Raw genomic sequence first — 50,273 nt, forward strand, 5'->3', positions numbered from 1 at the left:
TCCCGGCGGATCCGCGGGATGCCGCATACCATGGGCCGTGACGGCGTGGAGCCGGTGGACGGCCGAGGCCGCCACGGCACGACGATGCAGGATGGACCCCATGTACCTGCGAATTTTCACCGAACCTCAGCAGGGTGCCAGCTACGACACCCTGCTCTCCGTCGCCAAGGCCACCGAGGACCTCGGCTTCGACGCCTTCTTCCGCTCCGACCACTATCTGGCCATGGGCTCCGCCGACGGTCTGCCCGGCCCGACCGACGCCTGGATCACCTTGGCGGGCCTCGCCCGGGAGACCCGGCGCATCCGTCTGGGCACCCTGATGACCGCCGGCACCTTCCGGCTGCCGGGCGTGCTCGCCATCCAGGTGGCGCAGGTCGACCAGATGTCGGGCGGCCGGATCGAGCTGGGCCTGGGAGCGGGCTGGTACGAGGAGGAGCACACGGCGTACGGCATCCCCTTCCCCAAGGCCAAGTTCGCCCGGCTGGAGGAACAGCTCGCGATCGTCACCGGGCTGTGGGAGACGAAGGTCGGCGACACCTTCTCGTACGACGGAGCGCACTACCAGCTCACCGACTCCCCGGCGCTGCCCAAGCCGGTGAACGGCAGGGTGCCGGTGCTGATCGGCGGGCACGGGGCCGTCCGCACCCCGATGCTGGCCGCGCGGTACGCCGACGAGTTCAACATGCCCTTCGCCTCCGTCGAGGACAGCGACCGGCAGTTCGGCCGGGTGCGGGCCGCCGCCGAGGCGGCCGGGCGCGCGCCCGACGCCCTGATCTGCTCCAACGCCCTGGTCGTCTGCGTCGGCAAGGACGACGCCGAGGTCGCGCGCCGGGCCGCCGCCATCGGCCGTGAGGTCGACGAGCTGAAGGTCAACGGCCTCGCGGGCTCGCCCGCCGAGGTGGTCGACAAGATCGGCCGCTATGCCGGGATCGGCGCCTCCAGGATCTATCTCCAGATCCTGGACCTCGACGATCTCGACCATCTGGAGCTGATCTCCAGTCAGGTCCAGTCCCAGCTGGGCTGAGCGCGGTGCGGCCGGTCCGTACGCTCGCCGCCGCACTCGGCGAGGGCGCCCTGGTCCTGGACGGCGGACTCTCCAACCAGCTGACGGCCCAGGGGTGCGATCTCTCCGGCGAGCTCTGGTCGGCGCGTCTGCTCGCGGACGACCCCGGGCAGATCCTGGCGGCGCACACGGCCTATGTGCGGGCGGGCGCGAGGGTGCTGATCACCGCCGGGTATCAGGCCACCTTCGAAGGGTTCGCGCGCAGGGGAATCGGCCCACGGCGGGCCGCGGAGCTGCTCGCCCGCAGTGTCGAGCTGGCGCGGGCGGCGGCCGGGACGAGCCCGGCGGAGATCTGGGTGGCGGCTTCGGTCGGACCGTATGGCGCGATGCTCGCGGACGGCAGCGAGTACCGGGGGCGCTATGGCCTCTCGACGGCGGAGCTGGAGCGGTTCCACCGACCCAGGATCGAGGCCCTGGCGGCGGCGGGACCCGATGTGCTCGCGCTGGAGACGGTTCCGGACGTGGACGAGGCCGAGGCGCTGCTGAGGGCGGCCGAGGGGTGCGGGGTCCCGGTGTGGCTCTCGTACAGCGTCGCCGGCGGGCGCACCCGGGCCGGGCAGCCTCTGACGGCGGCCTTCGAACTGGTCGCAGGCCATGAGCAGGTGATCGCCGTGGGCGTCAACTGCTGTACGCCGCAGGACGCGGAGCGCGCGGTGGGGCTCGCGGCGGCCGTGGCCGGGAAGCCGGTGGTCGTCTATCCGAACAGCGGTGAGCGCTGGGATCCGGCAGCGGGGGCCTGGCGGGGGCCCGGCGGCCTTCGACCCCGGCCGGGCGGAGCGCTGGCGGCGGGCCGGCGCCCGGCTGATCGGCGGCTGCTGCCGGGTGGGCCCCGGGGCGATCGCCGAACTGGCCGCCTCGATCGGTTCGCAGAGCCCGCGTGGGGAGGCGTACGGCGGGCGGCCCGGGGAGGCGTACGGCGGGTCGTCCGGGGAGGCGTACGGCGGGTCCCCCGGCGGCTGAGGCCCGGCCGTCCGACGGCTGAGGACCGGGAATACCGCTGGGCGCGGGCGGACAACCCGGCCATACTCGGACGGATGTTCCTCACTGTCAGTACGACCGGCACCTCTCGGCATCCCGCCACGGACCTCGGTTTTCTGCTGCACAAGCATCCCGACCGGACGCAGCGGTTCTCGACGGCGCACGGCACGGCCCATGTGTTCTACCCCGAGGCGTCCGCCGAGCGCTGCACGGCCGCGCTGCTGCTGGAGGTGGACCCGGTGGCGCTGGTGCGGCGGGGCAAGGGCCGCGGCGGCGTGCCTGACGCGGCGCTGGCGCAGTATGTCAACGACCGCCCCTATGCCGCGTCCTCGCTGCTGGCCGTCGCGCTGAGCACCGTGTTCAAGAGCGCTCTGCGCGGGGTGTGCCAGGCGCTGCCCGAGCGGGCGGCGGCTCCTCTGCCGCTCCGTGTCGAGGTGCCGGCGCTGCCCGCGCGCGGCGGCGCCGAGCTGGTGCGGAAGCTGTTCGGGCCGCTGGGCTGGGACTCGGTCGAGGTCCGGCCGGTGGAGCTCGACGAGGCGTTCCCCGAGTGGGGCGCGTCGCGCTATGTCCAGCTGACGCTGGAGGGGGAGCTGCGGCTCGCCGACGCCCTGCGGCAGCTGTATGTGCTGCTGCCGGTGCTCGACGACGCCAAACACTACTGGGTCGCGCCCGACGAGGTCGACAAACTGCTGCGGGCGGGGGAGGGCTGGCTCGCCGAGCACCCCGAGCGGAAGCTGATCACCAGCCGCTATCTCGCCCGCCGCTGGGGACTGACCCGGCAGGCCATGGAGCGCCTGGAACTGGTCCGGCTCGCCGAAGCCGACGGTCTCGACATCGCCGATGTGGACAAAGCCGTCGACGAGACGACCGACACCGAGGAGCAGCCGGCGCCCCTCGCCGTCCAGCGGCGGGAGGCGATCACGGCGGCGCTGCGCGCGGCCGGGGCGAGCCGGGTCCTCGATCTGGGCTGCGGGCAGGGCCAGTTGGTGCAGACGCTGCTCGCGGACGCCCGTTTCACCGAGGTCGTCGGTGTGGACGTGTCCGTACGGGCGCTGACGATCGCCGGGCGCAGGCTGCGGCTGGAGCGGCTGGGCGAGCGCCAGGCCGCGCGGGTTGCCCTGCTCCAGGGCTCGCTCACCTACACCGACAAGCGTCTCGCCGGGTATGACGCGGCCGTGCTGAGCGAGGTGATCGAGCATCTCGATCTGCCCCGGCTGCCCGCGCTGGAGTACGCGGTGTTCGGGGCGGCCAGACCGGCCCCGGTGACCGATCTGTCCCTCGTCGTCCTCATCGGAGCCACCGGCTCCGGTAAAACGACCTCCGCCCGCCGGCACTTCAAGCCCACCGAAGTCGTCTCCTCCGACTTCTGCCGGGGCCTGGTCGCCGACGACTTCTCTGTCAAGTTCTGCGTGTTGAGCGAAGCTTGAGCGGCTGGCTCATCGAGGTAGACCTCCGCTGTCCGGATGAAGGCGAGTGCGGGGAAAGGTAGCGCGGACCGTCGGGGCATGGGGGAATACTGCCGTGCATGGGATAGTTCACGCCACAGTGTCGGGTACCGGTCGTTTTGCTGACATTGCTAAACCGGTCCGGCTCTGCGCTGCGACGCTCTGACCAGGTCGGCAACGCGCTGACCAGGGAGGGGATAGAGGCGTGTCTGACACCACACCCAACTCAAAGGGGCCGGCTCAGGTCCAGCACACGCCCGAAGCAACCGGTCCCGCGTTGATCCCAGTTGATCAGGTCAACCCCGAGGACATTGGCACTCTGTCCATCGAGTACCGAGACGGCCACCCCGTCACCGACGTAAGCGGCGGGACGTACGTCCCTGCGGTGCTGACGGTGGCGCACGAGGCCGCAAACGCTGTGGGTGCTTACTCGGTTGCCCCACAGCAGGCGCGGAGCCTTGACACCACCAGCAGCTCCCTCGAAGACCTCGTCGATGTGAATGTCGAGTTCTCGGTCTACGACTTGGCAGCTACCCTCGACTGGCAGTCTCGCGCTATGTGAGAGCGCACGGCAGAGCGGGTGAACGTTCCCGTCCGTGCCTGCCCTCCACCCACATCAGAAGCCGGTCTGGACTCCACCAGGCTGTGACCAGCTCGTTTCCCGGAGAACACGTGCCGCAGGACATCGAGTTCCATCTGCCCTTCCCGAGCTCGGTCAGCCCGGATCTGGAGGGCGCGCGGCAGCGCAATCGGGGATGGGTGCGGCGGATGGGTCTGGTCGGGGAGGGCAGGTCGCTGGAGTGGTACGCATCGTGGGACATGCCGCTCCTGGCCGCGCGTGGCTTCCCCTACGCGACCGGGCCGGCCTTGGACCTGTGCGCGGACGCGATGGCTTTCTTCTTTGTCTTCGACGACCAGTTCGACGGCCCCCTCGGGCGGGACCCCGCTCGCGCCGCGGCCGCGTGCCAGCCGTTGATCGACATCGTGCACGGGGCGGCAGCGCCGGGAGCAGATGCGTGCTCGGTGGCGTTCGCCGACCTGTGGGCGCGCTGTATCGACGGCGCGCACCCGGGCTGGGTGGCCCGTACCGCGCACGAGTGGGAGTACTACTTCGCCACGCAGGCCCACGAGGCCATCGGCCGGCTCCGCAAGGCACCCGCCGACATGGACACCTATCTGCAGGTCAGGCGGGGCATAGCCGGTACCGGCCTGCCGTTGTCCCTGGGCGAGCGGGCGGCTGAGGTCACCATCCCCGCCGGCGCCCTTCACAGCCCGCAGCTGCGGATCATGCGCCAGGTCGCCATCGACGTCACCTTCATGTGCAACGACGTCTACTCGCTGGAGAAAGAGGAAGCCCGCGGCGACATGGACAACCTCGTCCTGGTCATCGAACACGCCCGGCCCTGCACCCGCGACGAAGCCATCACAGGCGCCTGCCGAGAAGTCGACCAACGTGTCGAGCGGTTCCAGGAACAGGCTCGCCAGGTCCCGGCCATGTGCCAGCAGCTTGGCCTCACCGGCCCGCAGCGCACCGCTGTGACCGGGTATGTCGAAATCATGGAGGTCTGGATGAGTGGCTACCACGCCTGGCAGACCCAGACCCGCCGCTACACGAGCGCACTCCAGATCATCCCCCACACCAGGCCCGGCTACTTCGACGAGGTCTTGGGAGCATAGATCCCCATCAGGGCTTACCCGGAAGGCTCTGAGTATGGGCATGGCCCCGACGGCAGCTTCGCGGCGGTCGGCCGCGGTCCGTGGGCGGGATTCCGATCCACGCTGTCCGTGGAGTGGAGGCTGTCCGCAGAGGGTTGCGTCGGACTCTGGACGCGAAGACACTGGCTGTAAACGATCTGTCGCCCACGGTGATCTGCATGGAAGAGTCGGCGTGCGTTGGCTGTGCGTGACTTCCTTCTCTCGATGGGATCTCCATGTCGCCTGAGCTGTCGGTTTCCCGGGATGCTCGTCTGAAGCGGCTGCGTCAGCGGCTGCACGACGAGACCCCGCCCGCCGCGTTCGAGGGGCAGGTGCAGGCGTCGAGGGGTGCCCATCTGCTGTATGGGGTGATGCTGCACGCCGCCGCCCGGATGGAGGCCGGCCTGGAGCTGACGCGTCTGGAGTCGCAATTGGTGGGTCCGGTGGTGCGGCTGCTCTCGCGGGAGGAGGTCTGCGACTTCGGCCGGGTCTACCAGGAGGAGGCCGCTTTTCGGGGCCGGCTCTTCCCGGACAGTCTCGCCACCCGCCCCGTCGCCGACGGCTATTCGCACGAGGATCTGCTCGCGGACCTGCCCGCCCTGCACGAGGAGATCGCGGCGCAGGCGAACGTGAGCGTGGTGGACCTCGACGCCCCCGACAGCGCGGGCGCGGGCGGTGCGGACGGTGCGCCCCTGTCCTTCGACTCGCCGTCCTTCCGCGAGGGCATGGCCGCCTACGGGTACGGGGTGAGCGTGGTGACCGCCTCCGCACACCAGGAGGCCGCGCAGGAACGGCCGCCGCTGCAGGTCGATATGACCCTGCCCCGGTTCTTCTGCGACTTTGAATCCCACGAGGTCAGCGGATCGAACGAGATCTACTGGGCGCTCGCGGCCGGTGCGGACGAAGGCGTCAAGCAGGAAAGCATCACGCGTACCTACGGGGACGTGGACAACAACGAGACGCACAACATGGACGCGAACACCGTCCTGTTCCGCGGGACCGTGGGCAAGGTGCTGATCGTCCACATCGAACTCTGGGAGGAGGACCAGGGCGTCGACCCCGAGCTGGCGCGCACCATCAAGGAGATCGCGACCGCGTTGCAGGACACCGCCGACATCCTCAGCGCCCTGCCGGGAGGCACTCAGTGGCAGTTGGTGACCGACTTCGTCGCGATGCTGGGCGGCATCGGCCAGCTCGTCGGTGAGATCATCGGCTGGCTCGAGGACGATCTGCTCACCCACCGCACGATCGCCTTCGACCGCGGCGCCATGGATGCTCTGGCCGACCCGATCTACCAGCAGCCCGACGTCACCTGGCGGTTCCCGGGACCCACCGCCTACGAGGGAAGCTTCACGCTCGACATCCGCAGCCGCTACACCCAGCCCAGCAGCAACGACATCGCCCTCCTCGCCCACGCCACCGGCGGCTGGAGCGGCCGTTCCCTGCCCTGGCCGCGCGCGAAGACCCCCGGCGCCCCCGCCCTGGCGCTGCACAACGGCAACCTGTACTGCGCGGTCCGCGGCGGGGACAACAAGGTCTACGTCAGCCGGCGCGAGACCAGCGGTACCTGGAGCGCCTTCGGCGCCGTCCCGGGCCTCGCCACCAATACACCCCCGGCGCTGGCCTCCTATAACGGCCAGCTCTACCTGGCCGTGAAGCAGCAGAGCAGCGACAACAACAACGGGCGGGCCTGGGTGGCCTCCTCCGACCGCGGGGATGCTTGGTCGCCCGGCATCACCCACGACTACATCCGCACCGCACCGGCGCTGGCCGTGCACCAGGGCCGGCTGTGGCTGGCCGCCTTCGGCGGCACCGACGGCGTCAGTCTCCTGGTCGGCAGCAGGGGCACCGGCGGCAGCTGGGAGTGGCTCAAGGAACACACGGCCCACAAGTCCCAGTACGCCCCGGCCATGACCATGTTCCAGAACAGGCTCCACCTGGCCTACCGCGACAGCGACAGCCAGGTGTGCTTCACCGTCCGCGACGACGCGTTCAACGCCTCCCCGCGCTGGGCCGCCGCGGGCCGCCTGTCCGGGACCACCCCCAACGGGCCCGCGCTCGCGGTGGTCGGAACCCAGCTGCACTGCGCGGTCCGCGGCGGCGACGACAACATCTGGCACTGCACCAACGCCGGCACCGGCTGGACCCCCTTCACTGTGGTCCCCACTGCCGGGAAAACCCTGAGCAGCCCCGCCCTGGCCCCCTCCACCGCCACCGACCTCCACCTCGTCTACCGCGCCCTGCACTGACCCGGCTGCGGTAGGACCCGGACCACCCCAGTGCCCGCCGACAGGCGCCGGTGCAGTTGGCTGTTCTCGGCCGTGGTTTGGTGCAGGGCGCCGACCAGCGCCTCGACGTCGGCTTTGAGCCGGGCGATCTCTTCGGCGTCCGCGGCTCGCAGTTCCTTGAGCCTTCGGACCTGCCGGCGCAGCCGGCGTTCGCTGTCCGGCGTCTCTCCGCGGGTGCGAACCTGGTCGTAGAAGTCGTTCTTCAGGTCGGGGTGGCGCTGAGTGAGGGCGTTGCGGGGGACCTGGGCCTCGGCCGCGAGGGCGACGATCGTCAGCGCTCCGTTGGAGTGCTCAGGCGTACCACTCAGGATGCGGTTCATCGCGGCGCGGATCCGGTCGCGCTCGTCGGGGGCGGGGCTCATACGGGCGGCTCCTGATGGTGGATGCGATCGTGCTCGTGGCTGCGGGCCAGCTCGCGCAACTGCTCGGCACGCCGAGCCAGCCGATCGGCGAGCGGTCTCGGTAGCGCTTCGGAGGCGGACTGTTCCTCCAGGGCCTTGGCGTGGGCGAGGAGCCCGGCTGCGTGGTGGTCGGTGCGCGCGATGTTCGCACACGACGGCCGGCAGCGGTCCAGCCGTGGGGCGTTGGTGGCGTCCTGCCGGTGGCAGAGTGCCCGGTCCCGGTTGTAGACGCACATCAACAGGGAGCGGGGGTTGTCGTAGACGGTCAGGGAAGGGTTGCCCAGGATGTCGCGGGCTTGGCGCTGGGTGCGGATCGACCCGGCGAACGTGGGCGACTGCGCGGCCGCGTGGATCGCGCGTCGGGCGGCGGGCCCGGAGATACCGGCTCCGTTCGATGAAAAGGTCTTCAACGACGTTGCCGGAATGTACATCCGGGACATCGCCAAGGCCAAGTACCTAGGCCACCTCACCGCCCTGTTCGAGCACGACCGGGACGCCTACGACGACACCACGTATGCCCGGATGCAGCTCTTTCAGCGGGCTGCGTGGCACCGAGCCGACGAACAAGCCAAGATCCTGGCCGCACCCGGTAACACCGACCTCGGCGAGCCGGATGACTGGGACGAGTCCGAGGTCATCGAACGCGACTTCACCGGCTCCGGCCTGTTCATTCAGCCGGGGTGGCTGTCGCTCGTGATCGGTGACTACGAGTCGGCTAAGACTATGGTGTTCCTGTGGGCGGCTGCCGACCGACTCCGCCGAGGTGAGACGGTCATCTTCATTGACGAGGAGTCGCCGACGGATCAGACGTTCGACAAGTTGTCGGCCTTCCAGCTCACGCCGGAACAGCGTGCCGGATTCAAACGGTACGGCCACCGTGGATGGAACCTCGCCGCACACCCGGAGATGCTCGACAAGCTCATTGAGCCACACCCGGAGGCTACCCACGTCGGTGCCGACTCGGTTTCCCGGTTAATGAGCAACTCAGGCTTGGAAGACGACAACGCGGGTGCGATGCGGTCGTGGACCAACATCGAGCAATTCCTGTCGCGGAATCCGAACGTCGGCTTTACCTGATCGACCACCAGGGCATGAACGGCGGGAGCCACGCCCGGGGCGCGTCCGTCAAGGCTCAACAGAGCAGCATTGCCATCCGGCTGACGACGAAGAAGAAGTTCACCAAATCTGAGGACGGACAGCTCACGGCGTCAGTGCTCAAGCACCGAAACGGCCTGAGCACCGGGCACACGTTCCAGGTGGACGTCACGACCACCGCTCCCGGTCCGCTCGAAATGCACTGGACCGACAAGGGCGCGTCGAAGACCGAGCTCAAGTCAGACGTTCCCGGGGGCGACTGGGGACTGCTTGAGTTCAAGCTCATGACCCACATCAAAGCTGCCCAGGGCGCGTGGGTCGGGAAGCCGGAACTCGACCGGACCTCGGGCAAGGACCGATCGACGGTCACGCGGTCTGTGGCAAAGCTCATCGATTCCGGACGGGTCGAGGAAGACCCCGACTGGAAGGCCGGACAGCCCAAGCGGTACCGGCAGACGACTTGAGCCCGGGGGGTGTGCACGCACACCCTCGTGCACACCCCCCCGCACACCACAGCGTCCCGGCCAGCTGATGCCCTGGTCGCTGAAGGCGTCCGGGCTGCTGCGCTCGCAGTACGCGTCGGTCGGCGCCGCCGCGCGGGCCGTCCTCCCGGAGGCCGCGGCGGCGCTCGAAGCGGCGGCGGCGCGCGGTGTCGCGACCGGCGGGCTGCTCACGGCACACCGTGAGCGGGCGGTCGCCGCCACGGCCTTCACCGAGGCGTACCGGCGTTACTGCTGGCCGACCGAGGGGCTGGCCGGGGTGCGGCTCGCGCCGTTTCGGATACTCGCCGCGACGGGACGGTCGCTGGCGGCGGCGGTGCCTCATGACGAACAGCTGGCCTGGCTGGACCGGCTGGTGGAGCACGATCCCACCGGGCTGCTGTGGACCACCCGGCGGCTGGCGGTCGACACCGGCGACGAGAGCTCGGTCGCGGCCGGGGTCGACTGGTGGCTGGAGATGACCGGCCGGGGCGGCGAGGGCATGGTCGTCAAACCGGTCCAGGCACTGGCCCGCGATCCGAAGGGGCGGCTGGTCCAGCCGGGCGTCAAGGTCCGCGGCCGGGAGTATCTGCGGATCGTCTACGGCCCGGAGTACACCCGTCCGGAGAATCTGGAGCGGCTGCGCAACCGGGCCCTCGGCCATAAGCGGTCGCTGGCGCTGCGGGAGTACGCGCTCGGTCTGGAAGCGCTGGACCGGCTGGCGGACGGGGAGCCCCTGTGGCGGGTCCACGAGGCGGTCTTCGCGGTGCTGGCCCTGGAGTCGGAACCGGTCGACCCACGGCTCTGACCGGTGTGGCGCAGGGGGTGTCAGGGGCTGTCAGGGCGTACGGGAGCCGGCCGAGGCTCCCGTACACCCTGACCGCGCGGGGCACCCGGACCCGGTCCGGGCACCCCGCGCGGTGTACGGAGCGGTCCGGCGCGGGATACGAGAGAAGAGGCTCTCGCCGTTCGCCGAGTGAACCGCGCACCGCGCGGTGAGGATGGGGACATGGGATTCCACGTCGACTCCGAGACCGGCCGGCTGCGCCGGGTCATACTGCACCGGCCCGATCTGGAGCTGAAGCGGCTCACCCCGAGCAATAAGGACACCCTGCTCTTCGACGATGTGCTCTGGGTCCGGCGGGCCCGTCAGGAGCACGACGGGTTCGCGGACGTGCTGCGCGACCGGGGGGTGGAGGTGCATCTCTTCGGCGATCTGCTGCGTGAGTCGCTGGAGGTCCCGGAGGCCAGAAAGCTCGTCCTGGACCGGGTCTTCGACGAGAAGGAGTACGGCCCGCTCGCCACCGACCACCTCAGAAGCGCCTTCGACGAGCTGCCCACCGCCGAGCTGGTCGGGGCGCTGGTCGGCGGGATGACCAAGCGGGAGTTCCTCGCCGGCCACCCCGAGCCGACGTCCGTCCGCTTCCATGTGATGGACCTGGACGACTTTCTGCTCGATCCGCTGCCCAACCATCTCTTCACCCGGGACACCTCCGCCTGGATCTACGACGGGGTCTCCATCAACGCCATGCGCTGGCCCGCCCGGCAGCGCGAGACCGTCCACTTCGAAGCGATCTACAAGCACCATCCGCTCTTCACCGGCCCGCGAGCGGGCGACTTCCACCACTGGTCCGAGGGGCAGGACGACTATCCGTCCACCATCGAGGGCGGCGATGTGCTGGTGATCGGCAATGGCGCGGTGCTCATCGGGATGAGCGAGCGCACCACCCCGCAGGCGGTGGAGATGCTGGCCCGAGGGTTGTTCGCGGCCGGTTCGGCGCGCACGATCGTGGCGCTGGACATGCCGAAGCGCCGGGCGTTCATGCATCTGGACACGGTGATGACGATGGTCGGCGGGGATGTCTTCACCCAGTACGCGGGGCTGGGCATGCTCCGCTCGTACACCATCGAGCCCGCCGAGGGCGCCCAGGGGCTCAAGGTGAGCGATCACCCGCCCGAGCAGATGCACAGCGCGATCGCCGCCGCGCTGGGGCTCCAGGAGATCCGGGTGCTGACCGCGACCCAGGATGTGCACTCGGCGGAGCGTGAGCAGTGGGACGACGGCTGCAATGTGCTGGCGGTCGAGCCGGGCGTTGTGGTGGCGTATGAGCGTAATGTCACTACCAATACGCATCTGCGGAAACAGGGCATCGAGGTGATCGAGATTCCCGGGAGCGAGCTGGGGCGGGGGCGGGGCGGCCCGCGCTGTATGAGCTGCCCGGTGGAGCGCGACGCGGTGTGACGCCTCACGGCTCCGCCGCCGGGCGATGGCGTGCCCGGTGGAGTGCCACGGCTCCGCCGCCGGACGGTGATGCGCCAGGGAAGCGTGGCGCGGCGCGGTGCCACGGCTCCCTGTCGCCGGCCGGTGACATATGCCAAGGGAATTCATGTATACCGATGCGAGCGCTCGTATAGACTTCCATGGTCCCCGCATTCGCGACGCAGGAGCAGTCACCATGGCGATACATCTCGAAGGCCGCCACTTCCTCAAGGAGCTGGACTTCACGCCCGAGGAGTTCCGCGGTCTGATCGATCTCGCCGCCGAGCTGAAGGCCGCCAAGCGCGGGGGTGCCGAGGTGCCGCGGCTGCGGGGGAAGAACATCGCGCTGATCTTCGAGAAGGCGTCCACCCGGACCCGCTGCGCCTTCGAGGTCGCCGCGGCCGACCAGGGGGCCTCGACCACGTACATAGACCCGGCCGGCTCGCACATCGGCCGTAAGGAGTCCGCGAAGGACACCGCCCGGGTGCTCGGCCGGATGTTCGACGCGATCGAGTTCCGGGGCGACGCCCAGGCCACGGTCGAGCAGCTGGCCGAGTTCGCCGGAGTGCCGGTCTACAACGGGCTCACCGACGACTGGCACCCCACACAGATGCTCGCCGATGTGCTCACCATGACCGAGCACACCGACAAGCCCATGAACGAGATCGTCTTCGCCTATCTCGGCGACGCGCGCTTCAACATGGGCAACTCCTATCTGATCACCGGGGCGCTGCTCGGCATGGACGTGCGGATCGCCGCGCCCCGGGCGTACTGGCCCGCCGAGGAGTTCGTCGGCCAGGCGCGGCGGCTCGCCGACTCCACCGGCGCGCGGATCACCCTCACCGAGGAGGTGGCGGACGCCGTTCGGGGAGCGGACTTCGTCGCCACCGACGTCTGGGTGTCGATGGGCGAGCCCCAGGAGGTCTGGGACGAGCGGATCAAGGCGCTGCTGCCGTACGCCGTGACCATGGACGTGCTGCGGGCCACGGGCAACCCCGGGGTGAAGTTCCTGCACTGCCTGCCCGCCTTCCACGACCTCGACACCAGCGTGGCGCGGGGCATCCACGGGCGGTACGGGCTGACCGAGCTGGAGGTCACGGACGAGGTCTTCGAGTCGGAGCACTCGGTGGTCTTCGACGAGGCCGAGAACCGGCTGCACACGATCAAGGCGGTGATGGTCGCGACCCTCGCGCCGGCCCTCACCCCGGCCGGGTGACGGCTCCCGGGCCGCTCCTCACGTCAGCCGGGTGACGGCACCCGCGCCGCCCCTCACGTCAGCTGGGTGACGGCTCCCGGGTCGCCTCTCACGTCAGTCGGGGGACGGCTCCCGCGCCGCGCCTCACCCCGGCCGGGTGACGGCTCCCGCACGCGGAGGTGACCGCCGTATCGCGTACTCGTGACGGCGGTCACATACAAGTGATAACTTCAGGGGACAGGCAGAGGCAGGCGGCAGACCGCCGGCCGAGGGAGGCCCGTCCCATGAGCCCGTTCCCCAGCTCCGCTCCCCGCACCGAGCGATGGCACCATCTGCGGTTCACCGCCCACGACGGCGTCGCCACCGTGACCCTCGCCCGCCCCGAGAAGCTCAACGCGCTCACCTTCGGCGCCTACGCCGATCTCCGTGATCTCCTCGCCGAGCTGGCGCGGGAGCGGTCCGTCCGGGCGCTGGTGCTCGGCGGCGAGGGCCGCGGATTCTGCTCGGGCGGCGACGTCGACGAGATCATCGGCGCCACCCTCGCCATGGACACCGCCCAGCTGCTCGACTTCAACCGGATGACCGGGCAGGTCGTCCGGGCGATCCGCGAATGCCCCTTCCCGGTGATCGCGGCCGTGCACGGCGTCGCGGCCGGTGCGGGCGCGGTGCTCGCGCTGGCCGCGGACTTCCGGATCGCCGACCCGACCGCCCGGTTCGCCTTTCTCTTCACCCGGGTCGGGCTCTCCGGCGGCGACATGGGCGCGGCCTATCTGCTGCCGAGAGTCGTCGGCCTCGGCCACGCCACCCGGCTGCTGATGCTCGGCGAGCCGGTCCGCGCGCCGGAGGCCGAGCGGATCGGCCTGATCAGCGAGCTGACGGACGAGGGCGCCGCCGACGGCCGCGCGGCGGAGCTGGCCCGGGCGCTCGCCGACGGCCCGGCCCTGGCGTACGCCCAGACGAAGGCCCTGCTCACCGCGGAGCTCGATATGCCGCTCGCCGCCTCGGTGGAGCTGGACGCCGCCACCCAGGCGCTGCTGATGACCGGAGCGGACTACGCCGAGTTCCACGCGGCCTTCACGGAGAAGCGCCCGCCGAAGTGGCGGGGCCGATGACACCCGGCCCCCCGCGCCGGGCGCTCAGGGTCGCCGTCATCGGCGGCGGCCCCGGCGGCCTCTACGCCGCCGCCCTCCTCAAACGGCTCGACCCCCGGCGCGAGATCACCGTCTGGGAGCGGAACGCCCCCGACGAGACCTTCGGCTTCGGCGTCGTCCTCTCCGATGAGACCCTCGGCGGCATCGAGCAGGCCGACCCCGTCGTCCACCAGGCCCTCCAGAAGGAGTTCGTCCGCTGGGACGGCATCGACATCGTCCACCGCGGCCGTACCCTCACCTCCGGCGGCCACGGCTTCGCCGCCCTCGGCCGCCGGCGGCTGCTGCGGATACTCCACGCCCGCTGCACCGCCCTCGGCGTACGGCTCCGCTTCCGCACCCCCGCCCCGCCCGCCGCCGAACTCGCCCGCACCCATGATCTGGTGATCGCCGCCGACGGCGTGGGCAGCCTCACCCGGGAGACCCACGCCGACGTCTTCCGCCCCCGGATCACCTTCCACCGCTGCCGCTACATCTGGCTCGCCGCCGACTTCGCCTTCGACGCCTTCCGGTTCGAGACCGCCGAGACCGAGCACGGGGTGATGCAGCTCCACGGCTACCCCTACGCCGCGGACTCCAGCACCGTCATCGTCGAGATGCGGGAGGAGGTCTGGCGGGCCGCCGGTCTCGACACCCCCCGCCCGCCCCGCGCCCACGACCACGACCCGATGGAGTCCGTCCACCGCTGCGCCAGGATCTTCGCCGACGCCCTCGGCGGACGCCCCCTCCATGGCAACGCCTCCGACTGGAACGCGTTCCGCACCGTGGTCAACGGCCGCTGGTCCCACGGCCGTACGGTGCTGCTCGGCGACGCCGCCCACACCGCCCACTTCTCCATAGGCTCCGGCACCAAGCTCGCCGTCGAGGACGCGCTCGCCCTCGCCGCCTGCGTCGAGGAGCAGCCCACCGTCGAGGACGCCCTCGCCGCCTACGAGGCCGAGCGGCGGCCGGTGGTCGAGTCGACACAGCGCGCGGCATCGGCCAGTCTGCGCTGGTTCGAGGAGCTGGCCCGCTTCGTCGACCAGCCGCCCCGGCAGTTCGCCTTCAACCTTCTCACCCGCAGCCGCCGGGTCACCCACGACAATCTGCGGCTGCGCGACTCCGCCTTCACCGACGCCGTCGAACGGGACTTCGGCTGTCCGCCCGCCACACCCCCGATGTTCACCCCCTTCCGGCTGCGCGGTCTGGAGCTGCGGAACCGGGTCGTCGTCTCGGCCATGGACATGTACCGCGCCGAGGACGGCGTCCCCGGGGACTTCCATCTCGTCCATCTGGGCACACGGGCGCTCGGCGGGGCCGCCCTGGTGATGACCGAGATGGTGTGCGTCAGCGCGGAGGGGCGCATCAGCCCCGCCTGCACCGGCCTCTACACCGACGCGCAGGCCGCCGCCTGGCGGCGGATCACCGACTTCGTCCACACCGAGTCGCCCGGCGCGGCCATCGGCGTCCAGATCGGCCACTCCGGCCGGAAGGGCTCCACCCGGGTGATGTGGGAGGGCATGGACGATCCGCTGCCCGAGGGGAACTGGCCGCTGTGGGCCGCCTCACCGCTGCCGTACCGGCCGGGGATCAGCCAGACGCCGCGGGCCCTGGACGCCGCGGGGCTCGACGCCGTCCGCGCGGAGTTCGCCGCGGCGGCCCGCCGCGCCGCCGACAGCGGATTCGACCTCCTCGAACTCCACTGCGCGCACGGCTATCTGCTCTCCGGATTCCTCTCCCCGCTCACCAACCTGCGCACCGACGCCTATGGCGGTCCGCTGGCCAATCGGCTGCGCTTCCCCCTCGAAGTCTTCGACACGGTCCGCGCGATCTGGCCCGCTGAGCGGCCCATGACCGTACGGATCTCCGCGACCGACTGGGCGCCCGGCGGCACCACGCCCGAGGAGGCGATGGACACCGCCCGCGTCTTCGTGGAGCACGGGGCCGACGCGATCGACGTCTCGACCGGGCAGGTCGTCGCCGACGAGCGGCCCGAGTTCGGCCGCTCGTACCAGACGCCGTACGCCGACCGGATCCGCAACACGCTCGGCGTCCCGGTCATCGCGGTCGGCGCGATCTCCTCCTGGGACGACGTCAACTCCCTGCTGCTGGCGGGCCGCGCCGATCTCTGCGCGCTGGCCAGGCCCCATCTGTACGACCCGCACTGGACGCTGCACGCGGCGGCGGACCAGGGGCACAGCGGGCCGGGCGCGCTCTGGCCCGCGCCGTACCGCGCGGGCAGCCGCAAACCTCCGGCGGGGCGTACGGACGCACCCCGGCCGAGGCTCACCCTGCGCTGACGGTACGGGGGCGCTGGGCCGTACCGACGGTCCGAGGCACCGGACCGTACCGACCGTCCGGGCCCCGCCCCCGGGCACCGCTCCCGCCGCCCGCCCGCCCGCTCAGCCCTGGACGAACACCGCCCCCGCGTCCCGCAGCAGTTCGTGCAGCTCCCCGAAGACCTCCGCCGAACGGCCGCCCGGCCACCCGTCCGGCAGCAGCTCCACCGGCAGCCCCGGATCCGTGTACGGCAGCCGCCGCCAGTGGTCCAGCGCGAAGAGATAGTCCCGGTACGCCTCCTCGGGACCGGCCTCCCGCCCCGCCGTCCACGACCTCAGCACCGGCTCGTGCGCGTCCAGGAACTCCTCGTGCCGCTTGGCGATCGCGCCCAGATCCCACCAGCGGGCCACCGCCTCGGCCGTCGCCGCGAACCCCAGATGCTCCCCCCGGAACAGCTCCACATACGGGTCGAGCTGAAGACGGCGCAGGGTGTGGCGGGTCTCCTCGTACAGCCGCGCCGGAGCGATCCACACCCCGGGCGCCGCCGAACCGAAGCCGAGCCGGCCCAGCCGCGAGCGCAGCAGATGGCGCTTGCTGCGCTCCGCCTCCGGGACCGAGAAGACCGCGAGGACCCAGCCGTCGGCGAGCAGCGGGGTCTGCCGGTCGTAGATGCGCCGGTCGCCGTCGTCGAGCAGCTGGCGGGCGTCGGCGGAGAGGGCGTAACCGGCGGAGCCGTCCTCGGCCCGGCCGGGGATCAGCAGCCCCCGGCGCTTCAGCCGCGACACCGACGAGCGTACGGACGGCGCGTCCACCCCCAGCGCGGCCAGCAGCCGGATCAGCCCGGCCACGGGCAGGGGGCCCGGCCGTTCGCGTCCGTACGCGCCGTAGAGGGTGACGATCAGGGAGCGGGGAGTGTGCTGGTCGGCCACGTGATCACTCTAGGGTCTTCCGTCCGGATCGGGCCGCATCACGGAGCGCTTCCGGCCGCGGGCCCCCGTGCCCCTGTGCCCCTGTGCCCCCGTGCGCTTCGGCCCGCAGCCGGAAGCGCTGGAGTTTGCCGGTGGGGGTGCGGGGCAGCTCGTCGACATAGACGAACGCGCGGGGGCATTTGTACGGGGTGAGCCGGGCCCGCACCGCGGCGGTCAGGGCGGCGGTGGTCCGCTCGCCGGGCGCGACGCCGTCGCGCAGCACGACATAGGCCACCGCGATCTCTCCGCGCAGCGCGTCCGGGCGGCCGACCACCGCCGCCTCCGCGACATCGGGATGGCCGAGCAGCGCGTCCTCGACCTCGGGGCCGGCGATGTTGTAACCGGCCGAGATGATCATGTCATCGGCGCGGGCGACATAGCGGAAGTAGCCGTCGGGCTCCCGTACATAGGTGTCGCCGGTGAGATTCCAGCCATCGCGTACGTACTCCCGCTGCCGGGGGTCGTCGAGATAGCGGCAGCCGACCGGCCCGCGTACCGCGAGGAGCCCCGGGGTGCCGTCCGCGACGGGGCTGCCGCCGCCGTCCACCACCCGGGCCTGCCAGCCCGGCACCGGCACCCCGGTGGTCCCCGGCCGGATCGCGTCGTCGGCGGCCGAGATGAAGATGTGCAGCAGTTCGGTCGCGCCGATGCCGTTGATGATGCGTACTCCGGTGCGATCCAGCCACTCCCGCCAGGTGGCGGCGGGCAGATTCTCCCCGGCGGAGACACAGCGCCGCAGCGAGCCGAGGTCATGGCCGCCGGGCTCGGCGAGCATCACCCGGTACGCGGTCGGCGCGGTGAACAGCACCGACACCCGGTGCTCGGCGATGGCGGGCAGCAGTTGCCGTGGCCCGGCCCGCTCCAGCAGCAGCGATGACGCGCCGGCCCGCATCGGGAAGATCACCAGCCCGCCGAGGCCGAAGGTGAAGCCCAGCGGCGGGCTGCCCGCGAACACGTCGTCGGGGCGGGGCCGCAGCACCGACGCGGAGAAGGTGTCCGCGACGGCCAGCACATCGCGGTGGAAGTGGAGACAGCCCTTGGGGCGGCCGGTGGTGCCGGAGGTGAAGGCGATGAGCGCGATGTCGTCGGCGGCGGTCGGGACGGCGGGGTACGGGGCGGGCCCGGCCGCCGCCGCGAGGCGCAGCAGATCGTTCGGGGTGCCGCCGCCGTACGGGGTGATCCGCAGCCCCGGCGCCCGGACCGCCGTCAGCTCGCCGAGCGAGCGCGCGTCGCAGAGGGCGTGGCGCACGGCGGCGATCTCGCACATGGCGGCGAGTTCTTCGGCCCGCTGCTGGGCGAGCACGGTCACGGCGATCGCGCCCGCCTTCATGACGGCGAGCCAGCAGGCCGCGAGCCAGGGGGTGGTGGGGCCGCGCAGCAGCACCCGGTTGCCGGGGACGACGCCCAGCGGGCCGGTCAGGGCATGGGCGATCCGGTCGACCCGCTCGCGCAGCTCTCCGTACGTCCAGACTGCGCCGTCCCCGGTGCGGAAGACGGGCCGGTCCGGGCCGAGGCGTTCGACGGTGCGGTCGAGCAGCTCGGCGCCGCAGTTGAGCTGTGGCGGATAGGGCGACTCCAGCAGCGTCGGCCACTGGTCGGCGGGCGGGAGATGGTCGCGCGCGAAGGTGTCGCGGTGGGCCGAGGGTGTCAGCTCCATGGTTCGCCCCTTCTCGTGGTGGGGTCGTGCATGGAGCGTATCGTTAAGGTGACGGCAGTCAACGGTCCGCGATAGATGCTCGGTGGGCATCTGAGGAGTGGGGGCACGAATGCCCGTATTCTCGCTCGATCCGGAACAGAACGCATGGTGCGCCACGCTGCGCGCGCTGGCCGTGGAGACCCTGCGGCCCCTCGCGGAGCGCGGCGAACCCGGCCGGGTGAACCGCCCGCTGGTCGCCGCCCTGGGGGAACGGGGACTGATCGGGCGGCTGTTCGCCTCGGGCGCGATGGAGCTCTGTCTGCTGCGGGAGTCGCTCGCCCACGGCTGTACGGAGGCGGAGACCGCGCTCGCCCTCCAGGGGCTCGGCGCGTTCCCCCTGGTGCTCGCGGGCACCGCCCGGCAGCAGGACCGCCATCTCCCCGGGGTGATCGCGGGCCGGTCGATCGCCGCCTTCGCGCTGAGCGAGCCGGGGGCCGGCTCGGACGCGGCGGCGCTCGCGCTCACGGCGGCGCCGGACGGCGACGGCTGGCGGCTGAGCGGCGAGAAGCGCTGGATCTCCAACGCGCCCGAGGCCGACTTCTACACCGTCTTCGCCCGTACGGCCCAGGGGGCCAGGGCCCGGGGGGTGACCGCGTTCCTCGTCCCCGCCGACCGCCCGGGGCTGACCGGCACCGCCCTGGAGATGCTCTCCCCGCACCCCATCGGCGCGCTCGCCTTCGACGGAGTGCCGGTGGGCCGGGCCGATCTCCTCGGCGAGGTGGACCGGGGCTTCGGGGTCGCGATGCGCACCCTCGACCTCTTCCGGCCCAGCGTCGGCGCGTTCGCCGTCGGCATGGCCCAGGCCGCCCTGGACGCCGCCGTGGAGCACACCGCCCGCCGCACCGCCTTCGGCGGCCCGCTCCGCGATCTCCAGGCCGTCGCCCACCAGGTAGCCGAGATGGCCACCCGTACCGAGGCGGCGCGGCTGCTGGTGTACGCGGCGGCGGAGGCGTACGACTCCGGGGCCGCCGATGTGCCCCGGCGGTCGGCGATGGCGAAGCTGTTCGCGACGGAGACCGCGCAGTACGTGGTGGACCGGGCCGTCCAGTTGCACGGCGCGACCGCGCTGCAGCGCGGCCATCCGCTGGAGCATCTGTACCGTGAGGTGCGCGCACCACGGATCTACGAGGGCGCGACCGAGGTCCAGCGCTCGATCATCGCCCGGGAGCTGTACGCCGCGGCAGCCGGGAGCAGCGGTCCTGGGACCCCGGACGCCGCCCGGCAGCCGGATGGGAAGGTCGTATGAGCCTGCACCGCCACAACCCCGCCGAGCTCTCACCTCCCTCGGGGTTCTCCCACGCGGTCACCGCCACCGGCTCCCGGCTGGTCTTCCTGGCCGGGCAGACCGCGCTCGACATGGCGGGCAGGGTGGTGGGCCAGACCCTGGCCGAGCAGTTCGAGACGGCCCTCGCCAATCTGCTCACCGCGCTCGCCGCGGCCGGGGGAGCCCCGCACGACCTCGCCCGGGTCACCGTGTACACCACCGACGTCGACGGCTACCGTGCCCAGGCGCGCGAACTGGGCCAGGTCTGGCGGCGGCTGGCGGGCCGTGACTATCCCGCGATGGCCGTCATCGGCGTCGTACGGCTCTGGGACGAGCAGGCGATGGTGGAGCTCGACGGAACGGCCGTGCTGCCCTGACGGCGGGAGCGGCGGCCCGGGCCTTGATCGACTGGTGACGCCAGGACGGCGGGTTTACGGTCGATGGGTGGGGCGCGTCGGTGTGCCCCGGGTGGGGTGTGTGCCGCGCTCAGCGCTCGACGGGTGGGGCGCATGTCAGGCCCCGCTGAGTGCTGGGCTCGATCACCATGACTGCCCCAAGGCCGGATTCCGTCTCTCCACCGGCCACCGCCCCAGGACGGAGCGGCGGCCATGGCATCGCGCTTCTGGTCATCGCCGGCACCCAGCTGATGGTGGTGCTCGACATCACCATCGTGAACATCGCGCTGCCGCATATCCAGACCGCGCTGGGCTTCTCCACCACCAGCCTGTCGTGGGTCGTCAACGCCTACACCCTGACCTTCGGCGGCCTGCTGCTCCTCGGCGGGCGCGCGGGCGACATCCTCGGCCGCCGCAGGGTCCTCATGTGCGGCGTCGCGCTCTTCGCCGTGGCCTCGCTGCTCGGCGGGCTCTCCCAGAACCCCGGCCAACTCCTCGCCGCCCGCGCCCTCCAGGGGGTGGGCGGCGCGATAGCCTCGCCGACCGCGCTCGCGCTGATCACCACCACCTTCCGGGAGGGACCGGAGCGCAACCGCGCCTTCGGGGCCTTCGCCGCGGTCTCCGCCGGGGGCGGCGCGATCGGGGTGCTGGCGGGCGGAATGCTGGTGGAATGGCTCGACTGGCGGTGGGTCCTCTTCGTCAATGTGCCCATCGCGGCGCTGATCCTGGCGGCCGTCCCCCGCCATATCCAGGAGTCCGAGCGCCACCCCGGGTACTTCGACGCGATCGGCGCGCTGACCTCGACCCTCGGCATGGTCGCGCTGGTCTACGGATTCATCCGCGCCGCACAGGACGGGTGGCGGGACCCTCTGACCCTGGGCTCCTTCACCGCCGCGGCGGTGCTGCTCGTCACCTTCATCACGGTCGAGCGGCGTTCGAGACAGCCGATCACCCCTCTGAGGATGTTCGCCGACCGCAATCGCGCGGGCACGTACGGAATCATGCTGAGCCTGGCCGCCGCGATCTTCGGCATGTTCTTCTTCCTCACCCTCTTCGTCCAGGACGTGCTGGACTTCAGCCCGATCAGAGCCGGGCTCGCCTTTCTGCCGGTGAGTGTGATCATCGCGGTGGGCGCGACCGTCACCTCACGGCTGGTGCCGCGATTCGGCCCGAAGCCCTTCATGGTGAGCGGAGCACTGCTGGCGGCGGCCGGGCTCAGCTGGCTGGCCCAGGTCGATGTCCACTCCACCTACCTTGACGGCGTCCTGGGGCCGATGCTGACCTTCAGCCTCGGGATGGGCATGCAGTTCGTCTCGCTGACGCTGACGGCCCTCTCCGGGGTCCCGCGCGAGGAGTCGGGCGCGGCGTCCGGGCTGCTCAATGTGTCGCAGCAGGTGGGCGGTTCACTGGGCCTGTCCATCCTGGTGACCGTATTCGGCACGGCCAGCCGTGCCGAGACCCGCCGCCTGATCCCGGACTTCCTGCTCCGAGCGACCCCCGCGGACAAGATCGCCTTCCGCCGCACCGGGGAACTCCCGCCGCCCTGGGGCGACCAGGTGCTGGCCCAGGGCATCTCGGCGGCGTTCCTGATGGCCTCGCTCTTCACGGTGATCGCCGCGGTGATCGCCCTGCTGGTGATCCGCATCGGCCCCGCGGACCTGGAACGCTTCCATGGGGGGCCGGGGGGCTGAGCGCCGCTCCTTCGGCACGGTCAGCCCGCCCGTCGGGCACGCACCGCGTCGGTGTACAACTCGCGAGTCAGGGACTCGGCACCGATGCCCAGCTCGGCCAGTACCGCGCGGACCTCCCCGAGAGCGGCCGTCAGGTCCGACTCGGTGGCCGGTGTCTCCAGCTCAAGGAAGGTTCCGTCGAGCTCAGGCACGCGCACCAGCGTGGCGAGCATCTGTCGCCCACGTGCCTCGAAGGCATAGTTCCGGCACTGCTTCTCGAAGCGGATCACCGGTACGTACCCAAGACCGTGCAGTATCGCGTGGACCTCTGCGGCGTCCTCGACGCGAGTCTCGTGCTCCGGCTTGGATCCGGACGCCTCATCGACCTCGGCACCCTTGTACGTCAGCACCGAGCGGGTCCCGTCGACACCGTGGACCGTCCGGACCCGAAGCTCCTGGTCCTTGGCGTCGAGCATGCCGTCGGGGGTGTCGTAGTAGGTGTCCTGGTACACCTCGGCCCGCCCAGCGCCCCGTTCGTCCAGCCGCCGCAGTACCACCTCCGGCGCGTGGACGCGCGCTTTCAGCTCCGCCTCGATCACCTGGGCTCCCCTCTCAGACGGTGCGCTCCGCGCTGCTGATGATCGCCTCTGTCATGCGCCTGAACCCCCGGTACAGGGGGCCGTGCGGCGTCTCCATCACCTTGTACGTCGCCGACTCGTGTCCTTCCCAGCCGGCGTCGAAGGCTCCGACGAACATGATGGAGTCGGTGCGGATCACGCGCCACGTAGGGAGCATGCCGTACCGGTACACCTGAATGTCGCAGGTGCCCGAGAGTTCACGCAGCCGCGCTTCCGTCAGCCGTACTCCGTTTGCCAGGGAATCGGCTGACTCGCCGATCTCCGAGGCCCGTTGAGCCAGCGCGGACGAGTCCGGGTCCAGGAGCATCACGCGCACCTTGGGCGCCCTGCCAGGCATGGAGAGGCAGGCGCGCAGCATCGAGTCGTTCAGCCCGATGAGCCCTAAGCCCCGCTAACCGCAAGGTTGTGCCTCATGCACTGTGGCAATGGCGTCGATGCGGCGGGCGAGATCGAAATCCGCCGCAGTGAGTCGATGCCCCGCGTCATGTGTGGTGATCCCGAAGCGGATCGTGTCCCATCTCAGATCGATGTCGGCGTGGTGACCGATCAGCCGCTCGACATCGGCGACGTGGACGATCATCGCGACGCCACCGTGATAGCGGATGCCGTAGGACCGGGTGATCTCGTCGCCCTCCCGCCGCCACCCCGGCACCTCTTGAAGTGCCGCCTCGATCTCCGCCTCCGACAGCGGTGCCAGAGTCTCCGCCATTCTCAGCTCCCCTCCGTCACGGGCGCCAGCACCTCTGCCAGGTCCCGGCCGACCGGGGCATCGTGCCATGACAGTGGTCGACTCACCCGCCTGGATCTCCGCCCAGGCGGCGGTCTCCAGCGCGATCGCTCGTCAAGCGGCTTAATTTCGACCACTTGGCGATCCTGCGGCGTCGCTGCCACAGGAAAGGCCCTGCCCCTACTCTGGCAGTGACGAGCTGTTCAGAGAGGGGCAAGGCCGTGTCACCTCATGCTACGCCGGACCCGTACGCCGACCCGCTGGCATTCGGGCAGCGTCTACAGATTCTCCGCACCCGCAGGGGTGTGACCCGTGATCAGCTCGGAGGTCTCATGGGCCGCTCGGGCTCATGGGTGAAGGCGCTGGAGACGGGGCGGCTGAAGGTCCCGAAGCTGGATGTCATGCTGCGGTTTGCCGACGTGCTTCGTGTCCGGGACCTCTCCGACCTCACGGGAGACCAGTCTGTGAACGTCTCGCTTTTCGCCGGCCCCGGCCATCCCCGACTCGGAGCGGTCAAGACGGCTGTCGACGCCTTGGCGCTCACCGCCGACCGGGAGGCCCCGCCGACCGCGCATCTTTCCGCCCGGCTCGCCCGAGCGTGGGCCGCTCGGCACTCCTCCCCGCAGCATCGCGAGGTCGTCGGCGCACTCCTGCCCGAGCTCATCCGGGACGCCCAGCTCGCGGTACGGCAGGCCGATACCGCTGCGGAACGGCGCGCGGCACAAGCTGCGCTGAGCGAGGTCTACTCACTGTCCCAGTTCTTCGTGGCGTACCAGCCCGACGCCGCCCTCCTCTGGCGGATCGCGGAGCGCGGCATGGTCGCAGCACAGGAGTCCGAGGACCCACACACCATCGGGGTCGCCGCCTGGCTGACCGCGCAGGCCCACCGGGACGCTGGACCTGCGCACTTCGACGCTGCTGACGCGGTGACGACTGCTGCACTCGGCTACCTCACCCCACTGCTGCCGGACGCAAGCGACGACGTACTCGCCATCACCGGCGCGCTCACATTCGAGGCCGGGTATACGGCCGCCCGCCGCACAACAACCGGCACCGCGTGGCGCTACTGGGATCAGGCGCGCGAAATGGCCGACCGGCTGCCGGGGGGCTACTTCCACCCGGTGACCTCCTTCGGCCGCTCGATCATAGGCGCGCACGCGGTCACCATCGCCGTGGAGCTCCACCAGGGCGGGGAGTCGGTACGGCAGGCGGCGGCGTCGGATTCGACGACGATCCCATCCCGGCCACGCCGGGCCCGGCATCGGATCGAGGAGGCGCGCGGCTACCAGTTGGACGGACAACCGGACGTGGCACTGGAGACGCTGTCGCGCGCGCACGAAGCAGCACCTGAGACGATCAAATACAACGGGTACGCCAAGATGATCGTTTTGGAGGAGTCCGCGTCGAAGTCCCCGGACCGTCGCCGCCGGGCATCTGCCCTGGCGGTGAAACTCGGATTGCTCGCGGCGTAGATGCGCTGAGTCGAGGGGGCACAAACTGTGCCCCCTCTTCGCTCGTAACGCCCATACCGTCGATGCCAGTGCTGATCACAGACCTCATGACGGGACCTGGCGATGACGACGCTGCATGGACACACCACCGCGATCGGCCTCTGGCTGGCCGAGTCGCTCGCCGACCCGACAGACGCCTTGGCCACTTGGCGCGATGGCTCCCACGCCATGCTCCCGGCGGGCGGGCGGTTCGACGCGGTCCGCATCCCGATCGAGTTGGTGCACGCCGCCGCCGACAGCGCGATCCACACGACCGTCGCCGAACACCTGACTACCGCTCTCGATGGTCCGGTCGTCTGCGACCCGGCTCGCTGGTACTACGCGCTCGTACCGCCCGGCACCACAGAGTCGTGGACGTGCGGGCTCGCACGCTGCCTCGGGCGCGGGGCCTGGCTCGGCGTCCCCCACACCGACCTCACCGACCACACTCGTCTGCACTGGTGCGTCCCCATGGAATACCCGGCCCGCCTGTGCGACCCCGGTGTGGTGGCCGCGTTGATCGAACGCGGCCACGGACAGCTCACCCCCGAGCACACGGAATTCCGGCGGCCCCGGTGACCCAGGGACTCCGCTACGAGTCGCCCGAGTGCTGCGCACCGTCAGATCCACCAGGCGAGTGCGGCCGTTGTCCGCCGTGTGCTCCGGGGAGCGGTCGCGGTCGAGCGCCAACGTCCGACCTGCCGTGCAGAGGTAGTCTCCGTGCGAAGCACGGATGTCGGCTCCGGCGCCGCTTGGCGCTGCGGGTTCCGGAGCCGCCCTTCCACGTGGTGCTCTGGAGCTACGCCCAGCCGTGCTCGGTCAGGCTGCCCGAGTCTTTCAGGTAGCCGAGGAGCCCTTCCTTCGGGTACTCGATGATGTCCTCGGGCAGTTCGTGCACGCTAAACCACTCCAGGCCGAGACACTTTGCGGGCTCCTGGTTGACGGGGTCCCCGCTCCACTCAGTGGCCACGAAGAAGAACCCGATCCTCTCCACGGTGTCGCTCTGCCGATGGTGCACGACATGCACCATGCGCAGGTGGTCCGGATCGACCGCGACACCGGTCTCTTCCAGCAGCTCCCGCGCGGCCCCGGCGCTCAGGGACTCGCCCCGGTCGAGCTTGCCCGACGGCATGTGCCAGCGGCCGTGGCCATAGGGGCCGCCGCGCTGGGAGAAGAGCAGCTTGTCGCCGTCGCGGAGGATGACGTGGGTGTCGATGACGGGTTGTGCGGGTTGCGGATTCATGGTCCCTGGGGGGTTGCTGGGCTCGGTGAGACTGCCGACGGTACCGAGGGATCGGGGAGCGCGTCGGCGATGGTGGACGCGACTTCCGATGGGGTGGCGTCGCTGGTGTCGAGGATCAGCGCCTTCACGTTCCTGGCCATGAGGGTCCGGGCGGCCTCGGCGTAGAGGTCGACTTCGCGGCCGGGCATGGTGGGGTCGAGGCCGAATCGGTGCCGGACTCCGCGCTCGGCTATCCGACGGGCGCTATGCCGCCGACGGGTAGCGCCTCAGGAGAGCCGGAGACGGTGCAGCATCAACAGCGCTGCCACCGCGTTCGCTGAACGAATCTCGCCACGGTCGATCAGCTCCGGGATACGTGCCAGGGGCACCCACTCGCGTCGGGCCGACTCGAAATCGTCCTCAGGCTGCCCGACGTATTCAGCCGACTCGGACCAGTAGACACGGTGGTGCGAGGTCGAGATCCCCGGCATAGGGTCGACCGCCATCAGCAGCCGCATCGCGCCGGGCCGCCACCCGGTCTCCTCTTCCAGCTCACGGGCAGCGGCTGCCGCCGGGTCCTCGCCCTCGCCGATGCCCCCGGAGGGCAGCTCCCAGCCCCATGCCCCGGTGATGAACCGGTGCCGCCACAGCAGCAGCACTTCGTCGGCCGAGTTGACGACGGCGGCCACGGCGACGGGCCGAAGGCGGATCACGGTGTGGTCCAGGTGACGGCCGTCGGGCAGTTCGACATCGGCCATTGCGACGTTCACCCACCGGTTCTCGTACACGGTGCGCTCGCTCAGGGACTTCCACTCCGACACAGCCTCAGCCTCTCGATGGGGACTCGCCCATCCCACCACGTCCGTCACAGCGGAATGCACAGGGTGTCGTCGATTCGGGTCACCACGCCCGACGTGGCCTGGGACCGCGTCCCGGCCAGCGTCCGACGTAGCTTGATCAGCCGGTCTCGCAGACGCTGCGACTCCACCCCTTCCATGCCGTCCAGCATCACCATGGCAGTACCCGCCGCCCGCTCGGCGTCTCCGCCTCGGAGCTGGCAGTCCGCGAGTGTGGCCAACCGGTGGATCCGCCCGCGCTCATGAGTCTGGACCTCCACGGCCTCTGCCGCGTAGGTCTGCGCAGCCCCCATGTCTCCGAGCCGCATGAAGGCGTCCGCCATATTGGTCTCCAGCAACCCGGCCTGGACGTAGCCAGTCTCCGCAGGCTCATCGTCGCGCCGGATCTGCCCGGCCTCGCGCTCGGCAGCCGTCATGCACCGATGCGCCTGCGTCTGGTCACCCATGCGGGAGTACGCCTTCGCCTGCATCGCGTAGAGATCACAGGCGAGCGCGTGAGAGATCGCGCCCCCTGCGGCACGGATACCAGCCTCGGCGAACGCCACCGCCTGCCGGTACTCGGCCATGAACAGCGACTGGTTCACCAACAGCGCGATCACGTACCCACCGAAAGCCCGGTCCCCGGACGCCTTCGCCAGTCTCAGCGCCTGATGGAAGTAGCGCTGGGCGAGACCCTGGGCGTCGGAGTCGTACGCGCAGATCCCGGCGACCGCGACCAGTCCGCCGGTCGCCCGGTGCAGCTCACGGCCGGTGGAGTCGGGGTACGTACCCCGCAGCAGCGGCGCGGTCTCCGTGTTGAGGAAACCAAGGACGCGGGCACGGGTGGCCACTCCCCCCGCTTTTCGGTACATCTGTTCGTAATGCGAGCGTGCCGTGCGCAGGGTGCTGACATCGGCCATGCCGACACGGATCGTGCCCGCGTGAGACACGTCGGCGTCCTCGGGCGGGTTCTCCCACTCCCACACCGGCCCCACCGCAGACAGACCTGTGATGACCGAGGCGTCCAGCACGTCCTGGCGCTGCTGCTGCTCTCCACGCCATAGAGCGGTCGACCGGTCGATGAAGCCGCCGAGCGGAGTGGTAGCAGGCGGCGGCGCAATGCCCATGCCGATGTCCTCGATCGTGAGGTGTCGACCGACGCGCTCGCCGAGGATTTCGCAGATCAGATCGGGCACGATGCCCCGGGGCGTCTGCCCCCGGAGCCAGCGGATGACGGACGCGTGGTCGTAGGAGTGGCGCTTGCCCCGGGCGGCAGCGGCCCGGTTGACGCGCATAGCGAGTCCGGTGCGGCTCATCCCGGCTTCGTGAAGGAGGGCGTCGAGGAGAGTGTTGGCGTCCATAGTGGGCCTCACGTGTTGAAGTCTGCACTGAGCGTATCTGCGGGCCGCTCACACACTGTGTGAAATTTCCACGGCTGATGACCATCTGCACACGATGTCGCCTACAGTGATCACCCCCATACCGTCGTCGTCAGTGCTGCTCACAGACCTGACGACGGGACCTGGCGATGACGACGACGGACACCGCGCTCGGCATTTGGTTGGCCGAGGCACTCGATGCTCCGCACGAGACCGTGCACGACTGGCGCACGGGTCGGCACGCGATGCTGCCGACTGGCCGTCGCTTCGACGCGGTCCGCATCCCGATCGAGCTGGTCCACGCCGCCGCGGGCACCGTGGCCCACTTCACCATCGCCGAACATCTCACCGCCGCCCTCGATGGTCCGGTGATCTATGACCCGAACCACTGGTACTACGCGCTCGTACCGCCCGGCACTACGGACGCATGGACGTGCGGGCTCGCGCGGTGCCTCGGCCGCGGGGCCTGGCTCAGCGTCCCCCGCACCGACCTCACCGAACACACCCACCTGCACTGGTGCGTCTCCATGAACGCCCCGGGCCACCTGTGCGACCCCGCGACCGTGGCGGCCCTGATCGAACACGGCCACGAACGGCTCATCCCCGAGCGCACCGGATTCCGCCAACCCCGGTGACCGCTTCCGCCCAGCCCGCCGCACTGGTCACCGGGCGGCGCGGCTGCCGCCTCACGAAGAAGCCGGCCATACGCCAGCTGAGCTGGGGGGCCGCCAAGGGGACGCACTGTTTCGCCTGCGGCCAGCCACTTCGTCAGGGGGCCGTGTACTGCGGCTGGGTCCGCGGCCGGTCCGGAGTCCACCGGCTCGATGCCGAGGTCTGGGCCTGCCCCTGACCCCCTCTTCAGACCCCCGTCCCTAACCCGGGCGGGGGGCCGGCTGAACCACACCCCCTGGAGGCCCTCATGGATGCCTACGACCGCGCCCTCGGAACCGCCCTCACAGCCCTCGCACTCATAGGACTCGCCGCGCCCGCGATCGCCATGCGTGATCAGCTCGACCAGGTCACCGGGGTCATGGCGCCCGACACCCCGGGGCCCGAGCCCGCCGCCCTGGACGACGCGCTGCCCTACTGACCCCCGAGACCGGCCCCGGCCCGCAGGTACCCCGTCGCGCGGGCCGGGGCCCCTACTACTCGTCGTCCTCCTCACGCACCAGCTCAGACAGAGGAACGCCCACTGCGCGGGCAATCCGGAAAAGCAGCCTGAGAGACGGGTCAGAGGTTCCGTACTCGATGCGATGGATCGTTTTGTGGTCTGCCCCGACCATCTCGCCTAGCCGCCATTGAGTCAGGCCAGCCGCTCTCCGCGCGTCCCGGATGCGGTCCCCGACCGTCTGGCAGCAGGTGAGCACCCATGCGGGCGGCGGTTCTGTCGACACCCGCCCACGCTCTGATGATCACCATGGCCTGTCTTTACCTGACCAGGTAAATTTCGGAACCGATCGTTCCGCCCCACGTCCTCTGCTCCCGCCTGTCACGCAGGAGCAGTCACCCAGCGGCACGACTGGGCGTATGCGTATCCGCTCCTCGCGCCGTCCCGCCCCGCCTCCTTCGCGGGAGGCGGGGCGGTACTCTTCGGGCATAAGAAGGCCCCCCACCGACATTCCCGGCGGGGGGCCTTCGCCCGTGACGCCGGCCTCCCCGCCGGACACCACAGGACACGGACGGTGCGTATCAGGCGCGCGTGGGGAGACGCTCCTGCCCCGTCCATGCGCTGAATCTTTGCTGCTGCCGCCATGCAGTTCAAGTCCTTGCCGGGTAAACAAATCCCATGATCACGTGGGGATGTGGACTCTATGTGGATTCCGGGCACGAGAATGGCCCTCCGATCATGATCGATCGGAGGGCCGTAAACAGGCTCTCACCTGGCGTTACTGCACCTGTGGGCGCGGACGGTTTCGAACCGCCGACATCTGCTTTGTAAGAGCAGCGCTCTACCCCTGAGCTACGCACCCGTGGATGAGAGAACAGGGTACATGGCGGATGGGCCTGCCCCGCAAACCCGTTCCCCTTCGCCATGGCGGTCCGCCGGTCCGGGCGGGGGCTGCTGGGGATAGCCCCACCGCCGACAGGGTGGGGGGCCGGATCGTGCCGGGTGGGCCGGGTCCGTAGCGTGAGGGGAAGACGACAGTGAGAGCAGGGGGAATGATCACCGTGGCCGCCCGCAGCACCTTCAGCCGTGCCCATCGCACCCGTCGGGGTCCTCGTGGCGGGGGTGGGCGGGCTCTTCGGAGGGTGGTGGGGGGTGGGGCGCTCGTCGTGGTGCTCGCCGGGTGCGGGAGCGCCGACGCGGGGGAGGCGCCCAAGGAGCGGAAGGTCTTCTCGCTCGCCGGGGAGAGCCTCACCATCGACAGCGACGACTCGGCCATCGACGTCATCGCGGCCGATGTGAAGGACGTCCAGGTCACCCGGCAGATCGATGGCTGGGTCTTCATCGGGAGCGGGCCCGAGGCGTCCTGGAAGATGGCCGGGGACACGCTCACGCTGCGGGTGGACTGCGACGCCGTCGCCAGCAGCTGCGAGTCGCGGCACACCGTGAAGGTGCCGCGCGGGATCTCGCTGACCGTGCGGGACGGGAACGGGGGCGTCACCGCCTCCGGGTTCGACACCCCGCTGACGATCCGGTCCGACAACGGGAACGTCACCGTCCGGGACACCGCCGGGGCGCTCGATCTCCTCAGCGACAACGGGAACGTGACCACCGAGCGCATCACCGCCAGGACCGTCAAGGCCGAGTCCGGCAACGGCAGGGTCCGGATCGGGTTCAAGAACGCCGCGCCGGACAAGGTCGAGGCCCTCACCGGCAACGGCGGCATCAGGATCGATCTGCCCCGCGCCGGAGCGCCGTACGCCGTCGACGCCACCAGCGACAACGGGGACGTCACCACCGACGTGCCCAGCGACGGCGACAGCCCCCGCGCCGTGATCGCCCGCAGCGACAACGGCTATGTGAAGGTGCTCGGCGCGGGCTAGGGACTGGGCCCGTGTGTTCGCTGTGGCCAGGTGCGAGAATGAACCGGGTACGGCGACGCAGCACGGGAGAGGGATGTGACGGCGACACACACGCGGCCGCACGCAAGAGCGAAAGCGGGTGCCGTCCGGGACGTGCTCGCCCTGATGCTGCTGCCGGTGCCGCTGATCGGCGCGGCGATCTCCGGCTCCTTCACCGGGGGCGGTACGCGGCGCTGGTTCGGCGGGCGCGGTGAGAGCGCGCGGGCCGAGGCGCAGGCCGCCAAGGACGCCGCCGCCGCTGCCTTCTACGAGCTGGACACCGCCCAGCGGGATCTGCGGATCTCCGTCGAGACCATCACGGCCGTGGACAGCTCCCCGCAGGCCCGCGGCGCCGTGGACGGTTTCGCGGCGCTCGGGCGGCGGATCGACGAGGCCAGCCACCAGTACATCACCGCCGTCGACGCCCATGACCTCGACCGGGACGACCTTGAGCCTTCCGTCGCCGCCCGGGCGCGCGAGGAGCTGAACCGTGCCAAGGAGGAGCTGACCAGGGTCAAGGCCGAGCTCGACCGGTTCGCCGAGGGGCTCGGGCCGCTGCTGGACAAGGCGGAGACCCAGCTCGCCCGGCTCGCCCCTGCCGTCGAGCGGGCGAGAGCGGCGCTCCTTTCCGCGAGCAATGCTCTCGATTCGGTGCGCAGCTCCGGAATGCGAGCGGACTATCTCGCCGCCCGGCTGGCCGCCCTCGCCCCCGAGTTGACCATGCTCAACCAGGGCGCCGGCCGCCATGGCGTCACCGACACCCTTCACCGCGCCGACCGTGTACTGCGCGACGCCGAGGCCGTACGAGCCGAGGCCGAGCAGCTGCCCGGCCGCGCCGCCGAGATCGACCGGCGGCTGGTCTCCCTGCGCACCCGCGCCGAAGCGCTCACCACCCGCGCCGCCTCCGTCGAGCCCGTCCTCAGCGAGCTGCGCCGCCGGTTCTCCCTCGCCTGCTGGCAGGATCTCCAGCCCGTGCCCGAGCGGGCCGCCCGCGATCTCCGCCAGGCCGGGGAGCGGCTCAAGGAGGCCGCCGAAGCGCGCGACGAGCAGCGCTGGCCCGACGCGACCGCCCTCCTCGGCACCGTACGCGCCCTGCTGAACTCCACCGACGAAGCCGTATCGGCCGCCGGTGACCGCCTTCAGCGGCTCAACGCCGTCGCCGACGATCCCCGCCAGGAGACCGAGCGGGCCCGTTTCGCCGTACGGGACGCCCAGCGGCTCGCCATGGCGGGGCGTCACACCCCCGACCCCCGGCACGCCCGGCCGCTGGACGATGCCGTCGCACGGCTGGAGCGGGCCGTCGCCGGTCTTGAGGGCCGCCATCCCGACTACTGGCACTTCCTCACCGAGTTGGAGGCCGTCCGGCAGGACGCGGCCCGTGTCGTCGAGCGGATAAGGGAGGAGCGGGGCTCCGGTTCCGGCTGACCCCGCTTCCCCAACAGGTTGTCCACAAGGGCGGGGAGCGGGCCGGACGGAGCGCGTAGCCTGGCGTCATGCCCCGATACGAGTACCGCTGCCGCAGCTGCGGCGACACCTTCGAAGTGAACCGTCCGATGGCCCAGTCCTCCGACCCCGCCAACTGCCCCTCGGGGCACGAGGACACCGTCAAGCTTCTCTCCGCCGTCGCCGTCGGCGGTACGACGTCCACTCCCGCGCCCGGCGGAGCCGGTGGGGGCGGCGGTGGCGGAGGCGGCTGCTGCGGAGGCGGTTGCTGCGGCTGACCGGCGGCACCACAGTTCGGTGGGCCGGTGGGCCGGTGGGCCGGTGGGCCGGTGGGCCGGTGGGCCGGTGAGTCGGTGGGCCGATGGCGCGACGAGCCGGGGGTCGGTGGACCGGTGGACCGGTGGCGCGACGGGCCGGGGGTCGGCGGGCCGGCCCGCCCGCTGACCAGCGGGCAGAGGTCCAGCGGATCAGGTGATCGGCTGGACCGGCTCACCGCTGGCGCGGGCCCGGGCGGGCCGGAGCCCGGCGCGGCACGCCCCCGCCGCTCAAGCCCCCCGCTCACGTCCCCAGATAACGCAGCACCGCCAGCACCCGACGCGAGTAACCCGTCGTCCCCGTCAGCTCCAGCTTGTCGAAGATCGCGTTGATGTGTTTCTCCACCGCGCTCTGCGAGACATGCAGCCGGGCCGCGATCGCCGCGTTCGTATGCCCCTGCGCCATCTCCCCCAGCACATCCCGCTCCCTCGGCGTCAGCCGCGAGAGCGGGTTCGTGCGGCTGCTGCGGCTCAGCAGTTGGCGTACGACATCGGCGTCGAAGGCCGCCCTCCCCCGCCCCACCCGCTCCAGCGCGTCGAGGAATTCGTCCACCTGGACCACCCGGTCCTTCAGGAGGTAGCCGACGCCCGCCGAGTCCGAGGTCAGCAGCTCGGTCGCGTACCGCTTCTCCACGTACTGCGAGAGCACCAGCACCCCCACCCCCGGCCAGCGGCGGCGGATCTCCATCGCCGCCCGCAGTCCTTCGTCCGTATGGGTCGGGGGCATCCGGACATCGGCTACCACCACATCCGGCCGCTGCTCCGCGACCGCCGCCAGCAGCTGTTCGCCGTCGCCGACCGCCGCCAGGACCTCATGGCCCTCCTCCGCGAGCAGGCGGATGAGCCCCTCCCGCAGCAGCGTCGAGTCCTCGGCCAGAATTACGCGCACGGCAGCTCCGCGGTGATCGTCGTAGGTCCGCCGGGCGGGCTGTGCACCCCGAACCGGCCGTCGAGGGCGGCGACCCTGCTCGCCAGCCCGGTGAGTCCGCCGCCCGAGGGGTCCGCGCCGCCCGAGCCGTCGTCCGACACCCGCAGCGACAGCGTTCCGCCCGCCCGGCGCAGGGAGACCGTGATCCGGGTGGCCCCCGAGTGCTTCACCACATTGGTGACGGCCTCGGAGACGACGAAGTACGCCACCGTCTCCACCTGCCGGGCGGGCGGCTCGGGAACCTCGTACTCCACGCCGACGGGCAGCGGGGTGCGTTCGGCGACCGTCTCCAGCGCGGCCCGCAGCCCGGCCTCGTCCAGCACGGTCGGATAGACCCGCCAGGCGACCTCGCGCAGTTCGGTCAGGGCGCGGCGGCTCTCCTCATGGGCCTGGAGGAGGAGCCGGTCGGCGTGCTCGGGATCGCGGCTGCGGCGGGCGCGGCCCAGCAGCATGCCGAGCGCCACCAGGCGCTGCTGCACCCCGTCGTGAAGGTCGCGTTCGATCCGGCGGCGTTCGTCGTTGACGGCGTCCATGACCTCGGCGCGGCTGGCGGCCAGCTGGGCGATACGGCGTTCCAGCAGGTCCTGGGGTGAGGGGCCGAGAAAGCGGCGGGCGAGCCAGCCCTCCATCAGCGCCGTCCCGTAGACGCCCTGCGCGCCGAGAACGATCCCGAAGACGCCGAGGAGACCGGTGGCGACGACCGCCAGCGGATAGTTGATCTCGACGAAGAACCACCCGAACACCGCGAAGAGCACCCAGCCCGCTCCGGTGAGCACACAGCCGGTGATCAGCCCCCCGAGCAGGCCCAGAGGGATGCGCGCCGCCGCGTAGCGGATCACCCGCTCACGGTCGTACGGGAGTACGCCGCCGGGCGGGGACACTGTGTCGTACGGCGGCGGGATCCGTACGCCGAGGAAGCGGTCGAGCCTGCGCAGCTCGATCCGGGTCGCCCGGTCCGCGAGCGCGCCCAGCGGGCGCAGCACCGCCCGCCGCCCGCGCGGCCAGGCCAGGACCAGCAGCAGGGCGAGGGCCGGGAGCAGCGCCAGGGTCAGTTCGGCGAGAGCTGTGAGAGATCCCACGGCCAGCCCGCCCGCGTACCGCGCTCCGCGGGCCGCCACCGCCCTGCCGGACCCGTGTCCCACCGCCCCATGCATGATCCAAGACGGTAGCCGTTCCCCGGGCCAGGCACACTGGGGTAAACCACAGAGAACCCTGAAGCTGTCTTCAGCCTCCCTTCAGCTGCGGTTTTCTACCGTGAAAGGCATGCATTCCATGATCATGAGCAGCGCGGCGGATCCGGGCGTACAGAGCAGTGCGCCGGGCTGGATCAACAGCCTGATGGATACGCTCGGGGCTCCCGGGGCGGGTATCGCCATCGCCCTGGAGAACCTGTTTCCGCCGCTGCCGAGCGAGGTGATCCTGCCGCTCGCGGGCTTCGCCGCGAGCACGGGGCAGATGAATCTGATCGCCGCTCTCCTGTGGACCACCGCGGGCTCGGTGATCGGCGCGCTGGCGCTGTACGGGGTCGGGGCGCTGCTGGGGCGGGAGCGGACGATCGCGATCGCGTCGAAGCTGCCACTGGTGAAGGTGTCGGACATCGAGCGTACGGAGGCGTGGTTCGCCAAGCACGGTACGAAGGCGGTGTTCTTCGGGCGGATGATACCGATCTTCCGCTCGCTGATCTCGGTGCCCGCCGGGGTCGAGCGGATGCCCATTCCGGTCTTTCTGGGGCTGACGACCCTCGGCAGCGCGATCTGGAACACGATCTTCGTGCTCGCCGGCTATCTCCTCGGTGAGAACTGGGAGGACGTGGTCGGCTATGTCTCCACCTACTCGAAGGCCGTCCTGGTCATGGCGGTTCTCGGGGTCGTGGCGTTCATCGGCGTACGGGTGATGAAGCCGGGGGCGGGGACCAGGCGCAAGTCCTGACCCGGCCGGGTGCGGGACCTGCGGGACCTGCACCCGGTCCGTACGGGTCCCGGAGACCGCAAGCCTCCGAACCCCCCGCTAGCCGGCCCGTCCGCCGGCTCGGAGGAATCTGCGCAGGATCTCCTCCCCCGCCGCCACCCCGCTCTCCTTCAGCGCCTCCACATGGGGTGCGCTCCAGCCGCTGTCCGCGAGCTCGCCGTGGCCCGGCCGCCAGCCGTGGTCGGCCGCGAGCAGCAGATCGGCGTCGAGGAGCGAGTCGCCCGCCGCGAGGGTCCGCTCCGCCCCGGTCCTGCGGGCGATCTCCCGCATCGCCGCGCTCTTGGTGAGCGGCTGTGGCACGGCGTAGATCTTGCGGCCCTGGAGGGAGACGGCCCAGCCCCGGGGGCCGGCCCACTCGGCGAGTTCCTTGACCCAGCCTTCGGGCAGCAGGGCGCGTTCGACCACGAGATAGGCGAAGAGGTCCTCGGCGGTGCGCTCCTTGAGCAGCCAGGCCGGGTCGGCGGTGGCGAGCAGCCGGGCCCGCACCTCGGCGAGGGGGGCGCTCTCCTCGGCGAGGCGGGCCGCCACCGCACGGTGCCAGTGCTCGTCCGGCTCCCCGTGCACCAGGATGTGCCCGCCGTTGGCGCAGATCGCGTACTCGGGCGGCGGGCCCGGCAGCCGGATGCGCCGGTACTGCTCACGGGTGCGGGTGGTGGACGGTACGAAGACGGTCTCCGCGCCGAGCCGGGGCAGCAGCGCCGCCGCGCTCTCGGTGAGATACGACAGCGGCTTGCCCTGGTACACCTCGACGCAGAGCAGCCGGGGCGCCTCCGCGTCGGGCCCGGTGAGCCGGAGGGCTCCGGCGGAGTAGATGAGCGTACGGTCCAGATCGCTGGCGACCAGGGTGGTGCGGGGCCGCAGGTTCGCGCTCACAGGGAGGTCACCGCCCGGCCGTCGGCTCCGGTCGCGCCCCGGGTGTACCGGGGGTGGATCAGTCCGACGCAGCTGTAGGGCAGCTCGCCGACCTCCTCGACCGGCACTCCGCGCTGTTCGGCCAGCAGCCGTACATGGTCGAGATCGGAGCCGGCGCCCTTCCGCGCGAGGATCTTCCAGGGGACGCGGCGCAGCAGTACCCGGGTGGTCTCGCCGACGCCCGGCTTCACCAGGTTCATATCGTGGATGCCGTACTCCTCGCTGATCCGTTCGACGGCGGCCCAGCCCTCCCAGGTGGGGGCGCGGTCCATCGCGAGCAGCTTCCCGACCTCGGCGGCCACGGCGGGCACCACCTCGTCGAAGCGGGCGGCGACGGTGTCCAGGAAGTGGCCGGAGACGTCGGCGTCCGCGAGTTCGCGGTAGAACTTCGCGCCGTGGAAGTCGTCCGGTCCGACCAGATCGGCCCGGAGGACGGTGCGGGAGATCAGCCCGGAGACGGTGGAGTTGAGGCAGGCGGAGGGGATGAGGAAGTCCTCGCGGGTGCCGTAGGTGCGGACGCAGCCGCCGGGGTCGGCGAGGACCGCGATCTCGGGGCGGAAGCCGTCGAAGGCGCTCAGGGCCGCCGTGAGCTCCCGGGTGATGGCCCCCTTGCCGGTCCAGCCGTCCACGAAGACCACGTCGGCCGGGTCGTGGTGCTGCCGCAGCCAGCGCAGCGCGTTGGCGTCGATGCCCCGGCCGCGCACGATGGAGACGGCGTAGTGGGGCAGCTCGACGCCGTGGCGGTGCTGGGCCCAGCGGCGCATCAGGACGCCGACGGGGGTTCCGGCGCGGGCCAGCGAGACGAGGACCGGGCGCGGGGAGCGCTCGGCGAGCACGGTCTCGGTGACGGTGCCGACCGCGCGGGCGATCCGGGCGGCGGACTCGGTGAGCGCGGTGTGGAAGAGCCGCTGGTACTCGGCGCTCGGCTGGTATTCGAGGGGGAGCGATTCGGCGTAGTGCGCGCCACCGCTCTGTATCGCCTCCTCGCGCTCCTCGGTGGGGGCCTCCAGCTCGGCGTCGGAGAGGTCCTGGAGGAGCCAGCCGACCTCGTCGGGGGCGTAGGAGGAGAAGGCGGGGCCCCGGAGGGGGTCGGGCAGCGATCCGGGGAGGGATACGGGCCCGGGTACGGGCTGGGGCGCGGGTACGGGCTGGGGCCCGGGTACGGGCGCGGGGAGCGGCTCCGGCGACGACACGGACGACGGCTCGCTCGACGGCTCGCTCGACGGCTCCGGCGGCATGGCGGCCCCTTCGGGGATATGGCTGGGCACGACGGCCAGGAGGAGGTTCGGGGTGTGGGCGGCGAGCCCGGCGAGCAGTCCGCCGGGGGCGTGCAGCGCGGGGGTGTCGGCGGCCGAGTCCACGACGGCCACGACGGCGTCGAAGCCCGCGCCCGCGATGTTGTAGGCGTAGCGCTCGCCGGGGCCGTCGGCCGGATCGTCGTGGGCGGGGAAGACGATCCGGGTGCGTATGGCGTAGCCGGGGTCGTCGACGGCGAGTACGGGCGAGCGGGTGGTGGTGGAGTAGCGCACCTCCGCGTCGGTCAGCCGCTCCAGCGCGGTGCCGAGGCGGAGCGGGGCGTACATCAGCTCCTCGAAGCCGAGGACCAGGATCCGGCGCGGGGCCGGTCCTCCGCCGTCCGGACCCGCCGGACCCGCCGGACCCGCCGGACCCGCCGGACCGTCGCCGAGGGCGTCTGCGATGCGGGCGGCCATCGTGGGCAGCGCCGCCTCCAGCAGCTCGCGGTGGGCGGGGAGGAAGCCGTGCCGTCCGCCGTCCGGGACCCCTTCGGGCCACTCCAGTACGACGCGACGGACCGGCCCCGCAGCGGCGTCCGGTGCGGGGGCGGCGGGGGTCTCCCGCTCGTACCGTGCGACCAGGGCCTGCCCCTTCTCCAGCACCCCTTCGGGCAGGCTGACCCGTCCCGAGGCGAGCGCCACCAGATCCACCCGGGCGCCGATCTCGCGGGCGAAGGACTCCAGCCGGTCCTGGTCCTCAGGGGAGCGCATATCGACCAGCGCCACGATCACATACCGCTCGCGCGGATAGATCCGGTGCAGGTCACGGATGGTGTTCAGCACGGTGCTGCCGGTGGAGAACTCGTCGTCCACCAGGATCAGCGGGCCCGGGCGGGCCAGCAGCCGGGGATCCCCGGGGAGCAGCAGATGCGAGGTGGCGTGGGAGTGGGCCTCCTCGAAGCCGCCCGCACGGGCCACTCCCGGCACGGGGCGGCGGGTGGAGTGCAGATAGGGCGCGAGGGCCACCCCGTCCGCCACACAGTGGCCGACCGCCGTCGCGGTCTCCGCGTAGCCGAGGACCACCGCGCGGGCCGCCTCCTCGTCGCCCAGCAGCGCGCGCACCCGGACGCCCAGGCCGTATCCGGCCTCGTACACCACCGCGGGGGACTGCGGCACATGCTTGCCGAGTACGTTCGACACCAGCAGATGGGCCCGCTTGGGGTTGCGGCGCAGGGCCAGCCCCAGCAGGGCGGGCAGCCGCTCGTCCCCTTCGAGGCCGACGCCCAGCCGCCGCGCCACCCATGTTCCCGACCACACCACCGTGTCCGTCTCTTCTCTCTTGGTACGCAGGGGATCCATCATCCGCCCGGAGGGCCCGGAGGTCCTAGCGGACCCAGCAGCCCCGGGGGCCCCAGGGGCCCTGAAGGCCCGGAGGCCCCGGAGGCCCCGGAGGCCCCGGAAGGCGCTGTCATGCGCCGGAGAGCCCGGCCGCGAGCAGCTCGGCGAAGCCGACGTCCTCTCGCGCCACTCCGAAGGCCGCCGCGCGCAGCAGGGTGCGCTCGGCCCAGGCCCGGTGCGGCTTCACCTCGTTCATCTTGTTGGTGTACGCGGAGCGCAGCACCCCGCCGCCGCCCCGCTCCGGGCGGAGGATGTCCTGGGCGTCGCTGAACTCCTCGTGGCTGACGACCGACAGCGCGTGCACGGGGAGCACATGCGAGGGGTGGATGCAGGTCTTGCCGGTGAGACCGTTGGCCCGGTCGAGTTCGATCTCGCGGAGCAGCCCGTCCAGGTCGTGTTCGATGAGCGTGTTGCGCACGCCCTCGGCGCGGACCTCCAGGAAGGGGCTGCGCCTCAGCTGGGGTTTGAACATGCGTTCCTGGAGCCGGAAGTACTCCCAGACCGGGCCGGTGACCGTGTAGCCGGTGCCGTCGGCGCGGCCCAGCACATTGACCACGTCGGCGATGACGGCGGCGACGATCTGAACGTCATAGGCGGTCATGTCGGGCGAGCGGCGCAGTCCGTACGCCGAGCAGAAGTCGGTGACGCCGAGCCGTAGCGCCAGGACCCGGTCACGGTATTTGTCGACGGTGCGGGTGATCCCGGCGAGCGTCTCCGTGCGGGTCTCCAGATGGAGCAGCTCGGGGGATTCCAGGACGGGCATCGCGAAGAGCCGGTGGCCGGTGGCCGTCTCGGCGAGGGTGAGCGCCTCCAGGAAGGGGACGCCCCGCTCCTCGGTGAATTTGGGAAGAACAAAACCGGACAGTCTGTGGACGGCGGGGCCGAGCCGCCGTGCGAGGTCCGGGATCTGCTCCGGCTCGCGGACCCGGATAAAGAGCAGCGGCAGCTCCTCGCCGCGCGCGTGGAGATCGGCGAACTGCCGGACCAGATTCTCCTCGGCGTCCGCCACATCGGCGTCGCCGATGGAATCCTCCAGGCAGAGCACCATGGAGACCACTCCGCTGTGGAGCTGTTTCAGCACATCGTCGGCGAGCTTGGGCCGGGTGGCCGGGCTGTAGAGCGTGGCCCCGAGGGCCGCCGCGAGCATGCGTGCGGAGGAGTCGGCGGTGAACTCGCTCGGCTCGCGGTGGAACAGCCGGTCGCGGGCGGCGGCCGAAAGTTGCCCGAAATGACGCATTTCACTCCCCCGTACTGCTGGGTGGCCCGCCCTACTGACATGGCCGGTAATAGTACGTTCAGGTGTGTGTCATCGGTTCCCGGAGTCCGTGAACAACCGGTTATCCCGTAATGGCGAGCATATGTCCCCCTCCGGGGACGGAGGGCATCCGGGGTCCGGAGGCCGGACGGGGCCCATGGGCCGGGGGCACCGGCCGTCCACGTTGTCCGGGCGGCCCCCGAGAAGGCAGGATGACGGGCATGACGCACGCGATGCCGAAGGGCTCGAATGTCCCCCTCCACGCCACCGCGGTCCGTGCCGTGCTGCGCTGGACGCCGGGGGCCGGCGTCCCGGATGTGGACGCCTCGGCCCTGCTGCTCGGGCCTGACGCCCGGGTGCGCTCGGATGAGGACTTCGTCTTCTACAACCAGCCGCGCCATCCCTCGGGGCTGGTGCGGCGGCTGCCGAAGAAGCGGGTGGCGGAGCATCTGACGGACACGGTCGAGGCGGATCTCGCGGCGCTCGATCCCTCCGTGGATCAGGTGGTGCTCGCCGCGTCCTCCGACGGCGACACCTTCCGGCACGTACACGACCTGCGGATCCAGCTCTACGACGCGGCTCTCGCCGATGGTGAGCCGCTCGCGGTCTTCGATGTGCGGCCGGACACCGGCGAGGAGACCGCGATCATCTGCGGGGAGCTCTACCGGCGCGGGGACAGCTGGAAGTTCCGCGCGGTGGGGCAGGGGTATCCGACGGGTCTGGTGGGGCTCGCGACCGAGTTCGGCATCTCGGTGGACGAGACCGATCCGGCCGCCGCGCCGCCGTCCCCCGAGCAGTCTCCGGCCGGGCCCGGCGGCGGGCCAGCATACGGCCATCCGCACCCTGCTCCGGCCGAGCGGGAGCGTCCCGCACACGCCCCGGGTGCACACGGCCCGGGTCTGGAGCAGCCCGCGCACGCCCCGGGTGCACACGGTCCAGCTCCGGAGCAGCCCGCGCACGCCCCGGGCCCGGAGCGGACGGGCTATGGATATCCGCAGCCCGCAGCCGCCTTCGCGGCCGACCCGGATTTCCGGCTGCCGCCGATGGGGCCTCAGTTCATCCGGCCCTGAAGGCCCTAGCCCTGAGGGCCTTAGGCGCGGGTCTTGTAACCGCGGCCCCACTGGAGGCCCCAGCCATAGAGTCGGTCCAGCTCCGCCTGGAAGCCGTAGACGAATTTGACCTCGCGGCGCACCACCAGGTCGCCCTTGACGTTCTCCATGGAGAACACGGCGCAGGAGCGGGCCTGCGGGGCGCGTTCGTCGAGCTCTATCTCCACCCGGGGGCCGCTGCTCGGGTGGAGCGTCACCAGCGCGTGCGTACGGTCGAACGCCGGGGTCTGGTCGTAGATGTAGACGAAGAACAGCAGCCGTTTGATCTCGGCATGATGGTCGAGATTGACATAGATCGTCTCGCCCGAGCCCGAGCCGAAGCGGTCGTCGCCGCTGAGCTTGACGTACGGCGCCTCATTGGTCGAGCCGAGGAAGTCCCCCAGCGGCTGGACCACACCCTTGCTGCCGTCCGCCAGTTCATAGAGGCAGCCGAGGTCCAGGTCGACATTGACCATGCCCTGGGTGTGGGCCTGGACCACCTCGGGCTTGAACAGCTTGAAGGGGTGCCTCAGCAGCTGTCCGCTCTGCCGGGACCCGCCCCCGATGTCGGAGGTGCGCATCCGCCAGGAGAGATTGACCCGCAGATGGCCGGTGGCCGCGCCCTGTTTCGACAGCGAGACCGAGGGACGGCGGCGCGTCAGCGCGATGGAGTTACCGGTGCCGCCCATGTCGAACTGCGCCGAGCCGCCCTGTCGCAGCCTGTCCCAGAAGGCCATGCCCGCCCCCACTCGTCTCGTCGGACCCCGCTCGGCCGGGCCCGCCCGATGGGACCCGCGCCGCGCCGCTCCGTAACCCCGCCGCTGTCGGCGCTTCAGCGGGGCGGCACCGGAGCCGGTGCCCCGAAGCCGCCCCGCTGAGAGCGTTCCTCAATCCGTGCCCGGTCACACCCCGGCGTCGGAGTGTGGCTCAGCCTTTTCGCCGAGAGCGCCCTCCCGGGCGGCGATGGCGCGGTTGCGCTGGACGGAGGACCAGAAGGACCAGCCGATCAGCAGCACACCGATGGAACCGGTGATCAGCTCAGGGATCTCGTACTGGATGGTGATCAGCAGAATGATCGAGAGCGCGCCGATCGCGTAGTGCGCGCCGTGCTCCAGATAGACATAGTCGTCGAGGGTGCCCTGGCGGACCAGATAGACGGTGAGCGAACGGACGTACATCGCGCCGACGCCGAGTCCCAGCGCCATCAGCACGATGTCATTGGTGATCGCGAAGGCTCCGATGACGCCGTCGAAGGAGAAGGACGCGTCCAGGACCTCCAGATAGAGGAACATGAAGAAGGCGGCCTTGCCTCCGATGGCGACGGCCGAGACCTTCTTCCCGCTCTTTCTGGCCTTCTCCTCCTGCTCGTGCTCGCGCTCCTCCTCCTCTTCGAGCTTGTTCTCGAAGTAGCCGGAGAGACCGCCGACGATCAAGTAGGTGATCAGGCCCGCGACGCCCGAGAGCAGTACGGTCTCCGCCTTGTCGGCGTGGCCCCCGCCGTGCTGGTGGGCGCTCTTCGCGAAGGTCAGGGAGCTGGCCAGCAGCACGATCAGGGCGATGCAGACCGACAGCATGTCGACCTTGCCGAGCTTGGCGAGCGGGCGCTCCAGCCAGCCCAGCCACTTGATGTCCCGGTCCTCGAAGATGAAGTCCAGAAAGATCATGAGCAGGAACATGCCGCCGAACGCCGCGATCGACGGATGCGCGTCGGTCACCAGCTGCTGGTACAGGTCCTTGTCGTTGAGGGCGAGATCGACCGCCTCGATGGGGCCGATGCCGGCGCCGACGGCGACGATGAGCACGGGGAAGACCAGCCGCATGCCGAATACGGCGATGAGAATGCCGATCGTGAGGAAGATCTTCTGCCAGAAGGCATTCATCTTCTTCAGGATTCCGGCGTTGACCACGGCATTGTCGAAGGACAGCGAGATTTCGAGGATGGACAGGATCGCCACGATCCCGAACGCCGTCCACCCGCCGTAGAGCACCGCTGCTACCAGCCCGAGCGCGGTGACCGCGAACGACCAGCCGAAGGTTTTCAGAACCACTGGCACCCAATCGTTTTCGTGGGGGGTCCCACCGGGCGGCGCCCGGGAGGGGCTCCCCGCACCAGGGGCGGGGAGGTACCCGCTCAGTGCGCGGATCTACGAGACATTGACCCCGAAGTCTAGAGCGATGCCCCGCAGCCCCGAGGCGTACCCCTGGCCCACCGCGCGGAACTTCCATTCGCCGTTGTGGCGGTACAGCTCGCCGAAGATCATCGCCGTCTCGGTGGAGGCGTCCTCGCTGAGGTCGTAGCGCGCCAGCTCCTGGCCGTCCGCCTGGTTCACCACACGGATGAACGCATTGCCGACCTGGCCGAAGGACTGGCCGCGGTTGTCCGCCTCATGGATGGAGACCGGGAAAATGATCTTGTCGACATGGGCCGGCACCAGGGGGAGGTCCACCAGCAGCGACTCATCGTCGCCGTCGCCCTCACCGGTCAGATTGTCGCCGGTGTGCTCCACGGAGCCCTCGGGGCTCTTGAGGTTGTTGTAGAAGATGAAGTACTCGTCGCCGAGGACGCGTCCGCTGCCGCAGAGCAGCGCGCTGGCGTCGAGGTCGAAGTCGGCTCCGGTGGTCGAGCGCGCGTCCCAGCCGAGCCCGACGAGTACCTGAGTGAGGTTCGGTGCGGCCTTGGTGAGGGAGACATTGCCCCCCTTGGCGAGCGTGACGCCCATATATCCAGTCCTCCCCAGCGACAGATGTTCCCTTGCCTGCTCCCGGCGCATTCCGCTCCGGACAGCCGTCTCCCGGCGCACACCGCCCCGGACAGCCGTCTCCCGGCGCGCACGGCTCCGCCCCCGGCGCTCACGCCGGCCGCCGCGAGGTGCGCGGGCACGTCCGGTGCCGCACTCGGCCTGAGTGCGGCACCGGACGGTTCGTGTCCTGCGCGGTCAGACGTTGACCCCGAAGTCCTGGGCGATGCCGCGCAGCCCCGAGGCATACCCCTGGCCGATGGCGCGGAACTTCCACTCGGCCCCGTTGCGGTACAGCTCGCCGAAGACCATCGCGGTCTCCGTCGAGGCGTCCTCGCTGAGGTCGTAGCGGGCCAGTTCATTGTTGTCGGCCTGGTTGACCACGCGGATGAACGCGTTGCGCACCTGGCCGAAGGACTGGCCGCGGCCCTCCGCCGCGTAGATGGAGACGGGGAACACGATCCGGTGGACGTCGGCGGGGACGCCTGCCAGATTGACCTTGATCTGCTCGTCGTCGCCCTCGCCCTCACCGGTGAGGTTGTCGCCGGTGTGCTCCACGGAGCCGTCGGGGCTCTTGAGGTTGTTGAAGAAGACGAAGTTCCCGTCGCTGGTGACCTTGCCCTCGGCATTGGTCAGCAGGGCGCTGGCGTCCAGGTCGAAGTCCGTGCCGGTGGTGGTACGGACATCCCAGCCCAGGCCCACGATCACCGCGGTCAAACCGGGCGCGGCCTTCGACAGCGAGACGTTGCCGCCTTTGCTGAGGCTGACTCCCACGAGTCCCTCCAGAGGTATTCAGGGGCGACGCCCCCGTCGTGCGTTCGTGTTCGGATCAACGAGTTGATCCTAGTGACCGGTTCCCGTGCGAGACAGGCTTTCACGGGAGAGGCCGTCAGAGTGTCTCCAGCGCCGTGACGTAGGCGTTGAGGTCGCGGGCGTCGGGGAGCGCGTTGACGACGCTCCAGCGGACCACACCCTCCTTGTCGATGATGAAGGTGCCGCGCACCGCGCAGCCCTTCTCCTCGTCGAAGACGCCGTACGCCCGCGAGGTCTCGCCGTGCGGCCAGAAGTCCGAGAGCAGGGGGTACTCCAGCCCCTCCTGCTCGGCGAAGACGCGCAGGGTGTGGATCGAGTCGTTGGAGACGGCGAGCAGCTGGGTGTCGTCGTTGACGAACTTCGGCAGTTCGTCGCGCAGGGCGCACAGCTCGCCCGTGCACACGCCGGTGAAGGCGAACGGATAGAAGAGGAGCACCACGTTCTTCTCGCCGCGGAACTCGGCGAGGCTCACCGTGCGCCCGTGATTGTCCTTGAGCTCGAATTCCGGGGCCTTGGTGCCGACCTCGATCGCCATGACGTATGAATCCCTTCGCTGAGCCCGTTCGGGTGATGGGCCCACCCTAGGTCCTCTCGTCCGAATCATGTCCGATTCCAGACGAAAGCCCTGGTCAGGGGCGTACGGATGGACTTTGGCCGAGCGGTCGGGTCATGCGCCGAGGCCCTCTCCGGGGGACCGGAGAGGGCCTGCTGCTCACTGCCTGTGATTGATCAGCGCTTGGGGGCCACCAGCCTGCTGCCCGCCCAGTCGCTGGCCACACTGATGCTCTTGGTCTGCGAGAGACCCGCGGTCTGCGCGGCGTCGCTGATGTCGCTGGGCTCGACGTAGCCGTCCCGGCCAGTCTTAGGAGTCAGCAGCCAGATCATGCCGCCGTCCTCCAATAGCCCGATGGCGTCCACCAGTGCGTCCGTCAGGTCGCCGTCCTCATCGCGGAACCAGAGGACCACGACGTCGGCGACGTCGTCATAGTCCTCGTCCACGAGGTCCTGGCCGATCACGGACTCGATGCCTTCACGGAGATCTTGGTCGACGTCTTCGTCGTAGCCGATCTCCTGGACCACCTGTCCGGGCTCGAACCCCAGCCTCGCTGCCGGGTTGGTCCGCTCCTCCGCGTGGTCCGCGGTCGCGCTCACGGCTTGCCTCCTGATCATGTATCGGTAGATGCTTCGCCCTCGCGCGTACGCGTGGCGTTGGCCGTAGTCCACACGGGCGGGACGGATCGCGCAAGTACCCGGCCGTTCAGACCGCCGAAACGGTGACTTTTGCATCCGTCTCGGCGCAACTCCAAACACGTTCCGCCACTAGCCGTGCAATCCGCCACACCATTCGGCCTTCTTTGCCACTTTACGTCTACCCGTCACCGGCATCTGAACCGAACACCCAAACGGAAGGCTTTACCGGGTTGGGGGTAAGGTCACGATTTGACCCTACCCGGTACACGGTATCGGTCGGGTCGTCGGGCAGATCACGGGTTACCCCTCGGTAGAGATGACGTTTGCCTCCCCGGGGTACACGATGGTGGCGATGCGGCACCGTCTGTCAACTCCGCGGGTACTCCCCTCGAAGGAGCCTTCCGCGGAACTTCTCCGAGCAGCGAAGGAATAGCGTGGCTTCCGGATCAGATCGCAACCCGATCATCATTGGCGGCCTTCCCAGCCAGGTCCCGGACTTCGATCCCGAAGAGACCAGGGAGTGGCTGGACTCACTCGACGCCGCCGTCGACGAGCGTGGCCGGGAACGGGCCCGTTATCTGATGCTCCGCCTCATCGAGCGCGCCCGCGAGAAGCGGGTCGCGGTGCCGGAGATGCGCAGCACAGACTACGTCAACACCATCGCCACCAAGGACGAGCCGTTCTTCCCCGGCAACGAGGAGGTCGAGCGGAAGGTCCTCAACGCCACCCGCTGGAACGCCGCGGTGATGGTCTCCCGCGCCCAGCGGCCGGGCATCGGCGTCGGCGGCCACATCGCCACCTTCGCCTCCTCCGCCTCCCTCTACGACGTGGGCTTCAACCACTTCTTCCGGGGCAAGGACGGGGGCGACGGCGGCGACCAGATCTTCTTCCAGGGGCACGCCTCCCCCGGCATCTACGCCCGCGCCTTTCTGCTCGACCGGCTGACCGAGGCCCAGCTGGACGCCTTCCGCCAGGAGAAGTCGAAGGCCCCCGACGGTCTCTCCAGCTATCCGCACCCCCGGCTGATGCCGGACTTCTGGGAGTTCCCGACCGTCTCGATGGGCCTGGGCCCGCTCGGCGCGATCTACCAGGCCCGGATGAACCGCTATATGCAGGCCAGGGGCATCGCGGACACCTCCCGCTCGCATGTCTGGGCCTTCCTCGGCGACGGCGAGATGGACGAGCCCGAGTCGCTCGGCCAGCTCTCCATCGCCGCGCGCGAGGGCCTGGACAACCTCACCTTCGTCGTCAACTGCAACCTCCAGCGGCTGGACGGCCCGGTCCGCGGCAATGGGAAGATCATCCAGGAGCTGGAGTCGCAGTTCCGCGGCGCCGGCTGGAATGTGATCAAACTGGTCTGGGACCGCTCCTGGGACCCGCTGCTGGCCCAGGACCGCGACGGCCTGCTGGTGAACAAGTTGAACACCACCCCGGACGGCCAGTTCCAGACGTACGCCACCGAGACCGGCGGATACATCCGCGAGCACTTCTTCGGCGGCGACCAGCGGCTGCGCGCCATGGTCGAGAGCATGACCGACGAGCAGATCCTGCATCTGGGGCGCGGCGGTCATGACCACCGCAAGGTGTACGCGGCGTTCGCGGCGGCCAAGGCGCACAAGGGGCAGCCGACCGTGGTGCTGGCGCAGACGGTCAAGGGCTGGACGCTCGGCCCGAACTTCGAGGGGCGCAACGCCACTCACCAGATGAAGAAGCTGACGGTCGACGATCTGAAGGGCTTCCGCGACCGGCCCCACCTCCCGATCACGGACGCGCGGCTGGAGAGCGGTCCGCCGCCGTACTACCATCCCGGCCGGGACTCGGCGGAGATCCAGTACATGCACGACCGCCGCAAGGCGCTGGGCGGCTATGTGCCGACCCGGATCGTGCGGGCCAAGCCGCTGGCGCTGCCGGACGACAAGGCGTACGCGGGGGTCCGCAAGGGCTCCGGCCAGCAGTCGATCGCCACCACGATGGCGTTCGTCCGGCTGCTGAAGGATCTGATGCGGGACAAGGAGATCGGCAGGCGGTTCGTGCTGATCGCGCCGGACGAGTACCGCACCTTCGGAATGGACTCGTTCTTCCCGAGCGCCAAGATCTACAACCCGCTCGGGCAGCAGTACGAATCGGTCGACCGTGAACTGCTGCTCGCGTACAAGGAGTCGCCGACCGGGCAGATGCTGCACGACGGGATCTCCGAGGCGGGGTGCACGGCGTCGCTGATCGCGGCCGGCTCCGCGTACGCCACCCATGGCGAGCCGCTGATCCCGGTCTATGTCTTCTACTCGATGTTCGGTTTCCAGCGGACCGGCGATCAGTTCTGGCAGATGGCCGATCAGCTCGCGCGCGGTTTTGTGCTGGGCGCGACCGCGGGGCGTACGACGCTGACCGGCGAGGGTCTTCAGCACGCGGACGGGCACTCGCAGCTGCTGGCGTCGACCAACCCGGGGTGTGTGGCGTACGACCCGGCCTACGGCTTCGAGATCGCGCATATCGTCAGGGACGGTCTGCGCCGGATGTACGGCGAGAATCCGGAGGACGTCTTCTACTACCTCACCGTCTACAACGAGCCCATCCAGCACCCGGCCGAGCCGGAGAACGTGGCTGTGGACGGCATCCTGAAGGGCATCCACCGCTTCAGCGCGGGCGGCGCCGGTTCCATCCCGGCGCAGATCATGGCCTCGGGCGTGGCGGTGCCCTGGGCGGTGGAGGCGCAGCGGATCCTCGCCGAGGAGTGGGACGTACGCGCCGATGTGTGGTCGGCGACCTCCTGGAACGAGCTGCGGCGCGATGCTGTGGAGGCGGAGCAGTTCAATCTGCTGCACCCGGAGGAGGAGCAGCGCGTTCCGTTCGTCACCCGGAAGCTGAGCGGCGCTCAGGGGCCCTTCGTCGCGGTCTCGGACTGGATGCGTTCGGTGCCGGATCAGATCTCGCGCTGGGTGCCGGGCCGGTACAACTCGCTGGGCGCGGACGGCTTCGGCTTCGCCGATACGCGCGGTGCGGCCCGCCGGTACTTCCACATCGACGCCCAGTCGATCGTGCTGGCGGTCCTGACCGAGCTGGCGCGGGACGGGAAGGTCGACCGTTCGGCGCTGAAGCAGGCGGTGGACCGCTATCAGCTGCTCGATGTGCGGGCGGCGGACCCGGGCGCGGCGGGCGGGGACGCCTGATCCGAGCCGAGTTCAGTGGAGGGGCGGCGGGGCCTGGGGGTCCCGTCGCCCTCTCCTCCGGGGGCGAGTGGTCCCGCCGTGCCTCCAGGCTCCGGTGGTCCCGTCGCCCCTCCGCATATCGGTCAACCCCATGGATCGCATGATCGGTTGACCGCGCCCTGAGGGCGGGCGGGCCCGGCGGAAGGGGCCGGGCGCAAGATCACCCGCATAGGCGAAGGCGCCGCCG

The 50,273-nt window shown here is 70.6% G+C and carries 47 protein-coding genes, 1 tRNA gene and 1 pseudogene; 25 read left to right on the plus strand and 24 right to left on the minus strand.

The features are described 5' to 3' along the window. The first annotated feature begins 100 nt into the window (after positions 1 to 100). The 5 genes from FF041_RS06925 (at position 101) to FF041_RS06950 (ending at position 7,430) form a co-directional block, all read left to right on the plus strand. Complete coding sequence (locus tag FF041_RS06925) at positions 101 to 1,024, plus strand: LLM class F420-dependent oxidoreductase (RefSeq protein WP_153487399.1); 924 nt, start codon at positions 101 to 103, stop codon at positions 1,022 to 1,024. A gap of 5 nt (positions 1,025 to 1,029) precedes the next feature. Beyond that, on the plus strand, positions 1,030 to 3,468 hold the full coding sequence (locus FF041_RS06935) for a 3' terminal RNA ribose 2'-O-methyltransferase Hen1 (RefSeq protein ID WP_434094577.1): 2,439 nt from the start codon (positions 1,030 to 1,032) through the stop codon (positions 3,466 to 3,468). A gap of 223 nt (positions 3,469 to 3,691) precedes the next feature. Then, positions 3,692 to 4,048 carry a hypothetical protein gene (locus FF041_RS06940; protein WP_153521484.1) on the plus strand — a complete coding sequence of 119 codons (357 nt, stop codon included), beginning with the start codon at positions 3,692 to 3,694 and terminating at the stop codon, positions 4,046 to 4,048. Between the two features lie 110 nt (positions 4,049 to 4,158). Beyond that, complete coding sequence (locus tag FF041_RS06945; protein ID WP_323391388.1) at positions 4,159 to 5,163, plus strand: terpene synthase family protein; 1,005 nt, start codon at positions 4,159 to 4,161, stop codon at positions 5,161 to 5,163. Positions 5,164 to 5,417: 254 nt separating this feature from the next. Then, positions 5,418 to 7,430, plus strand: a complete 2,013-nt coding sequence (locus FF041_RS06950) for a Kelch repeat-containing protein (protein WP_153521485.1) — start codon at positions 5,418 to 5,420, stop codon at positions 7,428 to 7,430. On the opposite strand, the gene FF041_RS06955 is transcribed toward FF041_RS06950, so the two are convergent. Next, positions 7,412 to 7,831 (minus strand): hypothetical protein, encoded by a 420-nt coding sequence (locus tag FF041_RS06955; RefSeq protein ID WP_153521486.1) that lies wholly within the window; start codon positions 7,829 to 7,831, stop codon positions 7,412 to 7,414. The two genes, FF041_RS06950 and FF041_RS06955, sit on opposite strands and share 19 nt — an antisense overlap. Next, a complete protein-coding gene (locus tag FF041_RS06960; RefSeq protein WP_228388059.1) occupies positions 7,828 to 8,280 on the minus strand; it encodes a hypothetical protein in 453 nt (150 codons plus the stop codon). Before FF041_RS06960 ends, FF041_RS06955 begins: the two co-directional genes overlap by 4 nt. 13 nt (positions 8,281 to 8,293) lie before the next feature. On the opposite strand from FF041_RS06960, the gene FF041_RS06965 reads away from it, so the two are divergent. From FF041_RS06965 to FF041_RS06995, 7 genes and pseudogenes are all read left to right on the plus strand, one after another. After that, positions 8,294 to 8,947 (plus strand): hypothetical protein, encoded by a 654-nt coding sequence (locus tag FF041_RS06965; RefSeq protein ID WP_153521487.1) that lies wholly within the window; start codon positions 8,294 to 8,296, stop codon positions 8,945 to 8,947. 14 nt (positions 8,948 to 8,961) lie between these two features. Next, entirely contained in the window at positions 8,962 to 9,429 is a 468-nt protein-coding gene (locus tag FF041_RS06970) for a hypothetical protein (protein WP_153521488.1), read from the plus strand. A gap of 61 nt (positions 9,430 to 9,490) precedes the next feature. Next, positions 9,491 to 10,252, plus strand: a pseudogene (locus tag FF041_RS06975) (polynucleotide kinase-phosphatase); the annotation flags it as partial. Positions 10,253 to 10,453: 201 nt separating this feature from the next. Next, complete coding sequence (locus FF041_RS06980) at positions 10,454 to 11,686, plus strand: arginine deiminase (protein WP_153521489.1); 1,233 nt, start codon at positions 10,454 to 10,456, stop codon at positions 11,684 to 11,686. A gap of 214 nt (positions 11,687 to 11,900) precedes the next feature. Then, positions 11,901 to 12,920 (plus strand): ornithine carbamoyltransferase, encoded by a 1,020-nt coding sequence (gene argF, locus FF041_RS06985; RefSeq protein ID WP_153521490.1) that lies wholly within the window; start codon positions 11,901 to 11,903, stop codon positions 12,918 to 12,920. A gap of 263 nt (positions 12,921 to 13,183) precedes the next feature. Beyond that, positions 13,184 to 14,011 (plus strand): enoyl-CoA hydratase family protein, encoded by an 828-nt coding sequence (locus FF041_RS06990; RefSeq protein ID WP_153521491.1) that lies wholly within the window; start codon positions 13,184 to 13,186, stop codon positions 14,009 to 14,011. Beyond that, the gene (locus tag FF041_RS06995; RefSeq protein ID WP_153521492.1) at positions 14,008 to 16,326 is read left to right on the plus strand and encodes a bifunctional salicylyl-CoA 5-hydroxylase/oxidoreductase; all 2,319 of its coding nucleotides are present in this window, start codon (positions 14,008 to 14,010) and stop codon (positions 16,324 to 16,326) included. Before FF041_RS06990 ends, FF041_RS06995 begins: the two co-directional genes overlap by 4 nt. A 102-nt stretch (positions 16,327 to 16,428) precedes the next feature. Here the strand turns inward: FF041_RS06995 and FF041_RS07000 are convergent, their stop codons facing one another. Continuing rightward, positions 16,429 to 17,235 (minus strand): PaaX family transcriptional regulator, encoded by an 807-nt coding sequence (locus FF041_RS07000; protein WP_323372481.1) that lies wholly within the window; start codon positions 17,233 to 17,235, stop codon positions 16,429 to 16,431. A gap of 4 nt (positions 17,236 to 17,239) precedes the next feature. Beyond that, positions 17,240 to 18,931, minus strand: a complete 1,692-nt coding sequence (locus FF041_RS07005) for an AMP-binding protein (protein WP_153521493.1) — start codon at positions 18,929 to 18,931, stop codon at positions 17,240 to 17,242. A gap of 109 nt (positions 18,932 to 19,040) precedes the next feature. Between FF041_RS07005 and FF041_RS07010 the strand changes: the two genes are divergently transcribed. The 3 genes from FF041_RS07010 (at position 19,041) to FF041_RS07020 (ending at position 22,320) form a co-directional block, all read left to right on the plus strand. Further along, positions 19,041 to 20,216, plus strand: a complete 1,176-nt coding sequence (locus FF041_RS07010; RefSeq protein ID WP_153487408.1) for an acyl-CoA dehydrogenase family protein — start codon at positions 19,041 to 19,043, stop codon at positions 20,214 to 20,216. Further along, the gene (locus FF041_RS07015; RefSeq protein WP_153487409.1) at positions 20,213 to 20,611 is read left to right on the plus strand and encodes a RidA family protein; all 399 of its coding nucleotides are present in this window, start codon (positions 20,213 to 20,215) and stop codon (positions 20,609 to 20,611) included. Before FF041_RS07010 ends, FF041_RS07015 begins: the two co-directional genes overlap by 4 nt. 167 nt (positions 20,612 to 20,778) lie before the next feature. Further along, positions 20,779 to 22,320 carry an MFS transporter gene (locus FF041_RS07020; RefSeq protein WP_153521494.1) on the plus strand — a complete coding sequence of 514 codons (1,542 nt, stop codon included), beginning with the start codon at positions 20,779 to 20,781 and terminating at the stop codon, positions 22,318 to 22,320. Positions 22,321 to 22,340: 20 nt separating this feature from the next. Here FF041_RS07020 and cyaB read toward each other — a convergent pair whose 3' ends face one another. From cyaB to FF041_RS07035, 3 genes are read right to left on the minus strand one after another with little or no spacing between them, the layout of a single operon-like run. Continuing rightward, on the minus strand, positions 22,341 to 22,898 hold the full coding sequence (gene cyaB, locus FF041_RS07025) for a class IV adenylate cyclase (protein WP_323391389.1): 558 nt from the start codon (positions 22,896 to 22,898) through the stop codon (positions 22,341 to 22,343). Between the two features lie 13 nt (positions 22,899 to 22,911). Further along, positions 22,912 to 23,295 carry a hypothetical protein gene (locus FF041_RS37735; protein ID WP_228388060.1) on the minus strand — a complete coding sequence of 128 codons (384 nt, stop codon included), beginning with the start codon at positions 23,293 to 23,295 and terminating at the stop codon, positions 22,912 to 22,914. A 33-nt stretch (positions 23,296 to 23,328) separates the two neighbouring features. Then, on the minus strand, positions 23,329 to 23,646 hold the full coding sequence (locus tag FF041_RS07035) for a 4a-hydroxytetrahydrobiopterin dehydratase (RefSeq protein ID WP_153521495.1): 318 nt from the start codon (positions 23,644 to 23,646) through the stop codon (positions 23,329 to 23,331). Between the two features lie 239 nt (positions 23,647 to 23,885). Between FF041_RS07035 and FF041_RS07040 the strand changes: the two genes are divergently transcribed. Both FF041_RS07040 and FF041_RS07045 read left to right on the plus strand, forming a co-directional pair. Next, positions 23,886 to 25,136, plus strand: a complete 1,251-nt coding sequence (locus FF041_RS07040) for a helix-turn-helix domain-containing protein (RefSeq protein WP_323391390.1) — start codon at positions 23,886 to 23,888, stop codon at positions 25,134 to 25,136. A 102-nt stretch (positions 25,137 to 25,238) separates the two neighbouring features. Then, positions 25,239 to 25,733 carry a hypothetical protein gene (locus FF041_RS07045; RefSeq protein ID WP_153521496.1) on the plus strand — a complete coding sequence of 165 codons (495 nt, stop codon included), beginning with the start codon at positions 25,239 to 25,241 and terminating at the stop codon, positions 25,731 to 25,733. Between the two features lie 220 nt (positions 25,734 to 25,953). Here FF041_RS07045 and FF041_RS07050 read toward each other — a convergent pair whose 3' ends face one another. The 4 genes from FF041_RS07050 to FF041_RS07065 all read right to left on the minus strand — a co-directional run bounded on the left by FF041_RS07050 (position 25,954) and on the right by FF041_RS07065 (position 28,573). Continuing rightward, positions 25,954 to 26,397, minus strand: coding sequence for an NUDIX hydrolase (locus tag FF041_RS07050; RefSeq protein WP_153521497.1), 444 nt, complete (start codon positions 26,395 to 26,397; stop codon positions 25,954 to 25,956). Next, positions 26,394 to 26,585, minus strand: a complete 192-nt coding sequence (locus FF041_RS07055) for a hypothetical protein (protein ID WP_153521498.1) — start codon at positions 26,583 to 26,585, stop codon at positions 26,394 to 26,396. Before FF041_RS07055 ends, FF041_RS07050 begins: the two co-directional genes overlap by 4 nt. A 78-nt stretch (positions 26,586 to 26,663) precedes the next feature. Next, a complete protein-coding gene (locus tag FF041_RS07060; RefSeq protein ID WP_153487414.1) occupies positions 26,664 to 27,197 on the minus strand; it encodes an NUDIX domain-containing protein in 534 nt (177 codons plus the stop codon). 44 nt (positions 27,198 to 27,241) lie between these two features. Then, entirely contained in the window at positions 27,242 to 28,573 is a 1,332-nt protein-coding gene (locus tag FF041_RS07065; protein WP_153521514.1) for a transcriptional regulator, read from the minus strand. Positions 28,574 to 28,740: 167 nt separating this feature from the next. Between FF041_RS07065 and FF041_RS07070 the strand changes: the two genes are divergently transcribed. Both FF041_RS07070 and FF041_RS07075 read left to right on the plus strand, forming a co-directional pair. Then, positions 28,741 to 29,226 (plus strand): hypothetical protein, encoded by a 486-nt coding sequence (locus FF041_RS07070; RefSeq protein WP_153521499.1) that lies wholly within the window; start codon positions 28,741 to 28,743, stop codon positions 29,224 to 29,226. A gap of 284 nt (positions 29,227 to 29,510) precedes the next feature. Then, positions 29,511 to 29,681, plus strand: a complete 171-nt coding sequence (locus FF041_RS07075) for a hypothetical protein (protein ID WP_153521500.1) — start codon at positions 29,511 to 29,513, stop codon at positions 29,679 to 29,681. 55 nt (positions 29,682 to 29,736) lie between these two features. Here FF041_RS07075 and FF041_RS07080 read toward each other — a convergent pair whose 3' ends face one another. Beyond that, entirely contained in the window at positions 29,737 to 29,985 is a 249-nt protein-coding gene (locus tag FF041_RS07080; RefSeq protein ID WP_323391391.1) for a helix-turn-helix transcriptional regulator, read from the minus strand. A gap of 504 nt (positions 29,986 to 30,489) precedes the next feature. Next, positions 30,490 to 30,561 (minus strand) — tRNA-Val (locus FF041_RS07085). Between the two features lie 304 nt (positions 30,562 to 30,865). Here FF041_RS07085 and FF041_RS07090 point away from each other — a divergent pair. The 3 genes from FF041_RS07090 (at position 30,866) to FF041_RS07100 (ending at position 33,318) form a co-directional block, all read left to right on the plus strand. Further along, positions 30,866 to 31,579 carry a DUF4097 family beta strand repeat-containing protein gene (locus FF041_RS07090; protein WP_323391392.1) on the plus strand — a complete coding sequence of 238 codons (714 nt, stop codon included), beginning with the start codon at positions 30,866 to 30,868 and terminating at the stop codon, positions 31,577 to 31,579. A gap of 75 nt (positions 31,580 to 31,654) precedes the next feature. Beyond that, a complete protein-coding gene (locus FF041_RS07095; RefSeq protein WP_323391393.1) occupies positions 31,655 to 33,022 on the plus strand; it encodes a hypothetical protein in 1,368 nt (455 codons plus the stop codon). A 68-nt stretch (positions 33,023 to 33,090) separates the two neighbouring features. Further along, positions 33,091 to 33,318 carry an FmdB family zinc ribbon protein gene (locus FF041_RS07100; RefSeq protein WP_153521502.1) on the plus strand — a complete coding sequence of 76 codons (228 nt, stop codon included), beginning with the start codon at positions 33,091 to 33,093 and terminating at the stop codon, positions 33,316 to 33,318. A 280-nt stretch (positions 33,319 to 33,598) separates the two neighbouring features. On the opposite strand, the gene FF041_RS07105 is transcribed toward FF041_RS07100, so the two are convergent. After that, on the minus strand, positions 33,599 to 34,243 hold the full coding sequence (locus FF041_RS07105; RefSeq protein ID WP_323391394.1) for a response regulator transcription factor: 645 nt from the start codon (positions 34,241 to 34,243) through the stop codon (positions 33,599 to 33,601). Beyond that, positions 34,234 to 35,436 carry a sensor histidine kinase gene (locus tag FF041_RS07110; RefSeq protein ID WP_153521503.1) on the minus strand — a complete coding sequence of 401 codons (1,203 nt, stop codon included), beginning with the start codon at positions 35,434 to 35,436 and terminating at the stop codon, positions 34,234 to 34,236. The genes FF041_RS07105 and FF041_RS07110 overlap by 10 nt, the downstream gene beginning before the upstream one ends. Positions 35,437 to 35,554: 118 nt before the next feature. On the opposite strand from FF041_RS07110, the gene FF041_RS07115 reads away from it, so the two are divergent. After that, positions 35,555 to 36,211: a DedA family protein gene (locus FF041_RS07115; RefSeq protein WP_194291952.1), complete on the plus strand. Its 657-nt coding sequence runs from the start codon at positions 35,555 to 35,557 to the stop codon at positions 36,209 to 36,211. 78 nt (positions 36,212 to 36,289) lie between these two features. Here the strand turns inward: FF041_RS07115 and FF041_RS07120 are convergent, their stop codons facing one another. The 3 genes from FF041_RS07120 to FF041_RS07130 all read right to left on the minus strand — a co-directional run bounded on the left by FF041_RS07120 (position 36,290) and on the right by FF041_RS07130 (position 41,032). Next, positions 36,290 to 37,123, minus strand: coding sequence for an HAD family hydrolase (locus FF041_RS07120; protein WP_323391395.1), 834 nt, complete (start codon positions 37,121 to 37,123; stop codon positions 36,290 to 36,292). Further along, positions 37,120 to 39,759 (minus strand): phosphoribosyltransferase, encoded by a 2,640-nt coding sequence (locus FF041_RS07125; protein WP_267133178.1) that lies wholly within the window; start codon positions 39,757 to 39,759, stop codon positions 37,120 to 37,122. Before FF041_RS07125 ends, FF041_RS07120 begins: the two co-directional genes overlap by 4 nt. Positions 39,760 to 39,865: 106 nt before the next feature. Then, a complete protein-coding gene (locus tag FF041_RS07130; RefSeq protein WP_153521504.1) occupies positions 39,866 to 41,032 on the minus strand; it encodes an HpcH/HpaI aldolase/citrate lyase family protein in 1,167 nt (388 codons plus the stop codon). Between the two features lie 230 nt (positions 41,033 to 41,262). On the opposite strand from FF041_RS07130, the gene FF041_RS07135 reads away from it, so the two are divergent. After that, the gene (locus FF041_RS07135; RefSeq protein ID WP_153521505.1) at positions 41,263 to 42,120 is read left to right on the plus strand and encodes a TerD family protein; all 858 of its coding nucleotides are present in this window, start codon (positions 41,263 to 41,265) and stop codon (positions 42,118 to 42,120) included. 20 nt (positions 42,121 to 42,140) lie between these two features. Here the strand turns inward: FF041_RS07135 and FF041_RS07140 are convergent, their stop codons facing one another. The 6 genes from FF041_RS07140 to FF041_RS07165 all read right to left on the minus strand — a co-directional run bounded on the left by FF041_RS07140 (position 42,141) and on the right by FF041_RS07165 (position 46,841). Then, complete coding sequence (locus FF041_RS07140; protein WP_153482726.1) at positions 42,141 to 42,875, minus strand: TerD family protein; 735 nt, start codon at positions 42,873 to 42,875, stop codon at positions 42,141 to 42,143. A 165-nt stretch (positions 42,876 to 43,040) separates the two neighbouring features. Beyond that, entirely contained in the window at positions 43,041 to 44,186 is a 1,146-nt protein-coding gene (locus FF041_RS07145; protein ID WP_323391399.1) for a DUF475 domain-containing protein, read from the minus strand. A gap of 96 nt (positions 44,187 to 44,282) precedes the next feature. After that, positions 44,283 to 44,858 carry a TerD family protein gene (locus FF041_RS07150; protein WP_153521506.1) on the minus strand — a complete coding sequence of 192 codons (576 nt, stop codon included), beginning with the start codon at positions 44,856 to 44,858 and terminating at the stop codon, positions 44,283 to 44,285. A gap of 216 nt (positions 44,859 to 45,074) precedes the next feature. Further along, positions 45,075 to 45,650, minus strand: coding sequence for a TerD family protein (locus FF041_RS07155; protein ID WP_323391396.1), 576 nt, complete (start codon positions 45,648 to 45,650; stop codon positions 45,075 to 45,077). A gap of 115 nt (positions 45,651 to 45,765) precedes the next feature. Further along, positions 45,766 to 46,224, minus strand: coding sequence for a peroxiredoxin (locus FF041_RS07160; protein ID WP_153482729.1), 459 nt, complete (start codon positions 46,222 to 46,224; stop codon positions 45,766 to 45,768). A 194-nt stretch (positions 46,225 to 46,418) separates the two neighbouring features. Next, positions 46,419 to 46,841 carry a DUF3052 domain-containing protein gene (locus tag FF041_RS07165; RefSeq protein ID WP_323391397.1) on the minus strand — a complete coding sequence of 141 codons (423 nt, stop codon included), beginning with the start codon at positions 46,839 to 46,841 and terminating at the stop codon, positions 46,419 to 46,421. A 473-nt stretch (positions 46,842 to 47,314) separates the two neighbouring features. Between FF041_RS07165 and aceE the strand changes: the two genes are divergently transcribed. Continuing rightward, positions 47,315 to 50,047, plus strand: a complete 2,733-nt coding sequence (aceE, locus tag FF041_RS07170; protein WP_323391398.1) for a pyruvate dehydrogenase (acetyl-transferring), homodimeric type — start codon at positions 47,315 to 47,317, stop codon at positions 50,045 to 50,047. Positions 50,048 to 50,273 lie beyond the last annotated feature (226 nt).

Source organism: Streptomyces jumonjinensis, assembly GCF_009600885.1.
In the GTDB taxonomy this organism is placed as follows: domain Bacteria; phylum Actinomycetota; class Actinomycetes; order Streptomycetales; family Streptomycetaceae; genus Streptomyces; species Streptomyces jumonjinensis.

Excerpts from the sequence above, each read along its gene's own strand:
- FF041_RS06925 (WP_153487399.1), top strand. The coding sequence starts at position 101 with ATGTACCTGCGAATTTTCACCGAACCTCAGCAGGGTGCCAGCTACGAC.
- FF041_RS06950 (WP_153521485.1), top strand. The coding sequence starts at position 5,418 with ATGTCGCCTGAGCTGTCGGTTTCCCGGGATGCTCGTCTGAAGCGGCTG.
- FF041_RS06955 (WP_153521486.1), bottom strand. The coding sequence starts at position 7,831 with ATGAGCCCCGCCCCCGACGAGCGCGACCGGATCCGCGCCGCGATGAAC.
- FF041_RS06965 (WP_153521487.1), top strand. The coding sequence starts at position 8,294 with ATGTACATCCGGGACATCGCCAAGGCCAAGTACCTAGGCCACCTCACC.
- FF041_RS06970 (WP_153521488.1), top strand. The coding sequence starts at position 8,962 with ATGAACGGCGGGAGCCACGCCCGGGGCGCGTCCGTCAAGGCTCAACAG.
- FF041_RS06980 (WP_153521489.1), top strand. The coding sequence starts at position 10,454 with ATGGGATTCCACGTCGACTCCGAGACCGGCCGGCTGCGCCGGGTCATA.
- argF (WP_153521490.1), top strand. The coding sequence starts at position 11,901 with ATGGCGATACATCTCGAAGGCCGCCACTTCCTCAAGGAGCTGGACTTC.
- FF041_RS06990 (WP_153521491.1), top strand. The coding sequence starts at position 13,184 with ATGAGCCCGTTCCCCAGCTCCGCTCCCCGCACCGAGCGATGGCACCAT.
- FF041_RS06995 (WP_153521492.1), top strand. The coding sequence starts at position 14,008 with ATGACACCCGGCCCCCCGCGCCGGGCGCTCAGGGTCGCCGTCATCGGC.
- FF041_RS07005 (WP_153521493.1), bottom strand. The coding sequence starts at position 18,931 with ATGGAGCTGACACCCTCGGCCCACCGCGACACCTTCGCGCGCGACCAT.
- FF041_RS07010 (WP_153487408.1), top strand. The coding sequence starts at position 19,041 with ATGCCCGTATTCTCGCTCGATCCGGAACAGAACGCATGGTGCGCCACG.
- FF041_RS07015 (WP_153487409.1), top strand. The coding sequence starts at position 20,213 with ATGAGCCTGCACCGCCACAACCCCGCCGAGCTCTCACCTCCCTCGGGG.
- FF041_RS07020 (WP_153521494.1), top strand. The coding sequence starts at position 20,779 with ATGACTGCCCCAAGGCCGGATTCCGTCTCTCCACCGGCCACCGCCCCA.
- FF041_RS37735 (WP_228388060.1), bottom strand. The coding sequence starts at position 23,295 with ATGCTGCGCGCCTGCCTCTCCATGCCTGGCAGGGCGCCCAAGGTGCGC.
- FF041_RS07035 (WP_153521495.1), bottom strand. The coding sequence starts at position 23,646 with ATGGCGGAGACTCTGGCACCGCTGTCGGAGGCGGAGATCGAGGCGGCA.
- FF041_RS07045 (WP_153521496.1), top strand. The coding sequence starts at position 25,239 with ATGACGACGCTGCATGGACACACCACCGCGATCGGCCTCTGGCTGGCC.
- FF041_RS07050 (WP_153521497.1), bottom strand. The coding sequence starts at position 26,397 with ATGAATCCGCAACCCGCACAACCCGTCATCGACACCCACGTCATCCTC.
- FF041_RS07055 (WP_153521498.1), bottom strand. The coding sequence starts at position 26,585 with ATGCCCGGCCGCGAAGTCGACCTCTACGCCGAGGCCGCCCGGACCCTC.
- FF041_RS07065 (WP_153521514.1), bottom strand. The coding sequence starts at position 28,573 with ATGGACGCCAACACTCTCCTCGACGCCCTCCTTCACGAAGCCGGGATG.
- FF041_RS07070 (WP_153521499.1), top strand. The coding sequence starts at position 28,741 with ATGACGACGACGGACACCGCGCTCGGCATTTGGTTGGCCGAGGCACTC.
- FF041_RS07075 (WP_153521500.1), top strand. The coding sequence starts at position 29,511 with ATGGATGCCTACGACCGCGCCCTCGGAACCGCCCTCACAGCCCTCGCA.
- FF041_RS07100 (WP_153521502.1), top strand. The coding sequence starts at position 33,091 with ATGCCCCGATACGAGTACCGCTGCCGCAGCTGCGGCGACACCTTCGAA.
- FF041_RS07110 (WP_153521503.1), bottom strand. The coding sequence starts at position 35,436 with ATGCATGGGGCGGTGGGACACGGGTCCGGCAGGGCGGTGGCGGCCCGC.
- FF041_RS07115 (WP_194291952.1), top strand. The coding sequence starts at position 35,555 with ATGATCATGAGCAGCGCGGCGGATCCGGGCGTACAGAGCAGTGCGCCG.
- FF041_RS07125 (WP_267133178.1), bottom strand. The coding sequence starts at position 39,759 with ATGATGGATCCCCTGCGTACCAAGAGAGAAGAGACGGACACGGTGGTG.
- FF041_RS07130 (WP_153521504.1), bottom strand. The coding sequence starts at position 41,032 with ATGCGTCATTTCGGGCAACTTTCGGCCGCCGCCCGCGACCGGCTGTTC.
- FF041_RS07135 (WP_153521505.1), top strand. The coding sequence starts at position 41,263 with ATGACGGGCATGACGCACGCGATGCCGAAGGGCTCGAATGTCCCCCTC.
- FF041_RS07140 (WP_153482726.1), bottom strand. The coding sequence starts at position 42,875 with ATGGCCTTCTGGGACAGGCTGCGACAGGGCGGCTCGGCGCAGTTCGAC.
- FF041_RS07150 (WP_153521506.1), bottom strand. The coding sequence starts at position 44,858 with ATGGGCGTCACGCTCGCCAAGGGGGGCAATGTCTCCCTCACCAAGGCC.
- FF041_RS07160 (WP_153482729.1), bottom strand. The coding sequence starts at position 46,224 with ATGGCGATCGAGGTCGGCACCAAGGCCCCGGAATTCGAGCTCAAGGAC.